Below are 55,425 nucleotides of genomic sequence, written 5' to 3' on the forward strand. Positions count from 1 at the left end.
AAACGCAGCAAGCGAAAGGCTTTTTGCTCCGCTACGCTTACAACTACCGGCAGACTGCCTCCAAATTTCGTGCTAAGCGATAGCAAAGCCGAAATTCGGTAGGTAACTGTTTTGAGCGTTTGGGTTTTAAAAATTTGGGCTCAGGGTTCTATTTTAGGCAGTAGATTTAAATTTTGTCAAAACTCCAAAAAAGCTAAATTTGAAGCAATTTTAAAAATTTCAACAAATTTAACCGACCTTTATCCTAGCAAAATTTCCTTCCTCGCCCCAAATTCCTCTTTGCTTATCGCGCCGCTCTCGTACAGCTCGTAGAGGCGTCTAAGCCGCTCCTCGAGGTCTTGCGCACGCAACTTGTCTTTTAGCGCTTCTTTTTTCTGATTTTTCTCGACCGTCGCGCCGGTTAAGCGCAGGTCAAAGAGCCACCATACGCCCCAAAGCGCCCAAAATACGTAGCCCACGATCGCCCAAGCTAGGCTATATCCGATGAAAAACAGCGCCATCATCGCAAAGCCGCTCACGAATTTGCCCAGATAAAATCTATGCCCGCCAAACCAGCCCGTAAGCAGCCAAAGCGCGTAGGCTATATAAACGTTATCGCCCATTTTTAGCCCCTTTTCGCCCTGCGGCGAAGCTCTGCCAGAGTATGAGCACGACTCCGACGTCGATCATAACGTCTGCGAGGTTAAAGATCGCAAACTCAAACCACTTGTGCCAGTAGACGTAGTCCACGACGCCGCCGTGAACGAAGCGGTCGAGCAAATTTGAGCTGCCAGCGCCCAGGATTATACCCGCTCCTAGTGCGTGCTCCTCTAAGATTTCCTTTTTTTTGCCGTTTGCGCTCAAATTTAGCTCCGTTTTCGTCGCGGCCCGCGCATCAAATTTGCGCTTTAGCCGCCAAAGCAGATAGCCGCAAACGACCGCAATCAACGCCAGCTGGATAAATTTGAGCCATTCTCCCAGAAACGCGAACATCGAAAATGCCACGCCTCGGTTGTATGCAAGCACTAGCGAAAAGTACTCGCCCTGCCACGAAAAACCGCCCAAAAATATCTGCTTGACCGCCTGATCGAGTGCGAAAACGACAAAAAACGCCGCGAAAAAAACGCCTAAAATTTTAGCCATTTAGAGCTTTTAGGAAAAATTTTTCGACCTCGTCCATGCGGGTTTTTAGCGCGTCGGCACACTTGCCTTCGATCAAAAGCCTGATGAGGTTTTCGGTGCCCGAGTAGCGAAATAGCGAGCGGATGCCCTCTTTTGCGAGGCTTGCTTCAAGCTCTTTTAGTCCGGCGATGCTTTCAAGCGGCTTTTTCTCGGTTATCTTTAAATTTAGCAAAATTTGCGGATACGGTTTTATCTCGCTTAAAATTTCGCTCGCTTTTTTGCCTTTTTTTAGCACTAGCGCCGCAAACTGCAGCGCCGCCACGAGTCCGTCGCCCGTCTTTGCGTAGTCGCTAAAGATGATGTGACCGCTTTGTTCGCCGCCGAAATTCGTGCCGTTTTCTTTCATCTTTTCAAGCACGTATTTGTCGCCGACATTTGCGCGTAGAAGCTTGATTTTGTGGGATTTTAGATAGTCTTCAAGCGCTGCATTGCTCATCACGGTAGCCACGACCGCGCCGCCTTTTAGGGCTTTGTTTTCTTGCAAAAATGCCGCCATGACGCCTAGCAAACTATCGCCGTTTGCCACCTCGCCGCACTCGTCGACGACTACGAGTCTATCGGCGTCGCCGTCAAACGCAAAGCCTAAATCCGCTCTTAATCGCACGACCTCGGAGGCTAAATTTTGCGGATAGAGCGCGCCGCAGTTTAGGTTTATGTTGCTGCCGTTTGGCTCGTCGTTGATGACGATGGTTTCGGCGCCAAGCTCGCTAAAGATAGTCGGAGCTACCTTATACGCCGCGCCGTTTGCGACGTCTAAAACCACGCGCAGTCCGTGTAGGCTTAGGTTTTTAGGAAATGAGTTTTTGATCTGCACGATATAGCGGCCGATGACGTCGTCAATGCGCTTTGCGGCGCCGATTTCTAGCATCTGTTTTTGCGATCTTTCTATGAGCGCGTCGTCAAAATAAATCTTTTCCATCTGCGCTTCGGCCTCTTCGCCCAGTTTATTGCCTTCGCTATCAAAAAATTTGATGCCGTTATCGTAGTACGGGTTGTGCGAGGCGCTGATCATGATGCCCGCGTCGCAGCGCATATCTTCAGTGAGAAACGCGATCGCAGGAGTAGGCATCGGGCCGATCTGACGGACGTTGTAGCCTACGGCCGTGAGCCCCGCGACGATGGCGGTCTCGATCATGTAGCCGCTTTTGCGCGTGTCTTTGCCTAGTAAAATAGTATTTGTATGCGACGCAAACTGTCTAAAATATATCCCTGCAGCCATAGCAAGGCGCATGGATGTTGCGGCGGATAGTTTTTCGCCGGCTTTGCCGCGGACGCCGTCGGTACCGAATAGTTTCATTATCTTTCCTTTTTTAAAATTTCTACGGCCTTATCTCTTGAGTATATTTAAAAGGGCTAGCAAAAATAAATGCTCACGGACGACCAGTCCGCTCCGCTTTATTTTTGCGTCGCAACTTTTAAATCTATCTCAAGATATAAAGCCTTATCAACTTTTTGGGCGCCAAACACTGCGCCTTTAAATTTATGGTAAGATAAAATTTGCCCGCCAAATTCCATAAATTCATTAAATTTTCGACCTATTTTATCAAAAAATATCCAAATTTAAGTTGTAAATTTCCTCGCTTTAAATTTTACTTAAATTAAGCGAATTTTAAAACTGGTTTTTATATAATCACGGACTAAAATTATGAAAAAAGGGACATTATGGCAAACCATAAATCTTCTGAAAAAAGAGCTAGACAGACTATCAAAAGGACTGAAAGAAACAGATTTTACCGCACTAGGCTTAAAAATATCACTAAAGCCGTGCGCGTAGCCGTTGAGGCAGGCGATAAAGAAGCCGCGCTAAACGCGTTTAAAGTGGCAAACAAAGATTTCCACAGCTTCGTTAGCAAGGGCTTTTTGAAAAAACAAACAGCTTCTCGCCGCGTAGGACGTCTCGCAAAACTCGTAAACAAACTATCTGCTTAATCTAAATTTTAATGTTAGCCGACAAACTGCAGCCTTTTTTGGATCGCTACGACGAGCTCTCTCGTCTGCTTAGCGATCCGTCTATCACAAACGATATCGCAAATATGACCAAGCTCTCAAAAGAGCAATCAAATTTAGAAGATATCGCCTCGGCTGCAAAGTCATATCTGCAAACTCTCTCAAACATCGAGGAGAACAAGGCTCTGCTCGATGACGCCGAGCTTGGCGAACTAGCCAAAGACGAACTCAAAAATCTCGAATCCCAAAAAGAAAATCTCGAAGAAGAGATTAAAATTTTACTCCTTCCAAAAGATCCAAATGACGATAAAAACGTATTTTTAGAGATCCGCGCGGGTACCGGCGGAGACGAAGCGGCGCTTTTTGCGGGCGATTTGTTTAACGCCTACGCGAGATACGCCGAACTTCGCGGGTATAAATTTGAGATCGTGAGCCAAAGCGAGGGCAACACGGGCGGCTTTAAAGAGATTATCTTGCTGATAAAGGGCAAGGGGGCATACTCGAGGCTCAAATTTGAGGGCGGCACCCACCGTGTCCAGCGCGTGCCCGAGACCGAAAGCCAAGGCCGCGTGCATACCTCGGCCGTCACCGTCGCTATCATGCCCGAGGTCGAAGATAGCGAGATCGAGATAAATCCAAACGACCTTCGCATCGACGTTATGCGCAGCTCGGGCCACGGCGGACAGTCGGTAAATACGACCGACTCTGCGGTGCGAATCACTCACATCCCCACAGGCATCGTCGTCACGAACCAGGACGGCAAAAGCCAGCACAAAAACAAAGAAGCCGCGATGAAGGTACTAAAAGCGCGCCTTTACGAGATACAAGAAGAAGAGCGCCTGGCTAAAGAGACCAGCGAGCGCAAAAGCCAAGTCGGCACTGGCGACCGCTCGGGACGTATCCGTACCTACAACTTCCCGCAAAACCGCATCAGCGACCATCGCATAAATTTGACGCTTTATCGCCTCGACGCGATAATGGCGGCAGGGCTTTTCGACGAAATCATCGAGCCGCTGATTGCGCATTATCAAGCCGAAGCGATCTCGGACGCCGAAATTTAAGCTGCTATAAATTTTACGTAATTTTAAATTTTACTCTGCGAGCGGTTGTGTTCTAGAACGTTTTCATTAAATTCGTGTTTTGATTTTTACTTTGCGCTACTGCCGTTAAATTTTATAAAACCGTAAACCGTTTTGACAAATAAATCGCGATCTTTTAGGCGGCCGTGGCGTTTGTTTTGCGGATTAATTTAGTATAAAGAGTTCGCGCCAGTTTTCGTTTGCTAAATTCAGAAATATTTTCTTGCTCTTTTAGACAAATTTAAACCCAGTGCAAATTTACATTATTACATTAAGATTTTTCGGCTTGGCAGCTCAAATCAAGATATATAAAAAGTACCGAGATAAAAGCAAATTTATAAAATTATTTAGCTACGAAGCCATCCTTTTGTCGTAACTTCGTTTAAGACTCTGCGCTCACGCATAAGAGCCGCAGACTTTGCAAGCTTATAGCTTACGTCGGTACCGCATTAAATTTAACATCGCCCACCGAATTTATCGCTTGCGATTAGTTAGATTAGCTTCCGCTTTAGGCGTAGTTTCTTGCGCTAGGACCGTCTCGTCCTACTTTAGCGCCTAGGCGTTAAATTTGCCGATTTTATCTATCTTTGCGCGATTTTTTATTAGCTTTATAGGCGCTTGATGGCTTTTGCCTTTGCCGACTCGCACGGGGCGCGGATGTTTGAAAACTTTCATCTCTACGCTTACGCGAAATAACGTCTTACATGCTTGCCTTGCTTTATTGGCGGCGCTCAAGGGACAAATTTGGCGCTTACGCGGGTCTATTTTTGCAAAGGTTTAGGCTGAGGCGTTTTATCTTTTAAGTCTTTTTTTGTTATAAATTTAATGCGATTTTGCTTCTTTGGCTTACATTAATTAAGCTTTGCGAACAAACGAGTGCTTTGTATTTGCCTGTTTAAGCGGCATTTGCTGAACTGCTTACAAAATCTCCTAAGGCCTTACAGGCTTTGGCGCATAAAACGCGCATTTGCAGCTCAGTTGCAATTTCCGAGACCGCTTACGCTAGCTCAAAGCTTTGCGGCGCAGCACCAGCTTGCGGGTAAAGTGCCGACCTTTGTAGTCCTACTAAATTGGTAACGCAGTCACCTTTGCTACGGCAAAACGCGGGCTAAATTTTACCGGTTAAAATTCGTACGATAGTTTCGGGCAAAATTTCATGCTCTATCTCGTGGATTTTAGCCTCGTAAGCTTCAAAGCTCATTCCCGCGCTCTTTTCAAACGCGTGCTGAGCGATGATCTTGCCGCCGTCTAGCTCCTCGCTGACCCAGTGCACGCTCACTCCGCCCACCTTCATATCGCTATCAAAGCTCTCCTTTATCGCGTGCGCGCCCTTAAAAAGCGGCAGCAGCGACGGGTGCAAATTTATCGCACGAATCTGCCTCGTAAAAACGGGCGTAAGGATGCGCATAAAGCCTGCAAGCACCGTTAGATCGACGTTAGCGCGCTTTATTTGCGCTACGACTGCGGCGTCGAATTCCTCTCTAGAGGTAAAATTAACATGCTCGATTACGACGCTTTGCAGGCCGTATTTTGCGGCTTTTGCTATGCCGCCTGCGTTAGCTTTATTCGTTAGCGTTAGCGCGACTTCGATCCTGGTTTCGCCAAAAACTTTGCCGTGCAGCCTCTGCAAAATCGCCTCCAAATTCGAGCCGCCGCCGCTAAATAAAACGGCTATTTTTTTTGTAAGCATTTGAGTCCTTTGATGACGTCCGCGGCCGTGAGCGCGTAGTCGTTGATTTTGGTTTTGCGAGCGGCTAACGCGTGAGCTAACGTGCCCGAGATCGCGGCGTTTAGCGGATCGTAGCCCTGTGCGAGCAGTCCCGCGACGATACCGCTTAGCGCGTCTCCGCTGCCGCCTTTTGCTAGCGCGGCGCTGCCGTGCGTCATGACGTAGACCTCGCCGCCTTGCGCGATTAGCGTATTTGCGCCCTTTAACACAAGCACGCATTTAAAATTTCGGCTAAAAACTTGAGCGAGTTTGAAGCGATTTCTTTGCACTGCGCCGGCGTCAAATTTGCCTAGATTCGCAAGCTCTAGTAAGCTCGCAAACTCCTTTGGATGCGGCGTTATCACGACATTTATGCTATTTAAAAGCTCAAGCGTACGCGGCTCGTAGCAAAGATCGGCGTCGACAACGAGCGCGTCTTTTGTTTTTAGCTCGCTAAAAAGCTCGTCTTTTTGCGTCTCATCAAGCTCGCCAAGCCCCATACCGACGGCTCCGACTCGCATTTTGGGCGTTATGCGCGCGCTTTGCATTAAAACGGGTTCAATGTTTAAATTTTCGCCCACGACGCTAACAAGTCCCGCGCCGATAGTTAGCGCGGCAAGTCCCGCTATGCGCGCCGCTCCGCCCTTTTGGCCGCTCACGACAAACACGTGTCCAAAGTCGCCTTTGTTAGCGTTTTGCTTTGCGCGAAACGGCAAATTTAAATCGCCTTTTCCAAGCTTATAAAAGCTCGTCCCCGCCTCATAAAGCTCGCGCGAAAGACCCAAATTTGCGACCTTTACGTGCCCTACGAAATCCTTTGCGAAGTCGCTATAAAGCGCTAGCTTTAACGCACCCATCGTCACGGTCGTATCGGCCTTAAAGACCGCGCCTTGCGAAACTCCGTTTTTATCGAGTCCGCTCGGGATGTCGCAGGCGAGCTTATAGGCGGGTTTTGCGTTTAGCAGATTTATCAAATTTATCATCCGCTCGTCTAGCTCGCGGCTAAGTCCGGTTCCGAAAATCCCGTCGATGATGCAGTCAAATTCGTCGCTTTGCGTCAAATTTGAGATCAAATTTACGCCGCATTTTAGCGCTCTAGTTAGCTCGGTTTTTGAGATTTCGTTTTGTTTGTCGCCGGCTAAAAATGCGAAACAATCAAATTTATCGCCCAAAAGCCGAAGCGCTGCGAGCACGTCTGCTCCGTTGTTTCCGCTGCCGATAACGCCTAAAATTTTACGGCGTTTGGTCGATGATTTTTTAAACTTACTTCGCACGGCGCGAGCTAACGCGCTAGCGGCATTTTGCATCAGCACTTCAGTACTCAGCCCAAACTCGCTCACGGCTCTAGCGTCAAGCTCCGCCGTATCCCAAAATAGCTTTTTCATGCGCCCTCCTGCTTCACTCGGTAGCTCAAAGCCTCTAAAATGTGCGGCTTTTTGATGATACGCGAGCCCTCGATGTCGGCGATAGTGCGGGCGACTTTTAGGGTTTTGTTTATGGCGCGGCGACTGAGTAAAAATCTCTGCGTCGCATGATCTAGCACGCCGCTCGCCTCGTCGTCGCAAACGCAAAATTTAGCAATCTCTTCGTCGCTAAGCTTGCCGTTTAACTCGCTTTGAGCGCGCGAGATTTGCGTCTCAAACACGCGCAGCACTGTATCTTGCATCGATTCACTCGTGACGTCGCTTCTATCATTGGCGCTCACTTCATCCATCTGTACATGAAGGTCGATGCGGTCAAGAACGGGTGCAGAGATACGCGATTTATAGCGCTTGATCTCGAGCTCCGAGCATTTACACTCTAGATTTTTGGAAAGTAAATTGCCGCAAGGGCAAGGGTTCATCGCGGCTACAAACATAAATTTAGTCTCATACGTGATTTTTGAATTTACGCGCGAGATGTTGATTTTGTAGTCCTCCAGCGGCTCGCGCAGACTCTCTAAAATTTGCGGCGCAAAGTGCGGAAGCTCGTCGAAAAATAAAATCCCGCCGTTAGCTAGCCCGACCTCGCCGATCCTAGCCGAGCTCGATCCGCCGCCGAAAATAGAGCTGCGCGTGCTCGTGTGATGAGGCGAACGAAAGGCGCGCAGGGCAGAAAATTCGCTCTCCTGCTGATTTAACGAATTATAAGCGCAGCTAAGCAAGATCTCATCCAAGCTTTGCGGCGGCAAAATGTAGCGCAGGCGCTTGGCGCTCATGCTCTTGCCGCATCCGGGGCTGCCCTCAAAGATAACGTTGTGCATACCGCAAGCAGCCACCAGACAGGCTCTTTTTGCTCTGCTTTGGCCTTTTACGTCGCTAAAATTTAGCTCGAAATTTTGATTTTTTACGAAGCTCTTTTCGCCGATTTTGATCAAATTTGAAAAAAGCGGATGAACGCTGCCTACCCTGCGCGAGGCGGCAAACTCTGGCTCGAGGAAAAATTTGATCGCCTCGGCTAAATTTGAAACGGCGTAAATTTCTAAATTCGGTATCGCGCCCGCTTTTTGCGCTATCTCTTGCGGTATCAGTACGCGAGAACCGGGTGCTTTGGCGCTCAAAAAAAGCAAGATAGAAAAAAGGCTCGCCGTGCTTTTGACGCCGCCGTCAAGCCCCAACTCGCCGAATACAAAAACAGGCTCGAAGTCGCGCTCTTTTTGCAAGGCGATTAAAAGCGCGATGGGTAGATCGAAGTGGCTGCCTGATTTTGGCATATCGGACGGAGATAAATTTATGATGATTTTTTGCGCGGGGAAAGAAAAATTTAACGATAAAAGCGCTGATTTTACGCGTTCGGCGCTCTCTTTGATCGAAGCACCAGCAAGCCCTACGATATTTAGCGCGGGCAAACCGCGGTTAAAACTGGACTCGACTTCCACAAGCTGCAATTCGTCGTTATAAGTGGCGCATTTTAGGGCTTTCATGCGTTTTTTTGCTTTTTATACTCTTTGTCGAATTTTTTGCGTTTGTTGTAGCCGATGCGCTCGATAAAAAGGTGTCCGTCTAGATGATCCATCTCGTGCTGGATCGCGACCGACAAAAGCCCTTCAGTCTCGAGCTCTCGGCGCTGTCCGAAGCGGTCTTGATACTCTAGCGTTATAAACTCGGCTCTTTTTACGTCCTCGTAGTATCCAGGCACGCTAAGGCAGCCTTCTTGGTAGATTATCTCGCCTTCTTTGCGTAAAATTTTGGGATTTATGATTTCTAGCAGATCCTCTTTGCGCTGTTCTTTACTCTCTTCGTCTACTAAATTTACGATCAAAACCCGCTTAGCCTCGCCCGTCTGGATGGCGGCTAGTCCGATGCCGTTTTTAGCGATCATGGTCTCATACATGTCGTCTAAAAATTTATGCAACTCGTCGTCAAAAACTTTAACTTCAAGCGATTTGACGAAGAGTTTTTTGTTCGGATAGGTTAGGATTTCTAGTATCATTTGCCGCCCTCGCCGGGTAGGATAAGGTAGCGTTTACCGTCTTTACCGGTGTCTTTTAGCGCATCAAGCGCGCTAGAAAGCAGCTCCTCGACGGTCTTTTGCCCCCCTAGAGCGCAGGCTACCACCTCCATATCAAAATCGATCTTTTCGTCGTTTAGCATAAAAGAAGTGCCGTAAAACATCTCCGTTATACGTTCGCACGCCTTTTGCGCGCCGACGATATCGGTATGGCGCATCAGCATCGCAAAGCACCCGTCGCCGTAATGCGCCAAAATATCGCTGCGCCTTGAGGTGCGAAGTAGCATACGCGAGATGTTTTTTAGCACTGCATGTTTGCCTTTTGAGCCGATGTCTTGCAGTGAAGTTTCTTTTGGCTTGATTAGCATTAGCGAGGATTTATAGCCGTATTTTTGGATATTACCGACCTCCATATCCAGCGTCTTTAGGAAAAATTTTCGGTTATAGATATCAAATTTAGGATCATAGACGGACTGTTCTTCTACTATCTTAAAAACTTTGCCGACCTCATCGTAGCTGGTTTTTATGACCTCGATATGCTTATCCATCAGCGTATTTAGCTTGGCTAGATCATCGCTAAATGCGTTAAAGACGCTTTGATTAGCCAGTAAATTTCCGTTTGGATCGAGGCTGTCTAGGCGTTTTTTAACGACGGCTTTTAGTACGGATAGATTTTTATAAATGAGTGCGACGGCTTGCAACATGCTTTTTATCTGTATAAAGCTATTTTTTACCTCGCGTTCGATGCTGATTTGTCTATCGTCTTCTAGCCTGCCGATTTCATCTTCTATTTTGATGATTTCTCCGACTTTTTTTTTGAAGTCGTCCGGTTGCTTTTCGAGTATTTTTTCAAAAAATATTGAATAATTTTTGGGTATCGAGGGGATATTTTCCTCAGCTAGCTCTTTTATGATAGCCTCGGAAAATCCGTAAATACCCATATCGCCGCCGTTATCCTCGTCCTTTCCCGCGCCGACGCGTCCAGGATTTTGTGCGCTTTGCGGGAGCTGTTTTTCGCTTTTTTTGTCGTCTATCTTTAGCAAAATTTACTCTTTATTTAAAGCTTTTTTCTAAAACCTTATCTATCAGTCCGTATTCTTTAGCCTCCGCAGAACTCATGAAAAAGTCTCTGTCGGTGTCTTTTTGGATTTTAGCTAGTTTTTGACCCGTATTTTTAGCTAGGATCGCGTTTAAAATTTCTTTCATACGCAAGATTTCCTTCGCCTGGATCTCTATATCCGTCGCCTGTCCGCGCGCGCCGCCTAAAGGCTGGTGGATCATGATGCGCGAATTTGGCAACGCATAACGCTTACCCTGCGCGCCGCAACTAAGCAAAAACGCGCCCATAGACGCCGCCTGACCTATGCAGATCGTGCAGACGTCGGGCTTGATGTAGTTCATCGTATCGTAAATGCTAAATCCGCTCGTTATCACGCCGCCGGGGCTATTTATATATAGATATATGTCTTTGTCTGGATCTTCGGCCTCTAAAAACAGCATCTGAGCCACGATCGCAGACGCCATGCCGTCCTCGATCTCGCCACTAAGCATTATTATGCGGTCTTTTAGCAGGCGCGAGTAGATGTCGTAGCTTCTCTCGCCCTTGCTCGTGCGCTCGATGACGTAGGGGATGTAGTAGCTCATTACTCCGCCTTTTTCTCTTTTTTATCGTTTTTCTCGCTCTTTAGCGCGAACATCTCGTTAAATAGCTTCTCCTCGATCATCGACATTTTGATCGCAGGTAAGATTCCTTGATTTTTGTAGTTTTCAAGGTGCTGTTTCGGATCTACACCCGAGCGGTACGCCTCAAAATACACCGCTTGGATCAGCTCTTGATCGCTTACTTTGATATCTCTGCGGCGTGCTAGCTCGTCTATTATAAACGTTAGCTTCACGCTTTTTACGGCGTCGTCGCGGTATGTCTCGCGCTGTTTAGTTAGAGCGTCTTTATCCTCTCTAAATTTAGCCATCTGCTCAGGCGTAAAGCTACTCCAAGCGCCGCGGAACTGCATATCCATCTCTCGCTCTACGATGTTTTTTGGCACGTCGAAGTTAAATTTAGCCACGATCGCGTCGGCAAATTTAGGCTTTAGCTCCTCGTTTACGTTTTTAGCGTGCTTGTCGGCCTTGATCTGCTCTTTTAGTCTCTCTTCAAACAGCTCGACGCTTACTTTTTCCTCGCCCGGCATGATGCGTTTTAGCATCTCTTCGTCGATCTCTTCAGGCACTTTTTTACCTTGGATTTCGTGTAGCTTTACTTTAAACGTCGCGTCTTTGCCCGCAAGGTGCGCAGCGCCGTACTCGGCCGGAAATTTAACCTTCACGTCGCGCTCTTCACCGACTTTTAGCCCGATCATGCCGTCCTCAAAGCCCGGTATAAACTGTCCCGAGCCGATTTCTAGCAGGTAGTTTTCGGCTTTGCCGCCCTCAAACGCAGCGCCGTCTACAAAGCCCTCAAAGTCAAATTTGGCAAAATCGCCCTTTTCAAGCGCGGCTTTTTCCACTTTTTCTAGCGGAGCCATCATTTTTAAAATTTCGTTTTTTCTCTCGTCGATCTCTTTTTTCGTTACGCGCGGCGCGCTGACGCTCTCTATCAGCTCCTCGTAGCCGTCGATGTTTATGACGGGTTTAAACGAGATTTCGATCTCTGCGTCGATCTCGTTCTCGCCCCTGTCGAATTTCGTGACGATCGGCTCGCCGATAACCTCTTCAAATTTTCTATTTAGCTCTTTTAGACCTGCGTCGATCGCGTCTTTTAGCGCGTCTTGCTCGGCATCGGCGGTTAGCTCTTTTTCGTAACGTTTTAGTACTACGTTCACAGGCACTTTGCCCGCTCTAAATCCGTCTATTTTCATATTTTTCGCAGCTTTTTTAGCGGCGTTTTCGAGTTTGGCTTTTACGTCCGCACTCGGTATTTTCGCACTTAGCGAAGCATTTACGGCGTCGATCGCCTTGGTTTTGATTTGCATTAAATTCCTTTAAAAAATAAAAATTTCCTAGAGTGTAGCAAAATTTTCCTTATTCATAGTATAAATTTAAGCGCGCGAAAGGCGAATTTAAGTAAAATCGTTTATCAAATTTACACAGGCGAAATGAATCAGGAACGCAAATGCAAAAAAATTTAGAAAATGAGGATTTAAAAAAAGAAAAGTTTGAAAGCTGCGTCGAGCAGATGCTAAATCTAGTCGGCGAAGACCCGCACAGAGAGGGGCTAGCTAAAACTCCCGAGCGCGTTTTTAAAGCTTACGAGTTTTTAACGAGCGGCTACTGGCAAGACCCCAAAGTCGTGCTAAACGACGCGCTGTTTGATAGCTCAAATAACGAAATGGTGCTCGTGCGCGATATCGAATTTTATAGCCTTTGCGAGCATCATTTGCTGCCGTTTTTCGGGCGCGTGCACGTAGCCTATATCCCAAACCATAAGGTCGTGGGCCTTAGCAAAATCCCGCGCATGGTAAATATCTTCGCCCGCCGTCTGCAGATCCAAGAGCAGCTTACAGAGCAGATCGCGCAGGCCGTGCAAGAGGTCATCAAGCCAAAAGGCGTGGGCGTCGTCATCGAGGCGCGCCACATGTGCGTGGAGATGCGAGGCGTGGGTAAGATCAACTCGACCACGACAACATCGGCGCTGCGAGGATGTTTTTTAAATAGTAGCGAGACTAGGCGCGAGTTTTTCTCCCTTATAAATTCGCACAAAGAAGTGAGATTTTAGTGGGTTTAGATAGCTTAAAATCAAAACTGGGCGCAAATTTATCTCTCTCTAGCGTCTTTGGCGTGATCGAGCGAATTTCTGCTACGACGATAGAGATCTCGGGCCTTCGCCCTAGCATCGGCGACATCGTGCAAATTTGCGCTAAAGATAGAAGCAAAAGCGGACTAGCGATGGTGACCGAGGTGCGGCAAAATACCGCGCTCATCTCGCCTTTTGGCTTTGTAGAAGGCTACAAAATCGGCGACTTCGTCTATCAAAGCGACCAAGGCATGAAAATCCCCGTCGGCGACGCTCTTTTAGGGCGCGTGGTGGATCCGTTTATGAATCCAAAAGACGGCAAAGGCGCGATCGCCGCCACCGAGTACGCTCCGATAATGCGCGCTCCGATCGATGCGATGAAACGCGGGCTGATAGATGAAATTTTTAGCGTCGGGGTTAAAAGCATAGACGGACTGCTAACCTGCGGCAAAGGCCAAAAACTTGGCATTTTCGCGGGCTCTGGCGTAGGTAAAAGTACACTCATGGGCATGATAGTAAAAAACTCGCAAGCACCGATCAAAGTAGTCGCGCTCATCGGCGAGCGCGGCCGCGAGGTGCCGGAATTTATAGAGAAAAATTTACGCGGCGATCTAAGCGGAACCGTCGTCATCGTAGCCACTAGCGACGATAGCCCGCTGATGCGAAAATACGGCGCGTTTTGCGCGATGAGCGTGGCTGAATACTTTAAAAACCAAGGCAAAGACGTACTTTTCATCATGGATAGCGTGACGAGGTTTGCGATGGCGCAGCGAGAGATCGGGCTGGCGTTAGGCGAACCGCCGACGTCCAAGGGCTATCCGCCCTCCGTGCTCACCCTACTGCCTCAGCTGATGGAGCGCGCGGGCAAAGAGGAGGGCAAGGGCAGCATAACGGCCTTTTTCACGGTGCTTGTAGACGGCGACGACATGAGCGATCCGATAGCCGACCAGAGCCGCTCGATCCTAGACGGCCACATCGTGCTTAGCCGCGAGATGACGGACTTTGGCATCTACCCGCCCATAAACATATTAAACTCCGCCTCGCGCGTGATGAGCGACATCGCGAGCAAAGAGCACAGAGCAAACGCCGCCAAGCTAAAGCGCCTCTACTCGCTCCTCAAAGAAAACGAAGTCCTGCTACGTATCGGCGCGTATCAAAAAGGCAGCGACAAAGAGCTAGATCTTGCCATCTCGAAAAAAGAATTTATAGATAACTTCCTAAAACAAGACGCCGAAGAGGGCTTTAGCTTCGAGCAGACGCAAGAGCTGCTGGGCGGGATAAATTAGCCCCAAATTTGCAAAAAAGGCAAAAATGAAAAAAATTTTAGCTGTGCTGCTTCTAGGCTTGCTCGGCCTTGAAGCTAAGATAATCGGGCAGGGCGAGCTAGCGGACTACGGGCTGGTTTTTGCGGACGGCAATGCCGTGGATAAAGACGGCAACATAAAAGCCGTAGGTAAAAATTTTATGGTCACGGGAAGCTTTTCCGACGGTCTTTGTGTGGTTTTTATAGGCGAACAGACCTTTTTTATGGACGAAAACGGCAGATTCGCCGTGCGTTTGGCTTTACAACCAGCTTTACCGAGGGGCTGGCAGCCATCGTCAAAAACGGTAAATTCGGCTTCATAGACAAAACGTGCAGGATCATAGTAGAACCCAAATTTGACTATACGGGTATAGCTTTTGGAGACGGCGCGATGATTGTAGGCGAGATGAAATACGGCAGGATGAAATACGGCTACGTGGATAAAAACGGCAAAACTATCATTCCTCCGCGCTACGACGAGGCAACGTATTTTTCCGAGGGGCTAGCCTCGGTGCGTATTGCCGACAAATGGAGCGTGATAGACAAAAGCGGCGCTACCGTTTCAAAGCTAAATTTGGGCCGCCCGGTAACTTTTACGGAAGGCTTGGCGCCCGTAAAATTTAACGGACTCTACGGCTTTGTGAACAAGGGCGCAAACATCGTTATAGAGCCTAAATTTGAATCAGCGTCGCTCTTTAGCGAAGGGCTGGCGGCCGTAAAATCAGGCGGCAAATGGGGTTTCATAGACAAAAGCGGAAATTTCGCGATAGAGCCGCGTTTTAACGAAGTAAATCACTTTAAAGAAGACCGCGCCGTAGTGAGGGTCGGCGAGCTGTGGGGCGTTATAGATAAAAGCGGTAAATTTATCCTTGAGCCGCAAAAATTCGACTATATATTTGACGAGTTTTACGGCGGAATGTTAAATTTCAGCATAAATAGAAAAAGCGGTTGCCTAGACGTAGACGGCAAGGTCGCCATAGAACCGAAATTTGACGACATATACGTTTTTGAGGGCGACGCGACGGCCGCTAGCGTAGACTACAAACACGTGTTTATCGACAAAAAGGGCCGAATTTTGCCCATTTCTTACTACTTTGAGATAGAAGATTGAGCCAAATAGCGCAAAGGATGAAATTGCCGCGCGGCGAGATTTTGCGGGGCGGTAAATTTAAATCCGCGCAGCGACTAAATGCCTAAACGATAGGCGAAACGGCTATTTTAAGTAAATTTAGGGCGGATTTGCACGAGAGTTCACGAATTTAACAAAAAACAAATAAAACGGAAAGAGAATGCGAAATTTAATGAAAGCCGCGCTTGCAAGCGCGCTAATACTTAGCGGCTGCGCGAGCGGTAAAAACTACGCAAATCCGCATCTAGCGCAACTAAAAGGGCAACATATCCTAACCCTCGTAGACCGCGCGGATTTTGCCGACGTTTGCATGCGAGAGGACGGATCTAAGGTTTATTATTTGCAAAATAGCGCAAAAAGCGGCGAGCCGGGGAGGACTTGCGATGAGGTGGCGCCTAGCAAACTAAACGCGGCGTTTTTCGTCACCGACGAGGACGGCGTCATAACCGGCTACGACGAGATAGGGGGCGCGCCCGTAGCTAACTACGAGCCGATGTTTGCGGATCTGTTTAGCCCGCTAAAGGACGAGAGGTGAGGCTTGCGCTTTGGCTAACGATACTTGCGGTAAATCTCGCCTCGGGCGAGCTTTTTGACGCCGTTAAAAGCGAGTATCTAAGGCTTTTTAACGAACAAAACTACGGCGCCGCGCTAGAAATTGCTCTGCAAGCCGCAGAAGGCGCGGACGCGCAGGCGCAGCTAGAGGCGGGCTACGTTTACGAGACGATTTACGGGGACTACGTTCGAGCGGTGCGCTATTACAAGCTCTCCGCAAGCGGCGGCGAACCCCAAGCAGCGCTAAATTTGGGCTATTTGTTTTTGCGGATGAGCGATTATTCGCGCGCGCTAGGCTATATCGGCGAGGCTTTGGAGCGGCAGGAGGCGCTTGGCAGCGAGCGTGCGGCGGATGGGTATTATCGCCGCGGCATGGTTAGGCTAGATCCGCGCAGAGGCAAGCTTTATGACCCAAAGGCTGCTGCTGCGGACTTTGCTAACGCCGCGCGTCTAGGCGGAGCGGACGGGACGTTTATGCTGGGCGTTTGCTACGGCCTTGGCGTAGGCGTGAGCGCGGACGAGCAAAAAAGCGACGAACTCGTAGAACGAGCCGCCGGTCTAGGCAGCGAGGATGCGCGCAAGGTTTTAAGCGGTTTTGCCGGCATTGCGGACTTTGTTTTTAAATAGCCCTTTGTGGCGTTTTGCTGCGGTGAGGGCGGCTTTGATTTGAGGTTAAATTTAGCGGCAAAGCCTTGCTAAAACTAGGCAAGCGCCCGCAAAAAAATCGGCGCAAGAGTTTAGCTTGTTTTGCAAAAAGCGGACGAAATCGCAACCATTTTAAGATGCGCGCTCTGGTTTTAAAGGCTAAATTTAGGGCGTGAGGCTTGCCGGTAAATTAGCTATTTTTGCGCAAGCAAGCGGGGTGGTGGAGAAAATTTGAGCAGAAATTATGACGAAAATCCGCTGGTTTTACAGGATGATTTTTACCGCATCGCGCTTGGCTGCGCCTTCTTGCTCGGTATTAACCTTTCTATGATATTTCTGATATTTTTTAGCGGCATAGTGGACTGGCAAAGCGGCTCATTTTGGGAGGTTTTTAGGGCAGAGGCGATGAGAGACCCTAAGTTTGCTTCGATGTTTATAGCCGGTATTTTTATGAATATTTTAGCCGCCGCCGACCTAATCAAAAAACTCAAAAATCCCTCGCTCGTTTACCTTTACGAGGATAAAATTTTCCAAACCAAAAGAGGAGTAACGATAAATTTGGCAGATATCGCCCAAATGCGAAAATCGCCCTATCAAATTTTAGGAGCGATACCGAAAAATCCGCTTTCCGCGGTAGCGATTCCATTTATGTTCGTCTTGGTCGCATTTGCTTTTTATACGCTGATTTTTATCACTAGATGCGTGCTCAGGGCCTTTGACAAAGACGTAAATTTAAGCTACTTTTGCAACCTTGCCCTGTTTAGCGAGACTGGCGTTATAAATATTTATTTCATCTCAAAATCAGACTACGCCGCGATGCGTGAGTATTTTATAGGGCGAAACTAGGCACCGATATCGCGAATGCACCTTGGACGGTTAAATTTTACGACGCCAGAAACCTTCAACCGGTTTAAATTTGGCGGCGGCTTTCGTGTTTGTCTTGCATTAAATTTACCGAGCAAGGATACGATTTATCCCGGATCGCCGCTAAATTTACATCTTAAAGGCGCGGGTTTTGTGCGCCGAGATTTCACTGCCTTTGTCTCAAGTCTGCGGCGCGAGTTTTGATTTACTGCGTGCGGTTGTCAAGTTTCTGGGTTTCATTTCTGCAAATTTCATTGACCTGCTCACCCTCGCTATTTCGTAAGATAACCTCGTAGTCCGTAATTTCGCGACCTTTGTTATACCCCTCGATATATCTGAATCTAGATAAAACTATTTTAAAAGATTTTACGTCGTCTAAAGCGTATTTATCGCCAAGCTTGACGTAGTTAAAATTCCTACTAGTAAGCGTCGAAAAATCGCTAAATTTTTGCTTTAAATTTAGCGTATAAATTGCCGTATGAGGCGTATCGTTATCGCAGCGGTTAAATTCGCTCTCATCAAAGGCAAGCGCGAGGCAAATTTCATCTCCGCAGATTACCTTTATATCTTTGGCGCGACTGTTTATACGGATGGTCTGTCGCCAGCCTTCGCCCTCTATCTCAAAGACATTGCGAGCGAGCTTTTTAGCTATTTCATCTCCGACATAGCCTTTGGCTTCTGGTTTATCAGCCCAACCAAGCGCAGAGTAGTTCGGTTTTTGCGGAAAATCTGCAAGCGGAGTTTGAAGCTCGCTTATGGCATTTAAATTTTCCTTTGTACCTTGCGGAACTGCAAAAGAGGTGCCTCTCATAGAGTGTAGATTAAAGAAACCGATAAATTTTCTGACAACTTTATATGCAGTTTGAGAAAATATCTTGGCTTCGTTTTCAAAAAGCGAAATATCGTAGATGCCATATTCATAATATTTAAGTTCTCTTCTTACCCACATCTCATCCGGCGAGCGATCAATCTCGTCGTATCCGTAGTAGAGCCCAGGCATGTCTTTCTGCAGCAAAAAGTCGTCGCGATCGTCATCTTTGTATCTAAGCCAAACTCCGAATTCGTCCTTGATATATAGGTAATCAAACTCCGCGCCCTTCGCAAAATCGCCTTTGCCTAGCCAAAACACGGGCTTTTTGTCTAAGGGCGACAAAGCGGCGACGGGAGGTAAGCCTTGCAGCTCTTTTTCAAATTTTTCATTGATATAATCGCATGCGCTAGTGGGCATACTAGGATCGCAACCCTCGGGCGTATCGACCGAAAAAAGCGAGGTTAGGATTAAATATACAAGTAGCACAAAAACCACGCAAGCGCCGCCTATAACCCAAGCAATAATTTTTAAAATTCTTTTAAAAGCTTTCATATCTAAATTTTATACCATTTCGCCTGAAAAACCACAAATTTTAACTTCAAATTTGCCTTTGCGCCGCGTCAAATTTGGATTTATTTTGCCGATTTTCATCCAAAATGCAAAAATTTTAATTTTTAAATTTTCTAAAACCTTAAGAAATCAAACTAAGTTTAGGATATATTTTATCTTTTTATATCAAATTTGACTGAAAGACCGACGTTTTGCTCATTTGATAAGGAATTTCAATATATAAACTCTATCAAAAACCGGCTAAATTTGAAAAAACTAAGCTAAAATTTTAATCAAAAATTTATAAAATTTGTTATATTATCCTCGCGAAAATAAAAGGGATAAAATATATCCTAATTGATAAAGGTCAAGCGTGAGAGTATATCTAGACAACAATGCCACGACAATGGTCGATCCCGAAGCTTTCGAGCTTATGAGGCCGTTTTTCTGCGAAAAATACGGCAACCCAAACTCGCTTCATAGATTTGGCTCCGAGACGCACCCCGCGCTTCGCCGCGCGATGGATCAGCTATACGCAGGCATAAACGCAAGCGATAACGACGATATCGTGGTAACAAGCTGCGCCACCGAGAGCAACAACTGGGTGGCTAAGGGCGTTTTTTTCGATCATATATTAAATAAAGAAAAGGATCACGTCGTAATCAGCGCCGTCGAGCATCCGGCGATCGCGGCGACGTTTGAGTCGCTCAAGAAATACGGCGTGCGCGTGAGTTACGTACCCGTAAACGAAAACGGTCTGCTCGATCCAAACGATCTAAGAAAGCTCATCGACGATAAAACCGCGCTAGTTAGCATCATGTGGGCAAATAACGAAACTGGCACGATTTTCCCGATCAAAGAGTGCGCACAGATCGCTCACGAGCACGGCGCGCTATTTCACACCGACGCGACGCAAACCGTCGGCAAGATCAAGATAAACGTGCGCGAGATGGGCATGGACTTTATGAGCTTTTCTGCGCATAAATTTCACGGACCAAAAGGCGTAGGCGGTCTGTATATCAAGGACTCGCAAAAGCTAACGAGCTTGCTTCACGGCGGCGAACACATGGGCGGTAGACGCAGCGGGACGCTTGACGTCGCTGGTATCGTGGGCATGGCGCAAGCTCTGGAAAACAGCAACAAGCTAATCGAGTTTGAAAATTTGCACGTAAGGCGCCTGCGCGATAAGCTCGAAGATGCGCTGCTGCAAATCCCTGATATATCGGTCGTGGGAGACCGCGCTCACAGGCTGCCAAACACCATACTAGCCGCCGTAAAAGGCGTCGAAGGCGAGGCGATGCTGTGGGATCTAAATCAGGCCGGTATCGCCGCGTCTACGGGCTCGGCGTGTGCATCTGAGACGCTAGAGAGCAACCCGATAATGGAAGCCATCGGTGCTAGCAGCGATCTGGCACATACGGCACTAAGGCTGTCGCTATCGAGGTTTAATACCGAAGAAGAGATCGACTATGCGATAGAGCATATCAAAAAGGCAGTGGTGAGGTTGCGAGCTATTTCAAGCACGTACGCCTATAACCCTAACGGCAAGTAACGGCTTGTCTTTTGAGTGCTTTTTGCGGAGCTTGCTAAAATTTAGCTCGGCGGACTACTTGTCCAGCCTACGCTAAATTTTACCTGCGCAACCCCAAAAATCATCTCAAAATACTTTGCCTTAACAATTTAAATTTCATAAATTTGGTTCAAATTTGGGTTTTTAAAAGCCCAAATTTGAGTTAAATTTAAAAGGAAGCGGGCGGCAGTATCGCGAAATGGATTTGAATGTTGTGAAGCAAAAATGAGCAAGGCTAACCAAATAGGTTGCCGCAGCGATATTTTTGCAAGCTCATTCAAAGACGCTCGCGAGACAACGCCTCTAAAAAGGAAATAAAATGGCAAAAAATAATCTAATAGGCGGTTCGATTTGGGACGAATACTCCCAAAACGTCCAAGACCGCATGAACAATCCTAAATTTATGGGCGAGATAACGCAAGACGAGGCCAAAGCAAGAGGCGGTAAGCTCATCGTAGCGGACTTTGGCGCCGAAAGCTGCGGCGACGCGGTGAGGCTGTATTGGCTCGTAGATGAGAAAACCGACCGCATCATGGACGCTAAATTTAAAAGCTTTGGCTGCGGCACGGCGGTGGCTAGCTCAGATACGATGGCCGAGCTTTGCGTCGGCAAGACCGTGGACGAAGCGGTCAAAATCACCAACATCGACGTGGAAAAAGCCATGCGCGACACCCCAGACGTCCCGGCCGTCCCGCCGCAAAAGATGCACTGTTCGGTCATGGCCTACGACGTTATCAAGGCCGCCGCGGCGCAGTATAAGGGCGTGGATCCGGAGCATTTTGAGGACGAGATCATCGTGTGCGAGTGCGCGCGCGTTAGCCTAGGCACGATCAAAGAGGTCATCCGCCTAAACGACCTACACACGGTCGAGGAGATCACGCAATACACCAAAGCAGGCGCCTTTTGCAAATCCTGCGTGCGCCCGGGCGGACACGAAAAGCGCGAGTATTATCTCGTGGACATCCTCGCAGACACCAGAGCCGAGATGGAGCAGGAGAAAAAGCAAGCCCTCATCGACGCGCAGGCTGCGGGCAAATTTGACGACGTGAGCTTTGAAAATATGACCGTCGTGGGCCAGCTAAAAGCCATCGAGAGCGTCATAGATAGGGATATCCGCCCGATGCTGATGATGGACGGCGGCAATATGGAAATCCTCGATCTGCAAAAAGACGCCGAGGGTAAATTTGACGTCTATATCAGGTATATGGGCGCTTGCAGCGGCTGCGCAAGCGGCGCGACGGGCACGCTATACGCGATCGAAAACGTATTGCAAGAAAACCTCAGCCCAAATATCCGCGTCCTGCCTATCTGATCTGTTTTGGACGGCAAATTTGACGCAGCTTAGGGCTCAAATTTGATTAAATTCAGGGCGGTTAATTTAGCCGTCCGAGAAGCTAGTCGCAAATTAAGCTAGCTATTATAAAAGATGGATTGTTTTTTGGGGCGAGAATCTAGCCGCGAGTATTAATTTCGGGAATTATCCCGAAATTAAGCTCTTTTATTTTCTAGGCGGTTTAAAACGGGCTTTAAAAACTCGTCAAATTCGTCCTGTGTTAGCACTCTTTTGCCTAGTTTTTCTTTGCACTCTTTGCCAAGCTCGCACAAAACCTCTCGGTTTGCTATACTTTGAGCCTTGCCGTGTCTTGCTAGTACGGTGTTTAGCTCGTGTTCTTCGGAAAAGTTAACCAACTCTCGATCTGTTGCCATTTTAGCTCCTTTGTTAAGAATTTTCGCAGATTATACAATTTTTAGCTTTAAAATTTAGCTAAATTTAGCGCCGAATTTGGATACTGAATTTGCCTTGCGGTAGCGATTTTGCCGCAGATTTTAGTCTAAATTTACTTGCAAATGCTCAAATTTCTTGCTAAGCAAACAACGGCCGTTACGGGTAGCGTTGGTTTAGCGGCAGATGCGAGTAAAAAGCTATCGTAGCAATAAGCTCGCGTAAAAGCCGTTGTTCCAAAACTACCAAATGTAAATCCAATCAAGCGATGAAGTCGGCGTTTTTTAAATTTTTAGAAATTTGCGCTTCTAGCATTTTGGTCCTTTGCCGCTTTTACTTAGCGCAGCTTGGCTTATGCTCTAAAATTTACGTTAAATTCGGACGGTTAGTTTAGCCGCTCTACTCTATTTTTGTAAATTTGATACGACTTATAATATGGTTTTTGGCGCTACAGAATCGTAAAATCCGCCTTATGAAACAAACAAATTTAGCTGCCCTAACTTTGCGTAAATTTGAGTGCAAAATTTGACTACTAAATTTTATTCTTTTAGCTCCTCGTAAACGCTCTGATTGCGATAAATGCAGGCCGCAATCACTATAACTAGCATCGGAGCTAGTAACAAAAATGCGCCAAAAGCGCCTAATGCTCCATCGCTATGCTGGCTTTTACCGGATAAAGTGATAGGAAGATAAAAAATCAATGCAAAAGTAGCAAAATGCTCTACCGCAAAAATCGTGTCACTTTTTTCGGGATTTTTAATAAAAAGATTGCTGTATTTGCGTTTTAAAATTAAAAATAATAGCGTACAAACAATGGCAGATAGCGCGACTAGATACAAATTATCCATACCTAGATAGTTCAGGGTTAAGCAATAAGCCAATGCCGTAAGAGTCGGAAAATTAAATCTAACCAAGCGATGTATCTGATATCTGCGCTTTAAATTTTTAGGGATTTGTGCTAAGGCTTTGCCGTATTCCAGCGCTTCGGCGATCTTATCTTTTTGCGTTTGCATTTTTGCCTCCTTTTTTGTTATTTTAGCCTAAATTTTAACTCTATCATCACCAAAACCCATCTACCCCAAATTCCAATTTACGAAATTAAATTTTTCTACTTCATTTATCAAAATACCTAAAATTCCGATAATCGTTAATGTATGCGTTTTTAGTGACAAAGTTAAATTTTTGCATATTCGGTTTTTAAGTTTTATAAAAGTTTAAGTTGTTAATATTCGCTCAGATTTTAATACGAAATCAAATTTATTCACAAAGGACAAATCATGTTTAGCGCAAGAAATCAACTAGCTGCACAAATAACAGAGGTAAGAGAGGGAGCGGTAAACTCTCTAATCGTAGCAAAATTGCAAGGCGGAGAGACCGTAAAAGCAACCGTAACCGTAGATAGCCAAAAGGCTCTAGATCTAGTGGCTGGTAAAAAGGTAGTTTATCTATTTAAAGCTTCTTCTATCATAGTAGCTAAAGGCGATAACGGTCTAAAGCTAAGCGCTACTAACCAACTAAAAGGTAAGGTAGTAAAAGTAGTAGAGGGTGCGGTAAATGCCGAAGTAGATATCGAGATAGCGGGCGGAGATAAGCTAAGCGCTATCATCACTAACGAATCTGCTAAAAACCTATCTCTAAAAGCAGGCGATGAGGTAACGGCTATCATTAAAGCTAGCCATATCATCATAGGCGCTTAATTCTTTCAGTAGCGAGCGTTTTAATTAATGCTCGCTAAATTAAACCCAATAACTCAAATCAAATTTACTAACTTAAATAGCAAGGCGGAGCGGCTTTGCTGATTTAAATTTGATCCAAATTTATCTTGCTTTGACTAAAAACCAAATTTAATCGTTTTTATCTACCTGCACGAACGCCCAGTGCATAAATTCTTGCCTTGGTTTGTATTTGCCGCTGTTAAAATACTCCGCCAGCCGCGCCTCCTCAGTTTCGCTTAGCTTGCCGCCAAGCCCCCAGCGCGTCTTTTGGATGAGCTCCTGCGCACTTGCTTCCGGACCCGCATGACACTTAGCCTTTATGTAGCTTAGGCTTGGCAAATAGCCCATTTGAAACAAGATGTTTAGAAGATAGACGGAGTCGGGCTTTTGCTCCACCTTGCGCCCTATCGCATCCAAAATCTCATCGTCCACGAAGCTACCGCCGACCTTAAACGTGATGTAAAGCGATTTTTTGCTCTTTGAAAGAAGCTTATTAAGCGCGGTTTTTAGATCGTCCACCTCAAGGCAGCGCGAGGCCAAAACCACGTCGCACTCAGGCACGTCCGACCAGTCGTCCTCAAAGGCTTTTTGCGCAAATTTTGCGTTTTTTGCGCCGTAAGTTTGAGCATTCTCGCGGGCGAATTCCAGCATTTTTGGCGAAAAGTCATAGCCGTAAATTTGATCCACCTTTTCCGCTGCCAGCACGCTTAACGCGCCCGCTCCGCACGCAAAATCAAGCAGCGTAGAAACGCCTGTAAAATCGACCTTATCTATAAAATCTCGCGCGTAGACACTTTTCATCACGCCCTCGTTGAAGCTAGGCGCCTTTTTGTCCCAGTCCGCGGCAAATTTTTGCCGAATGAACTTCTTACCTTTTGCGCCTTATAAAGCGCGTCAAAGTCGATCTCATCGTAGTTTGAAGGTAAAATCATAATCTATCCTCGTATCTTTCGTAGTTTATGCCGTAAATTTTATCGATATTTTGGGCATTTATGAGCTGCTCGCTGCGCCCGAAGGCTAAAATTTCGCCGTCTTTTATAAATAGCGTCAAATTTGAAACGAACTTCGCGTGGCGCGGGTAATGCGTCGTTTGCACGAAGGTATAGCCCTCGTCGCCTAGCGCCTTTATCATCTCGAGCAGCTTGATCTGATTGCCAAAGTCCAGCCCGTTTGTCGGCTCATCCATAAAGATCACTTTCGCGCCCTGAACCAGCGTGCGCGCGATGTACGCCAGCTGCCGCTCGCCGCCGCTAACCCTCGTATAGGGCGCGTTTTTTAGATGCGCGATGCCCATCTTTTCCAGCGCCTGCTCGGCTAGCTTTTTATCCGCCGCGCTAAAGCTAGAAAACAGCGGCGTCCTGCACAGCGCGCCCATCAGAGCGACGTCAAAGACGCTGTAGTCATAGGACGGCGCGTGCGTCTGCGGCACGTAGGCGACGAGAGAGGCGAGCCCCTTTTTGCCGTAGTCGCGCACGCTTTTGCTTGCGATTAGCACCTCGCCTTCAAATTTTAAAAATCCGAGCATTATGCGAAGCAGAGTGCTTTTGCCGCTACCGTTAGCGCCTAGGATGCTTAGCGTATCGCCCGTCGCGACGTCAAAGCTGATGCCCTTTAGCACGGGCTTATCGCGGTAAGCAAAGCGCAAATTTCGCACTTCTATCAAATTTTCTCGCATCAAAAGCTCCTCTTGGCGCGGCGAAGCACGATGATAAACATCGGTATGCCAAACAGCGAGGTCACGATACCGATGGGGATCTCAAAGGTAAAGATGAGCCGCGAGAAGCTGTCGCAAAAGAGCAGAAATATCGCGCCGATCATCGCCGAGCTCGCCAGAACCGCGCGGTTGTCGGCGCCGAAGATAAAGCGCGCGATGTGTGGCACGATAAGCCCGATCCAGCCGATGATGCCCGCGATCGTCACGCTAAGCGCGCTAACGAAGGTCGCAATGAGGATGATGAAAATTTTAACCCGCACCGTGTTTACGCCCAGGCTCTTTGCCTCCTCTTCGCCAAGGCTTAGCGCGTTTAGGTATTTGCCGCTAAGCGCCAGCAGCAAAATGCCCGCACACATCGGCAGGATCGAAATTTGAATAAAGCTCTTAGACGCAAAGCCTAGGCTTCCCATTAAAAAATAGGTGATCGCGGGAAGCGCGTCGTTCGGGTCTGCAGCGTATTTTAGCACCGAGAGCAGCGAAGTAAAGAGCGAGCCGCTGATGACGCCGCCGAGCACCAGCACGATGACGCTACCGCTGCGCGAATACAGCGCCGAGACACCCAGCGCCACCGCCACGGCAAGAAAACCGAAGCCAAATGTGCTAAGCTGGATAAGATATTCGTTAAATTTGAAAAACATCCCCACCGCTGCGCCAAATCCCGCGCCGCTGATCGCGAGGCTCGCGCCGATGAGCACGCAGGCAAGTATGCGCGGTAGGCGGATCTCGAGCAAGAGCGTGTGCATGACCTCGAAATCTTTTAAGATTTCGCCCCGTAGCAGCGCCGTGACGTAGCGCGCGTAGTCCTCTGCGCCAAAGCCGTATTTGCCCAGCAGTAGCGAACCCGCGACGCAAAGCGCCAGCAGCAGGGCCAAAAACGCAAACGCCCTTTTGCTCATCTTTCTTTACTCACTCGGCGCCCCGTCCTAAAATTTTATAAATTTGCTCGTCTGTGAGCTCAAGATCCAAAAATAGCTTGTAAAACTCGCGAGTCTCGCGGACCATGTCAAATTTAAACGCCTCGGGGTAGGTTAAGCTTATGAGCCATTTTAGCCCTAAAAACCTCATAAACGAAGGCGGGCGGTCAAACCACGAAAAGGGCTCGCGCGGGATATAATAAGCTTTTTTGTTTTTCACCGCGCCCAGCAGCTGCCACTTCGGATCGCCGTAAATTTTATCAAAGAGCTCCTTTTCGTAGATGAGGATGACGTCGGGATCGTATTTTACGAGCTGCTCGAAGCTGATCTTTACGCGCCCGAAGGATTTGGCGTTTGGATCTTCGCTGCACTTATGCACATTCTGCGCACCTGCTCGCTCGATGAGAGTAGCGTGCCACGAGCCCTCGCACTCGGTGGCTAGCCCGTCGCTGCCCTGCGCGTAGTAAATTTTTACCTTTTGCAGGTTGTTTTTCTTAATGTACTCTTCGATCTGCGCGGTCAAATTTAGCGACTCTTTCGAGTAGTTTATGAGATGTGCGGCGCGCTCCTGCTTGCCCGTCACTTCGCCTAAAATTTCAAACCCGTCCAAGTATTCCTCGAGCTTCGTCGCGCTTAGATAGAGTATCGGTTTTTTAAAGGGGCCGAAAACCTCGCTCATCTTTTTGGTGTTGCGCGAGCTTGCGTTTACGAGGATGAGATCGGGATTTAGACGTAGTAGCATCTCGACATTTGGGATCTTGCCCTGACCGAAAAAGCCGCCCACGACGGGCTGCTCTTGCACCTCTTTTTTGACGTACGGTCGCTCGAAGGCGTTCCACTCGAAATTTACGCCGCTGATTTTAGCGGGGTCAAGCGCGTAAAGCATATATAAAAACGGCGGCGAGCTGGCGTAAATTTTAGCGGGCGTGCCTTGCAGCTGCTCGATATTTTCGCTGTTTTGAGCGATGTAGTCCTTGATCTGCGCCTCGCTCATCGCAAAGCAGAAATTTACGGCCGTAAGTAGAAAGATTAGGATTTTTTTAAACATTTTTTGCCTTTAAATTTAAAAAAGCTTGCTAACGAATTCTATCAAAATTCATTAGCAAACCAGCTGTAAAAAGCTGGTTTGAGGATTTAGAATTTATATCTTACGTTCGTAAAGAAAATTCTTCCTTCCTCAGGAAAGCCCTCTCTGTACTCGTAATTTTTGTCAAATAAATTCGACACACCCGCTTCAAAGCTTAAAGCCTCGGTCGGTTTGTAGGTAAATTTAAGATTAGTTACGCCAAAGCCCGCGGTTTTATGATCTACATGGCCGGTTCTGGTAGGCAGTCTAGACCATAAGCTTGAGCTTAGCTCTTGAGAAGCGTAGACGCTAAATTTCGGTAAAATTTTATAATCTACGTATAAAAATCCTTTATGCTTCGGCAGATCGTAAACTAAGGCGTCTTTGCCGTTTTCTTTATATTTTGCGCTCATATAAGTATAGTTGCCGCCTAGCTCTAAATCGCGCGTCGCAAAGTAACTCGCTCCAATCTCAAATACCTTGTAATAAGCCCTATCGACGTTTACGGCCATATCTCTGGTTTGCCCGAATTTAGTAACGCTAGTAGAGCCGATAGCGTCTTTAACCCTTGAGTAAAATACCGCCGTTTCTAATCTCAAAGCCTCGCCGAAATTTCTTTGATAGCCGACCTCGTAGTGGTTTGCTATTTCCGGTTTCAGATACGGATTTGCGAAAAATCTACCGAATCTTTCGCTATATCTATCTTTCATGCTGGCAAAATAGGTCTTTTTTGCAAAGCTTAGGCTTAGTTCGTCCTCGCCGTCAAAGCTATGCTTGATAGTGGCTTGGTAGTTAAAGGCGTGCTTTTTGCCTACGTCAAACGAAGTAAGCTTATAGTTGGCCGGGTTGTTGCGACCGCCTCCTCCGCCTCCGCGGAATTGGATATAGTCCTCGGCTTTTACGGCGTCTCTAACATCGTAGCTAGCGCCCAAAATCAATCTAGTAAAATCGCTAAATTTGTAAGTGTTTTCAAGAGCAAAGCTATAAGTCTTATCTACAAAGGTAACGGTCGGTTCGGTACCAAACCTCCCCGTATAATGAACCCTATATCCCGAGTGTTTGTCGCGTTTGTAGTTTGCGGCAAATTTAAGCGTATCTTTATCGCCTATATTTCCGCCCGTCTCCAAGCTAAATCCATACGCCGTATCTTTATATTTGCTATATTCCAGGGCGCTGATATCATACATCTCGTTTTTAAATTCGTCCGCAAAGGCTTTGGTGTTTATATAAAGGCTATTTGCGAATTCCGTATGCGATAAGAAGTAAATACTCCGTCTATCCCACTGCGGCCACTCCCACAAGCGGTCTCTTTGAGAGAAGGCTGCGTATCTGCCGGTATACATAGGCTGCTCTTTCTCGCCTTTTTGATTCACGTACGCTACGGCGTATTCGTCGGTTCCGTTTGGTGTAAAGCCGAATTTTATATTAAATTTCTTATCGCGTTGCACGGAGTTGTCGCGTCTGCCGCCGTCCTCGTTGCCGGTTACTTTTTGGTTAAATTTACGAGACGTCTGCTGTCCTGCGTCCTCCATGTAGCTGCCGCTTGCTTGCGCGTAAAATAGCTCTTGCTTTGTGCCGATGCTAAAATCTACGTTATTGCTGTAGGTTTTGGCGTTTTTGCCCGTCTCAAAGCCGTAACCTAGGCTTCCCTCAAGCTCTTTGCTAGGCTTTTTGGTGATTAAATTTATCGCGCCGCCCATGGTGTTTGGGCCGTAAAGCACCGAGCTTGAGCCCTTTGAGATGTCTATGCGGCTTAGATCAAAGGTCGTAAATCGCCCGAAATCAGCATTGCCGTCATAAGGCACGTAAACCGGGATACCGTCGATAAAAAGCGGAGTTCTGCGTGCGTCAAAGCCGCGAACGTAGAAATTTTGCTCGGCGCGCGGGCCTTTTTTATCCACATAGACGCCGGGCGTGCTGTAAGCGACCTCTGAGAGGCGCTTTATATCGTCTTTTTGTAGCTTTTGCTCGTCTAAAACGACTACGTTTGCGTCGCTTTTTTGCAAGCCGCCTACGTTTTGCGTGACTTCGACCTTACCCAGCGTAAAAACCTCGCCGTGCAGCGCCGCCGCGGCGCAACATGCGATCAGACCGATTTTTCTCACGATAACTCCTTAAAAATCAAGTTTTTATTTTATATTTTATAAAATACGTTCTTATAGCGTCAAATATTACTAAAATATAAAGATATAATTTTATTTTACGAATAGTTAAATTCGACTTAAATATTAAGGAAGCTAAAATGAAATTTAAATTTCTGCTTTGCATCGACGACACGGACGAACTTGGCGGCGAGATTTCTACGGGGCTGCTCGCCGAAGACATAGTCGCGTTTATCGGCTCTTTCGCACCCGTTTCTTTCGTCACGCGCCACCAGCTTTTGCTAGATCCGCGCATCAACTACACCTCGCACAACAGCTGCATGTGCCTAGAAGCCCTGCTTACCGAGGAGCAAAAGCAGAGCGCGCTAAATTTTGCCATTGAACTGTTGGAGCGTAAATGCGCGCCTAGTGCCGAGCCCGGCATTGCGGCGGTATTTGAAAAAGATATCTTAAACGCGCAAGAGCTGATAAGCTTTGGCAGAAGCGCAAAGGAGATATTTTTAAAGCCGCAGCAGGCGTTTGAGGAGGCCGCCTTGCAAAACGTATTTTTAAAAGAGCTAAAAAGCGGCGCTCGCGGCGTTATCGGCGTGCTTGCGGGCATAGGGCTTAGGCTTAGCGGAAGCGACGGAAAAATCAGAGGCAAATTTGAGTTAGAAAAGTCAAATTTGAGCGTACGCGAGCTTTTGGATTTAAATTTTATCGAGGCGGTCGCGGATGAGAATTTTAAACCGCTTTTGCCGGGTAAGCGCATAAATCTAATCGGCGCGCTAAAGCCCGTGTTTTTGGATTTTAAAGCGACCCTGCTCGTCAAAAAAGAAGCAGACGGCGGATTTAGAAATTTGAGCGTAAAAGAGCTTCGGGATTTTTAATGAGCTTAAATTTTAACGAAAAAGGCGAGTTTAGATTTGGTAAATTTAACTATGAAAAAGCGCGAGAAACCGCCCAAAACTGCGTAAATTTTAAGCTAGATAACGACGAAGAGGAGATGAGCTGCGGCGGCGAGAGGAGCTGCTACGACTGCGCGTTTAGGCGTTGGAGCGCGCAGAGCTTTATCTGCGGCTTTGGGCAAATATCGGCCCGCACTAGCGGCGCTCGGTAGTTTGATTTTATGCCGTTTTTCTAAATTTTCCGCCGCCTTTAAATTTAAGCTCGCCGCAAAATCTCTTGCCGAATTTCGCCTCGACGATAAGAACCAGCACGAAAAATATCTTTTCGTCGTTTAAAGAAGCGATTTGGCGCAGGGTTTGATCTGTGTGGCTAAATTTGACGCCATTTTTACGTAAAGTTTCGCAAAACTCGGCCTCGTCAAAGCTCAACATCTGCGAAATCTCAGTTATGCTGTACGGCTCGAGCGAGGCGATGATGCGGTCCATGTTGCACATGCTAGGATTTTTGCGGCGAGTTACGACGTCCGTAAATTCGTTTGCGAGCTTAACGAGCTTTTTCTTGCGATTTATCACGTGCAAAAGCGCGGCTAAAACGACCAAAAAGCCAGCAAATTTATGCGCGCTCATCCAAAACTCGCCGTACTCTCCAAGCGCGAAATTTAGTCCCGAAAACGCGAGCAAACTAAGCCCCAAAATAAGCGCGCAAACCAGGCAAAATTTATAAATAATCTCGACTTTAAGCATAAAATCTCCCAAAATATATTTTCGTAATTATACATTTTTAAAATAAGCAATATTTTAAGGACAGATTTTATCCTTTTATTGACGCAAATCATTCGATTAAATTCTCATTTTGGATAAACTATTGCCCGAATTTTCATATCACAAAGGAGAAAAGTATGCGTGAATACAAGAAGTATTGGTGGGCGCTGGTAGCAGTCGTTACTATCGCCTTCGGGATACTCGGCTATTACGGCGTAGAGGTTTACCGCGAAGCGCCGCCGGTGGTGAGTTTTGCCGATAAAAACGGCAAAATAATAGTCGAGCAAGAGCAAATTTATAAAGGCCAAGAGGCCTGGCAAAGCATCGGCGGTATGCAAGTGGGCTCTGTGTGGGGACACGGAGCGTATCAGGCGCCTGATTGGACGGCTGATTGGCTGCATAAAGAGCTAGTAGCGTTTATGGATATAAAGGCAAATCAGCTTTACGGAGTTAAATTTAATGCTCTTAACGCCGAGCAACAAGCCAACATCAAGGCTCTAACAAAGAGCGAATACCGCACGAATACGCTAAAAAACGGCGTTATAACGATCAGCGACGAGAGGATCGCGGCGGCAAAGGTAGTGCGCGACGAGTATAACGGACTTTTCGGCAACGATCCGAAATACCAGAAGCTACGCGAAAACTACGCGATGAAAAACAACACGCTGGCTAAAGAAGAAAACCGCGAGCAGTTAAACGATTTCTTCTTCTGGGCGACCTGGGCTACGGCGACGAATCGCCCAAATAGCGAGGCTACGTACACCAACAACTGGCCGCACGAGCCGCTAATCGACAACGTTCCGACGAAAGAAAACGTATTTTGGACGATTATCAGCGTTACGATTTTGGTCGCGGGTGTGGGCTTACTAGTTTGGTTTTCGAATTTCTACGGCGAAAAAGATCACGAGAAACTCGCTCCTATCGACGCCGATCCGCTCTCAAGGCTAAATTTAACCCCGTCTCAAAAGGCGCTTGGCAAATACCTTTTCGTAGCGCTCGCGCTATTTGTTTTCCAGATCATGATAGGCGGCTTCGTGGCGCACTATACGGTCGAGGGACAGGAGTTTTACGGTATAAATTTATCCGAACACATACCGTACTCTTTGGCGCGCACTTGGCATATCCAGGCGAGCATTTTCTGGATCGCGACGGGCTTTTTGGCGGCCGGACTTTTCCTAGCGCCTATCATCAACGGCGGCAAGGATCCTAAATTTCAAAAACTAGGCGTTGATTTGCTTTTCTACGCGCTGCTTTTCCTAGTCGTGGGTAGTTTTATCGGCGAGTACATGGCGATAGCGGGCAAGATGGAAACGTCTACTAGCTTTTGGCTCGGTCACCAAGGATACGAGTATATCGAGCTTGGCAGAGTTTGGCAGCTTATTTTGTTTGTGGGTCTTGTTATCTGGATGGCACTCGTACTTCGCGGATTCGTCGGCGGATTTAAGGCTGACGGCGATAAAAACCTGCTAGCTATCTTTACGGCTTCTGCTATCGCGGTGGGACTTTTCTACGGCGCGGGACTATTTTATGGACAAAGAAGCCCGCTACCGGTGATGGAATACTGGCGCTGGTGGGTCGTTCACCTTTGGGTCGAGGGCTTTTTCGAGGTGTTTGCGACCGCGTCGCTTGCGTTCGTGTTTGCCTCTTTGGGTCTAGTCGGTAAAAAATTTGCGACTTACTCAACCCTAGCAAGCGCTAGCTTATTCTTAATGGGCGGCATTCCTGGTACCTTCCACCACCTTTATTTTGCTGGAACCACTACTCCGATCATGGCGGTGGGCGCTAGCTTTTCCGCGCTTGAGGTCGTGCCTTTGGTGCTTCTTGGGGCAGAGGCCTTCCATCAGTATTCGCTTCAGTTCGCGCAAAGCTGGGCAAAAAATCTCAAGTGGCCGCTTTACTGCTTTATCGCGGTGGCGTTTTGGAATATGCTGGGTGCTGGCGTGTTTGGTTTCCTTATCAACCCGCCGCTATTTTTGTTCTACATCCAGGGTCTAAACACCACTTCGGTGCACGGACACGCGGCGCTATTTGGCGTTTACGGATTTTTGGCGCTAGGTTTTGTTTGGCTCGTGGCGCTTTACCTTTTCAAAGGGCAAGAATTTAACGACAAGCTGATGAAAGTAGGCTTTTGGTCGCTAAATGCGGGTCTAATGCTAATGATTTTAGCGTCGCTACTTCCGATCGGTCTTTATCAGGCCGTCGCCGCGATAGACGTGGGCATGTGGTACGCTAGAAGCGCGGAGTTTTTACAGATGGATCATTTGCAAAATTTACGCTGGCTAAGGATGATCGGCGATACGATCTTTATCATCGGCGGCATTTGCTTCTTTATCCAGATTCTTAAATTTATTGCGGGAAGCTGCGGCTGCAAGGCTAAAGCCTAACCCCTCTAAGCCCCTATTTTAGGGGCTTAGCTTCTTCTAAACTTCTATCTTGTAAAATTCGTCCCAAAGGACGAAAATGCAAAAATTTAAAAAATATCTCCGAAATTTTATCTTTGGCTTCTTGTTTGCCCTACACGCTTTGGTATTTGCGGCGATAAACTACGCCTTCCCGCACTATGACGAGGCGATCATCACGGGCGGCGAGGTCAAGCGCATGGATAAAGACGGCTTTATCGATGCGCAAAATCCCGCCGACGGCCCGACGCGCGACGTGTATTTTATCTACACGCGGGAGCTAAACGGCACGAAGGTGATGCCGTATCGAAACGAGGACACGAGCTGGGGCTTGCCGCTTTATTTTAAATTTAACTCCGCCGACGTCCAAGCCGCCGCCCAGAGTCTAGTTGGCGAAGGTAGGGCGCAGATCAAATACTACGGCTGGCGCATCGCGGTGCTAGATATGTTTAGAAACGCCGTTTCCGTTAAAAAGCTAAAAGATGGCGAAACGCGCGCAAATCCTATTTTTAGCTATATATTTTACGCTTTGACGGCGGTTTCGTTTGCGGTTTGCGCCGTTTTTGTTAAAAGGAAATTTAAAGACGAGCTAAGCTCAAATTTATAATCCAAGCTAAATTTGAGCGGTTTTTCGTCGCCTCGCTCAAATTTGACTAGGACGAGCTAAATTAACTAGCGGACGCAAACTGCGTTAAATTTAGCATTAAAAAGCAAATTTAAAAAATCCCTAAAAAATATCATTTGCAAAGTAGCCTATAATCCAAAAACATATCGCGATAGTCGCAAACCAGCCCATCCCTGCGCTTTTGGCATAAAACAAAAAGGCTAGTACGCAAACTAAGGCTAAATCCGTTCTAGTCAAACTTATTCTCCCATACGCGCGCCGCCGTCAAATTTAGCGCAGTATAGCCGCCGCACGCAAATTTACTCTTTTATATTATCTGGCAGCATCGGTTTGCCTAGCAAAAACCCCTGCGCGTATTTGATGCCGAATTTTTTTATCTCGGCGAGGATCTCTTCTGAGCTAACAAACTCCGCCACGACGTTGTAGCCCTGTCTTGCGGCAAAGTCGATGATGGTTTGCAGCAAGTAGCGGGCGTTTTGATCAAACGGTAATTTTTTGATAATCGAGCCGTCGATCTTAATCGTGTCGATATCAAGCTCCAAGATACGGTAGTAGTTGGAGTAGCCGCTACCGAAATCATCGATCGAAATTTTGCAGTTGTAGGCGCGGACTTTGTTGATGAAATCATTTACGATATTATAATCGTCCACGCCTTCGCTCTCTAATATCTCAAAATACACGCGCTCCGGGCTAGAGCATACGCGCAGTTTTTTCTCGATGAGCTCTCTTATGCTCTCGTTTGTGATATCGCTACTTGAAAGATTCATCGAAAAACCCACGTTTTCAAATCTTTCGACCAGCCTAAAGACGTGTTCGATGACCTTTTTGGTGATGTCGTTATAAAGCGAAATTTTCTTTGCGATATCAAGGAATTCGCCAGGATAGCGTATCTTGCCGTTTTCGTCGATGAGGCGCACGAGTACTTCGTAGTATTTTATCCGCGCGCCTTGGCCGGATACGTCGTAGATAGGCTGGCACTCGACGATAACGGTGTCGTTATATAGGGCGCTTTCGATAGTGCGCGACATGATTTGGTTGTGGTAATACTGCTGCTCGATGTAGCTGTTTTCGGTATAAAACTGCGCTGCCTCGCCCCTTTGTACGGCTTCGTGGTGGGCTAGCATGGCTTGAGTTAGGCGATTTGTCTGTACCGTGTCTTGAGGCATGCTGACGCCTAAGGTTATTTTTATGTTAGGTATGGATTCGCGCTCGTCGTCTACGGTTACGTAGAGATTTTGCGTTTTGAAATAATCTACGAATCGCTTAGCGTCCCTGTTTGCGTCCTCGCCGTTATACCAGATGCAAAATTCATCAAACTGCACTCTGTAGATATCTGCGTCCATCGCGTAAGTATCTATACAAAGCTTTAGCGTAGAGGCAAACGAGGCGATGATAAGGTCTACGGTTTTGGTCTTGTAAAAAAATCTAAAATCCATAAAATTGTTTATGTTTATGTAAATTATCATCCCGCTAGGATGGCGCTCCATGCGCTGAGTGAGCGCGAAATAGCTGCCAAATCCCGTTAGCTTGTCTATGAGAGCTTCGTTTTGTAGCTGCTTGTTTTTATCTTCGAGCTCTTTTGTTATCGCTATCTCTTTGGTTCTATCAAATTTGATCGCCATGTAGCCGTCTTTGTAGCCTTTTTCGTTAAAAAGCGGCGAGAAAACGACTTGCTCGCGTATTAATTTACCGCTTTTGGTTTTGCTGATTAGCTCGTCGGCGCGCCAGATATTATCGTTTTCTATCGTGTCTAGCATCCTTTGATAAAACTCTTGCGGATGTAAGCCCGATTTTAGTAAATTTATATTTTTGCCGCTTATCTCTTCAAATTTATAACCCGAGTTTTGCTCGAAAATTTTATTTACGTACCTGACTTGCTTATTTAGATCGGTAAAAGCGATGGAGTTAAAGCTGTTATCCACGGCTTGTTCGAAGCGATTTAGCAGTCTTATGTTGTTTCTAGCCCTAATGTACGATAGATAAATAAACGCCGCCGTAATCCCGAAAAGTACGAACACGAAAATCGTCGTGCCGCGCAAATTCGACGTTACGCGCTCTACGTAGGCATCGTTTTTGCTTCTTAGCTCGTATAGCTTTTTGCTTAGATTTAGGTCTTGTATACTAGCTAGCGTCCGGTCTGCTTCCTCGTAGCGACGCAGCAGCTTTTGCGCGCTTTGTAAAAAATCTTTCTCACGCTCGTTTAAATTTAGGCTTTCATAGCTTTTTAGCAGCTCTTTAGCGCCGTTTATGTCGGCGTTTATACCGTATCTAATCAGCAAAATTTTAGGCAGCAGCTCGCTAAAACGCGAGTCGTTTAAAGAGCTAAATTTCAGCATCGTTTCTTCAAAACTAAGCTTTGCCAGAGCGCTAAGGGAGTTAAATTTATCGATTAGCTCGCTTTTTTGATCAAACGTTTCTCGTATCTCGTTGACCGCTCCCTCGCCGATAGCTAGCCGCTCAAACGATGCCAGCTTGCCCGAGCTTAAATTTAACAAATCGTTTTTAAGACTGGCCGCATACCTCATCGTCGTATCGTAATCAGCCTGCAAAAACGTCCTTTTTAGCGCAAAGTCTATCTCGTCGTCGGAGTCTATCATATCTTCTATCGCGCCTTTGTATTCGTAGGCTTTGATTACGTCTTTGGTGGCTTTTTGCGTCATCACCGTACCGAAAAACGCGATGCAAGCGATGATAAAAAGTAAAATTTTGTGAAAGATTATCTTGTGTTTCATTTTAAAATTTCCGGTCGTTCGCCGCTTAAAGCAAGCAAAAATTTATAAAGCAGCCGCGTCTGCTCGTCACTTAACTCGTATCCGATACGCTCTTTGGCGATAAATTTTATCGCGTCTTTTAGATCCGTTATCTCGCCGCTATAAAGATAGGGTGCGGTTTTTTCGATATTTCTTAGGCTGGGCACTTTGTAGCGAACCTGTTTGCCTTTATCGCCGGGGTTTAGCTCGTAGTAGATATTAGCGCCTAGATTGACCCCGCCGTGGCAGTTTATACAGCCGATTTTTTTAAATAGCTCAAACCCGCGCTTTTCGTCGCCGTTTAGAGCGTTCTCGTCGCCGCTGATAAATTTGTCGAATTTGGCGTTTGGCGTGACGAGAGCTTTTTCGAAATTTACCAGCGCGTCGGCGATGTTTTCAAAGCTTACGCCGTCCGGGTAAAGCCGCTCGAACTCTTTTTTATAAACCGCGTTTAGACCGACCTTTTCTTCTAGCTTTTTAGGCTCTTCGCTCAACTGCTCTTTGCCGGTTAGACTCTGTTTCACCTGCTCTTTTATATCTTTTACGCGGCCGTCTTTAAAAAATATAAAATTTAGCGCCGAATTTAGCGCCGTAGGCGGGCTGGCTTCTTTATCGGCGGAGATTTTTAGGTTTTTTTTGCTAGTGCCGCTTAGCTCCCAGTAAAGGTTGTGGCACTTCTCGCAAGATACCGTGCCGCCGGGGCTTAGCGACGCGTCAAAAAAGAGCTTTTTGCCTAGCCGCGCCTTTTCGTCGTCGTATTCAAGCGGCGCCACTGGACTTAGCGAGGATGCGAAAACCTCGGCGCAAAAAAAGGGCAAAATGCAAAAAAATATCGGCAAAAACGCTCGCGGCAACAAAAATCCTTTTTAAATTTTAAATAAATAAAGCGATTATATCTTAAAAAACCAAAAGCTTCATTGAAGAGACGATTTTTTCCGTCACGAGGCCGTCCTGCGCGATGCTTTCTAGCCGTGATCTGACCGCGTTTTCCTCGTGCGCGAAATTTGCTATCTCCAAATGCCAAAGTGCGTTTTGCGTCATCTCTTCAAGCGTGCGTTTTTGCTCGCGAGACTCCTCAATCACGCAGGAGTTAAAGGCGATATTTTCGCGGCGCAAGTACTCTTCGAAAAAATTTGCCTTTTCTTTAAAGCATCGCTTCTCGGATCCTTCGTAAAAAAGCTCCAAAACGCTTGAATTTCGCGGTTTATTCCACCAAAGATAGACCCTTTTTTCGCCCAAATTTATAAATTTACTAAAATCCTCCTCGTCCGCGATCGCGGGGCTCATCGTGCTAAAAGCCACGTCGTAAACGCGGTTTGGATTAAAGTTTTTAAAATCGCTTTGAACGGCGGTTAAATTTGAAATATTAAATTTCGCCGCGTCTTCGAGCATGACTTTTAGCATCTCGCCTGAAATATCCATGCCGGTTATCTCGCGGCAAATTTGCGCTAAAAGTAGCGTATGCACGCCTGTGCCGCAGCCGATATCCACGACGCTTTTACCGTCAAATTTAACTCCGAATTCCGCAATCTTATCGTATAACCGTCTTTGAAAAACGCTAGGCTCGCCCGTAAATCTCGTATAGCTTGACGCCTTTTTATCCCACATCTCTTTCATTTTGTTTGCCTTTAAATTTTTGCTACAATTTTAGCGTTTTTAGGAGCGAAAATGAAAATTTTTTATTACGAATTGATCGTGGGCGAGGACGCCATCGACGTGAATCATCACGCAAACAACGCTCACTACGTCATCTGGATGCAAGAAGCCGCTGGCGCCCACTCAAACGCCGTGGGCGACCTTATAGAGACAAATCTCGCGCAAAACCGCACGTGGATGGTACGCAGGCACGAGATAGACTATCTGGGGCAGCTATTTTTGGGCGATAAGGTGCGCGTGAAAACCTGGACGCAGCCCGAAAAAAGAAGCTGCTCGAAGCGTTTTTATGAGTTTAGCAAGGACGGAGAGATAGTTGCTAGCGCGGTGACGACTTACGTATTTTTCGACCTCGCGCGCGGTCGTCCGATCGCGATACCGCCGGAGATCGCAAAGCTTTACGAGGATTAGTTTTAAATCGCCCGCGTCAAATTTGAGTTTTAAATTTGACGCGGCAACCGCTTTAAATTTAGTAGACCGCGTTTTTATAAAATTGCGGTGAAATTTGCTCGCTAAGCCGTTTTTTAAATTTAATGTCGGTAAGCAAATTTGAGTTCGGAATTTATCGTCAAATTTAAGCGCAAATTTTAAAAACAGTCGTCGCAAACGCCCTTAACTACGACGCTTTTTACGTGATTTTGTTTTAGGCGCGGCATGTCGATATTGGTCATCTTGTGGCAGACGTCGCAGACGAAATACGCCTTTGCTCCGCTTTCAAGTTCGTAGAAATTTTTGCGGTTATTTTCGCTTTTTAGCACGATGCCCTTAGCCTCAAAAAGGTCCATACAGCGGTAAAACGTTGTTTTGTTTGCGCCTATTTGGGCTAAAATTTCGTCATAACTAAGCGGTGCGGCGGCGGCGCGTAAAATGTGTAAAATCTCGAGTCTAAGCGGAGTGATTTTGATATCATTTTTCGTTAAAAGCTCCTCAAAACCGGCTTTTTCTTCCAAATTTTTGCCCATATTTTTCCTCCGCGTTAAGAATTTTAGGGTATTATACCTTGAGAAAAATTAATTTGCAACTAAGTTGCTTTTGATATAATTTCGCCCAAATTTTAACACGGAAAGGATAAAAATGAGAAAAATTTTCGCGTTTTTATGTTTGGGCTTAGTCGCGCTCTACGCCAAAGGGCAAGTTAGCGTCAGTATTTTGCCGCAGGAGTATTTCGTCAAGCAAATCGCGGGCGAGGCCGTCGAGGTAAACGTGATGGTGGGCAAAGGAGCCGATCCGCACACGTACGAACCAAAACCAAAGCAAATGACCGCGCTTGAAAAAAGCGACCTTTATTTTGCTATCGGGATCGAGTTTGAGGAGGCTTGGCTGCCTAAATTTCAAAAATCCTATCCAAATCTCAAAATCGTAAAAACCGACGCGGGCGTGGAAAAGATCAAATTTGAAGGCCACCACGAACACGGCGAACACGATCATCACCACGACGCCAAACACGAACACGCAGCCCACGAGCATAAGCACGAACACGCCGGTCACGATCATCACGATCACGAGCATCACCACGGCGAATTTGACCCGCACATCTGGCTAGATCCCGTTTTGGTAAAAGTCCAAGCTAAAAACATCGCCGACGCGCTAATCGAAAAATACCCTGAGAACAAGGCGCTTTTTGAGGCGAATTTGGCTAAATTTGAAGCTAAGCTCGACGAGCTTGACGGCTTTATCAAAAGCACTCTAGTAAATGTCAAAAACCGCGAATTTATCGTATATCACCCGTCTTGGGGCTACTTTGCTAAGCGCTACGATCTAGAGCAAATCGCGATCGAAGTAGAGGGCAAGGAACCAAAACCCGCCGAGCTAAAAGAGCTCATCGAGGAGGCTAAAGAGCACGGCGTCAAGGTGATTTTCGTCGCTCCGCAGTTTTCTAAAAAAGCCGCGCAAACCGTCGCCAAAGAAAGCGGCGCTAGCGTCGTAGAGATCGATCAACTGCCGCTTGATTGGGACACCGAGCTACGCAAAACGGCGCAAATTTTCGCAAAGAGCCTGTAAATGAAATTTGGACGCATATTTGCCGTTTTCGCGCTTTTTGCGTCCTTTTTTAGCTTCGCGCACGCCTGTGCGCTTTGCGCGCTTTACACTCCGACCGCACACGCCGACATTAAATTTAACCTGCAAGGCGAGACGATAAAAACGGCCGCCGTAACCTGGACATTTTCTGAAAATTTCACCGCTCTCACGCTACAAAGCTACGACGAAAACGCCGACAAAGCGCTCAGCAAAAACGAAGCGTGGAAGGTGCAAAAATCCCTGCTCGACTACATCGTGCCGCGCGGATATCTAACTAGTGTGGGCTACTACGACGGCGCGGGTGAGACGGTGAATCTGCATACCAAAACGCTATCGCAGCGGGTTTATCTGGATGAGGGCAGGCTAAATTTCGAGTATATTTTAGAGCTAAATTTAGCAGTCAAAGACGGCCGCGTCGTCACGGTCGAGGTTTTTGACCACGAGGGATTTTTTAACTTTAAAATAAGCTCGCCAGACCCCTACGCGCTCACCGATAAAATTTATCTCGTGCCAAACGTAAATTTGAGCACGGCGTTTTTTGAAATGACCTCAAAAGCGCCCAAAATAGAGCCTGCAAAGCCAGAGCTTAGCTCGCTGGTTAAGGCGCAAAATAAGCAAAATTTAGAGCAAATCGACGCGGCGGATAAGGCTAAATTTGACTCCGTTTCTGGCATGAGCCTTCAGTTTTTAGAGCGCTTAAAAGAGCTCATCAAGATAAATAGCGCCGAGCTAAACGCGCTAAATTTCGCCCTGCTCGCTGCGGTTAGCTTTTTTTATGGATTTTTGCACGCAGCAGGCCCGGGTCACGCCAAGATGCTAACGGCTAGCTACTTCGTCGCAAACGGCGGCAGCTACTCGCGTGCTCTAGTTTTTGCGATGAAAGTCGGATTCGCGCACGTGGCGGGTGCGTTTTTGCTCGTGCTTTTTAGCTACGTTCTTTTAAACGCGTTTTTGACGGACAAGGTCAGCGACATAGCGGGTGCGATGACGAAAATCTCGGCCGTAGCGATCGTTTGCGTGAGCCTTTATATGATCTACGCCAAGCTTAAAAAAACGGCGCTAAAGCTTAAATTTAGCTTTGCCACCGCGTCCGTTTCTAGCGAAAAAGGCGCAAATGGGGCGAGTAAAGTTTTTGGCTCAGATTTAAACCCAGCGTCAAATTTGAGCGCAAAATCGGTCAAATTTAGCCCTATCGCCCACGAGAGCGAATGCGGCTGCGTAGCCTGTAAGGCCTCTAACGAAGCTCCAAAAACTGCTAGCGAGTGGCTGGTGGTGCTAGCTGGCTCGCTAGTGCCGTGTCCGGGTACGCTGCTAGTTTTCGTGCTAGCCTTTAGCCTAAACAGCTACGCGGCCGGGCTTGCTAGCGGCGTATTTATGGGGCTTGGCATGGGTGCGGTGATATTTTTAGCAGCTGTTTGCGGCTTTAAGCTAAAGGGCGCGATGAGATTTCGCGCGCTGCGGACTTGCTGCGAGTTTGCCGCGCTTTTTGTGATGCTGGGACTTGGCGTTTTTATGTTTTATATTTCGGGTAAGGTGAGCGTTTTATGAGCGACATTTCGGTACGAAATTTGAGCTTTGGTTACGATGAAAACCTCGTGTTTAACGGTATAAATTTAGAATACGACTGCAAGGATTTCCTAGCCATCATCGGCCCAAACGGCGGGGGCAAAAGTACGCTTTTAAAGCTGATGCTAGGGCTAAACAAGCCAAGCGGCGGTACGATCGAGGTGTTTGGCCAGGAGCCCGCTAGCGTGAGCAAGGCCGTGGGCTACGTCCCGCAAAATATCCCGATAAATCAAAGCTTCCCGATGCGCGTGCTCGAGGTGGTTTTGATGGGGCGGATAGATAAAAAGCTGTTTGGATTTTACGGTAAGGACGACAAGATAGAAGCCGAGTCGGCGCTAGAGCGCGTCGGCATGGGCGAATTTACGCGGCGAAAGATCGGCGATCTAAGCGGCGGGCAGCGCCAACGCGTCTATATCGCGCGCGCGCTTTGCGCAAAGGCAAAAATTTTGATGCTAGACGAACCCACCGCCAGCATCGATACGAAAGGCCAGGCAGACGTCTATAAGCTGCTAAAGCAGATAAATGCTGACGGCACGGGCGTCGTACTCATCAGCCACGACGTAAATTTGACGCTAAATTTCGCCACCAAGGTCGCCTATGTCAATCACGATCTTTTCATACACGAGATCTCGCACGGCTCCAAGCAGGATTTTATCGAGCATTTGGCGAGAGATCATAGGCATTTTTGCGATGTGGAGGTGGCGCTCAAGGAGTGCGGCTGCGGACATCGTTAGGCGATTTGCGGCTTGTCTTTTTCCTTTATACGTCGTTGGAAATTTCACCGAAGCTCGGTTACATACTATATGTATGCGCCCTCGCTCGGCTCATTTCCGCCTCGTCTCCTCGTAGCGAAGTCTCGTTACGAGCGCTTGCGCGAAGTAAAAAGAAAAAATACGGCGCCTTATTGTTTTACGCTCAAATTTACAAATTTGAGTCGCCGAGACCCGCACCGCGAAAATGTAAATCTAAATTTGCGGCGCGACAGCGCCATATAAACCTGCACGCAGTGCAGCAACCTCTCACGTCGTAGGGGATGGGGGATTGTTAAGGGGGAAGGGAGCGACTTCGTAATTCAAGCCCCTTCCCCCTTAACAAGAAAAATTAAATTTATGCGCGACGCTAAATTTAACCAAACCAAATTTAGCATTTTTGCGGTGCGGGTCTCGGCGAGAAACACCAAAAACGCCGAAAAAAGTAAAAAAAGGAAACAAATGCTAGAAGCTCTTAGCTTAAATTTCATGCAAAACGCCCTGCTGGCAGGCATCCTTGTTAGCATCGCTTGCGGCGTGATCGGCACGCTCACGGTCATAAACCGCATGGTTTTCATTGCGGGCGGCATCGCTCACGGCGCATACGGCGGGCTTGGCATCGCGTTTTATTTTTCGCTCGAGCCGCTGCTTGGAGCGAGTCTGTTTTCGCTGTTTTTGGCGCTGCTCATCGCCACGATCACGCTCAAAGACAAGAGCAAGATGGACTCCGTTATCGGCGCGCTGTGGGCGTTTGGCATGGCGTTTGGTATCATCCTAACCGACCTAGCGCCGGGCTACAACGTCGATCTCATGAGCTATCTTTTCGGCTCGATTTTAGCCGTGCCGCAGGGCGATCTTGTTTTCATGGCGGTCGCAAACTGCGTTATACTCGCGTCCGTCGCGCTATTTTACCGCCAGTTTGAGGCGCTTAGCTTTGACGCGGAGTTTGCGCGGCTGCGCGGCGTGCGCACGACGCTGCTGTACTACGCGCTAACGTGCATGATGGCGCTAAGCGTCGTGATGACGATACGCGCGGTCGGGCTAATACTCGTTATCGCGCTACTCACGATCCCGCCCTATATCGCGGGCGCGATATCAAGCCGTCTGGGCACGATGATGCTAAACGCCGCGCTCATCTCGGCCGCGTTTTGCGTGAGCGGGCTGTGGCTGAGCTTTGAGGCAAATTTAACCAGCGGTGCCAGCATCATCCTCATCGCTTCGGTTTGCTTTTTTATATTTACGGCTGTAAAAAGGCGGTAAATTCGGCGTTTTGGGTTAAATTTGATCAAATTTGGCTTGTGACCCCACAGGCGACAGACTGCGCGGCGCTCTCAAATTTGGCTAAATTTACGGATTGATTAGCTTTTGCTTTACGTAGTAGCCTAGGTGCTTTTGCAAGAGGCGGTCGTTTTTTGAAATCTCGTATAGCGAATTTATCAAATTTTTATACTCGTCGCTCTCCTCGTCCACTACGCAGTAAAAGAGAAATTTTTTGTTTTCATAAAAACAAAGCTCGACTTTAAACGATACCCACGAATAGCCAGAGTCAAAATACCTAAAATACACGTCGCCGATACCGACCGTATTGCCGCTTGGTTGTAAAGCGCTTGTTTGTGACGCAGAGCTTTTTGGCCTTGGCGGTCTTTACGCTTTGGCGCGCAAAAAGGCAAAATAAAAATGCGCAGCCGGCCGTCATGGCGACCCAAAAGACGCCTACGTCAAAGCTCTTGTCGCGCGCGTATAAAAGCAGCATCAAAAGACAAAGCGCGGAGTCGACTTCTTTGTGGACGGTATGCGCGAGCTCAAATTCGCACAAAATTTTCTCTTCGGCATCAAGTTTCATCCGCTTTGGCGCCGCTAAATTTTCATCCTCGTTCATTTTTTCCCTTCCTTTGCGCGATCAAATTTACGCCGAAATTTTTAAATTTAAACGTAAGTTTGGGCCGCGCACGTCAAATTTCGTTTTCGATGCGCCCGAATTTGAGCAAAATTCGGCACCTAAACTCGCCGTTAAAACCCTAAATTTAACCGCAAAATTCGGCTGCTCCGTATTTAAGCATGCAAAAGAGGCTAGCTCAAATTTCCCCGCGATCTTTTGTTTTTATAGTAGCTGCCGACTTCGCTAACGACGATGCCAAAGAGTATGAGCCCGGCTCCTGCTATCTGCACGCCGCTTAGTATCTCGCCGCCGACGAAATACCCCACTATCCCCGCGCTTACGGGCTCAAAGGTAAATATGAGCGAGGTTTTAACGGGCGTCGTGTAGCGCTGCGCCGCGGTTTGCACGAAAAACGCCAAAACCGTCGCAAACACCGACGTCACCGCGACCGCAACGAAAAATGCTTCGTCCAAAACGGGCACGACGCCGCGAGGCTCGAAAATCTGCGCCGCAACGAAACAAAACGCCGCCACGGCCGCAAACTGCGCGCTCACCATCCAGTACAGCTCGCACTTGCGTACCAAAACGCCCGTGAAAATGATATGCAGCGCAAAACCTAGCGCGCAAACGACGCTAAGCCCCTCGCCGACGCCAAAACCCAGCTCGCTACCCGTTAGCAAATAAAGCCCTGCCGCCGACAAAAACGCGCCGACAAAGGCATAAACTACGACCTTTTGTCCGAAAAACGCAAGCGCGATAAAGGGCGTAAAAACCGCGTTAAGTCCTGTGATAAAGGCGACGGTGGAGCTTGGGGCGTATTTTAGAGCAAAGGTCTGAAGCGTAAAGGCCGCGAACAAAAGCACGCCTAAAAATGCGCCGAATTTGAGAGAATTAGGATCGATCTTGCGCGTAAATTTGAGGCTTATGAGCGCCATCAAGACGGCCGAGATCAAAAACCGCCAAAATAAAAGCGTAAAAACGCCGTTGGTCTTTAGCGTCTGCGCCATCGGCAAAAACGTCACGCCCCAGACCACTGCGATAGCAAGCAGCGCAAAGTCGGCCTTGAATTCGGTTGATTTTTTCATCTGATTTCTTTAGCTAAATTTAAGGGGCAAATTTAACGCAATTTGACTAAATTCGGGCTTTATCGCATCAAATTAAAAGTCGCCGCCGTCTTGCCAGCGGGCAAAACGGCGATAAATTTAAAGCTAAATTTAAGAGGCGATTTTAAAAGATTTCCGTAAAAATCGCCGCGAGAGTAGATTTAGAGGCGAATTTATAAATTTGATTTTACGGCGAGGTTTTGCCTTGAGCGAAACGGCAAGCAAAACCCGCCGAAATTTAAGCTAAATTTTCCTTTTTAGCGCGCAGGTAGCTGCCTATCTCGCTAATCAAAACTCCGACCAAGATAAGCGCCGCGCCGCAAAGCCTGTACGCGCTGATGTCCTCCGCGCCGATGAAATACCCCATCGCTCCGGCGGTTACGGGCTCTAGGGTGAAAAATATCGCCGTTTTAACCGGCGTGGTAAATTTTTGCATAAGCGCCTGTGCGAAAAACGCAAACGCCGTGCCCAACACGCCCACGACTAGCATCGCTATGATAAACGCCTTGTCCGTGACGGGAGCGATTTTAGCGCCCTCAAAAACCAAAATAGCTACAAAACAAAGCGCGACTAGGGTTAAAATTTCAAAATAAACCATATTTACGAGGTTGCATTTTTGCACCAAGCGGTTGGTGAGCACGATGTGAAAAGAGTAGGCGCACGCGCAAACCAGAGCCAAAATTTCGCCCAGGCCAAAGCCCACTTTCGTATCGCCTATCATATAAAGCCCCGCCACCGCAAACGCCACGCCCACATACGCGTAGGAGTAAATTTTATACCTAAAAAGCCCCGCCGCGATAAAAGGCACCAAAGCCACGTTTAGCCCGATGATAAAGGCTACGGACGAGGTGTCGGCATACTTAAACGCGAAAGTCTGACTCACGAATCCCGCGAACAAAAACAGACCCAAAATCACGCCGGGTTTTATATCAGACGCGCTTACGTTTTTTAGCTTTTTATAAAATATCGCGCCGGCTATGATCGCCGCTAGCAAAAATCTCCAAAACAAAACGCCAAAAACTCCGTTAGTCGCAAGCGCGAGCGAGGTAGGCAGATAGCCTAGACCAAAGACTATCGCAACAAATATCATGCCTACGTCGGCGCGAAATTCCAAACTATTTTTCACTATTCTCCCTTATGATTTTACTTAAAAATTCCCTGCAGGATCTTCGTGCCCTGCTCGACCGCGCCGCCTCGTAGCGAGCTTTCTTTCTCGCTCATCACGTTAAAGAGCCCGTCTAGCGTCTTGCGCGTGATGTAGTCGTTTAGATCCTCGTTTTCTTGCGGGATGTATTCGCCAGCACCCATGCTAGTAGCGATGCCTTTTAGCTGTTTTGCGGCGTCGGATTTTGCTAGCGCGCTACCCGCGACGAACGAATTTAGCCCGTTATAGGCGGTTGCGAAGGTATTATCGCTCATCATCTTGGTAATGATCGGTTTAAATACGGCTTGCAGCTTCTGGCTAGAGCTTTGTTGCAAAAACTTTGTAAAGCTATCCTTGCCGCCTTGTAGTACCTTTTTCACGTCCGCGTCGCTCATGTTTTTTATCACGCCCGAAAATACGTCCGCAGCTCCCGGCACGGCTGCGCTCGCGGCGTTATTTATCGAGGCCACGAGCTCGTTTGCCCACTTTTCGCCACCTACTTTTTTAGCCAAATTTGCAGCCGTTTCCAGGCTCTTTGGCAGCGGGATTTTAGCCGCGGCGTTATTTAGAAATCCCCCGTTTGACAGCTCCTTAACGGCAGCGTTTAGAGCCGAGCTAACCGCGCTTTTGTAGTCGCCCGAGTTTGCCGCGCCAAGTATCTGCGCGCCTTGATTTAGCGTTTCTTTATTTAGTGCATCCTGCCAGCCTGCCGCCTGCGCCGAAACGGCGAGTAAAACCGCGCATAAGATCAAACTTTTTTTCATCGTTTTTTCCTTAAAGTAAAATTCGGCGGTTATGATATTAAAACTCGGCTTTTAAACGGGTAAATTTTGTCCTTTTTAGGGCTAATTTACCTGCATCTTTACGGCACGGCGGCTTAAATTTGCAAAATTTAAATCGCAAATTTGAGCCTGGATTTAAGAGCTAAATTTAAGTGCAAATTTATACGGCGCGCTCGTCTGTTTGGCTTCAAATTTCAGACGTCAAATTTAGACGCAAATTTGAGCTAGATTAACCGAGAAAAGCAAAATTTGAGTTAAAATTAGCCTTTTTGAAAGGGCAAAATGGAGCTTTTACTTCTCTCTATCGCGCTTGCTATGGACGCGGCGGCGCTTAGCATCGCAAACGGTGCAAAATACCGCAATCTCGCGCTATCAAAGATTTTATTTATCGCATTTGTTTTTGGATTTTTTCAGGCGGCGATGCCTCTTGCGGGCTATTTTTTGGGTGCTGCGTTTGCGAGATTTATCGCGCAGATCGATCACTTTATCGCGTTTGCGATTTTGGGCTTTTTGGGCGTAAAGATGATCCGCGAAGCCTGTAGAAACGAGCCCGCGCAGGCTATGAGCCTTGATACAAAGATGCTGCTTTCGGGCGGATTTGCCACCAGCATCGACGCGCTAGCCGTGGGCGTGACGCTGAACTTTACGGCCGCTGAGATCTACTTTAGCGCCGCTGTTATCGGGATAGTTTGCTTCGCGCTTAGCGTCACGGCGTTTTACGTCGGCAAATTTGCGGGAGAGTTTTTGGAGCAAAAGGCGCTGATCTTAGGCGGAGCGATCCTCATCGCTCTTGGATTTAAAATTTTAATCACGCACCTTTTAGATCACGGATTTTTGAGCTAAAGGCTAAATTTAGGATTTAGCGGGCTAGTTTAGCTTTGCCGCAAGCGAAAATTCGCTAAAATCGTTAAGCCCTCATAAATTTAAACGCGGCCGGCGAATACAGAAACATTTTAAGGAATTTTATGAGCGAAAAATTTAAAATCATAGACGCTTGCGTGCAAGGCGATGTGCGCTATCCTTACGTCCCAAAGCCGTCGCAGGGCAGAGATGCTACGGTAGTGATCTACCCGCCTAACAGACTAGCCGAGGGCATAGCCTTTGCCAAAGAACACGACGTGCGCGTTGTTAGGATAGCAGGCAACCCTAGCGTTGTTTCCTCGCTTGATTTTAGCGCATTCGAAATCTTTCCCGAGATAGAGTCTGTAGAGATTTGGAAGGATTTTAAAATCGGCGAAGTAAAGGGCGCGGAGGCGCTTTACGACACTGAGATGCGAGCTTTGCGATTTTTCGAAAATGCCGAATTCGGGCTCGATTTCTCGCGTTTCAAAAATTTAGAAGCGCTTGAGGCGACGCAAAACAAAAAGATGAAATTTAACCGCCTGCCGCCTACTTTGCGCTACGCTAAACTTTCAAAACTCTCGCACGAAAATTTAGCCGTTTTCCGCGATACGCCAAGACTTGAGCAGCTAGAGCTGGCTTTTACGAGGATTGTGAACCTGGACGGCATAAAGCGTTGCAGCGAACTAAATTTTTTGTTTATATTTTCCGCGCCTAGGCTTACTAACGTAAGCGAGATAAATGCTCTAAAAAAGCTAAAGTGGCTTTATATCGAGCGCTGCAGGCTGCTTAATAGCGCGGCGATAGAAGGCATTCGGCTAGAGTCGCTGGAGCGTTTTGATGCGCGCTTTAACGCGGAAAATTTGAAATTTTTAGCCAATTTTCCGAATTTGCGAGAATTCTTTTTTAAATACGTAGCAGACGGAGATCTAACGCCCATACTAGAGAGCAAAATCAGCGGCTGCGGCTTTGAAAGCAGGGGGCATTATTCGCATACTTGGAGCAAGCTCCACGACCTGCTAAAGGCAAAATACGACAAAAAATGAAGCAAGATAAAGCATGCAGACTAAAACCGGCGCAAACGAAATGAAAATTTTAGGCGACGTCATCGCTCCAAATGTCGGTGTCGGGGATATACATTTGGGCGAAAACATTAATGATATCCTTAGCAAGTTAGACAAACTAGGCTACGAAATAAGCGATATACGCGACGACTGCATAAAAATAAAAGAATCGTTTTTGGATATTTATTTCGACCCTATAAATTTTGAAATTTCCCTTATCTCGTGCGGCGTAAATTTTAACGGATATTGTAAAACGTCAAAAGGGCGCATTTGGGCTGGGATGAGCGTAGCAGATATCTTGCAAAATACGACCGAGCAGGTCGCTTGGGGCGGATTCGTCGCGGTCGATAGGATTTTGGGTATCGGTTTTCCTTTGCCGGAAGAATTCGACGATTTTTCCGAATTAACCGATTTTTTAGATTATGATTTCGTTTTTAAAGAATTATGGGTATATAAAGACGCAAACGCGAATAATTTAAAGGCCAATAAGCGGCGTAAGCGATAGAAATAAAAATTCGGCAAAATCGCAAGAAATAATTGGCAAGCAAGAGGGTTTGATTGAAAAATGAAAAATATCCTTGTTTGGGGCTATCCTGTTAAAGATAACGAAAAAAGAGAAAAACTAAAAATACCGTTTTGCGATCAGATAGGCATTTTGGAGAAATTTAATATTAAAAAGACGCATCCGCCTTTTAGCTACAAATGGGTCGATACCGGTATAAACGATAATATCCATCCTATGCCAAAAGACGTAACTATATGTATAAAATCGATAAAAAATATTAGCTTTGATTTCTTGCCTTACGGCTTGGGTTTTTATATCGTTTCAGAAAAACTACTGTCTTTTTTAGAAAAGAACGGGTTTGATTATAATTTTGACAAGAGCATCTCGTATCTGGTAAATACGAAAGGAAATTTGCTTACCGATGAGGCGTTTTATCTAGTAAGAATAATAGGATGGAAAATAAAAGAAGAGGTCGTTTATCCGGATTTAGCCGATCCGAAACAAGGTTTATCGGCGGCGGCTTATACGGACTCGCATAGAGATATCCTTTTAACTAGAAATTATTGCTATTTAAATACGTTAATAGTCAATAAAGATTTAAAAGATGAAATCTTAACTCTTTTTCGTAATCCTTTTTTGTACTCGCTAGGCGAATGGAAAAAACTATCGTAATTAGCGCGGCTTGGTCGACGACTAATTCAAAAAATCGTATATAGGCTTATCGATTATATTTTTGATGCTATTTAAGTAACTAAAATACTCGTCGAAACAAACTACGTTAAGCTCGTTTTGATAAATAAATAATCGCATACGAATCCCCTTTATTACTTGGTTATTCCTCTTAAATTTACCCTCTGCCGCCGTAAAGCACCACGCAAGCGCCAAGCAGGCAAATCGCACCGCCGATTAAGTCCCATTTGGTAAAAGCTTGCTTTTCTACAAAATGCAGCCAAAGCAGCGACGAGACGATATAAATGCCGCCGTAAACGGCGTAAGCACGCCCGGCGAAGTCTAAATTTACACGCGTTAAAATAAAAGCAAATGCCGCGAGCGACGCACCGCCGAGCCCCAAAAACAGCGCGCTTTTGCCCAGCCTAAAATACGCCCAAAAGCTAAAGCAGCCAAAAATCTCAAAAAACGCCGCCGCGAAATAAAGCAAGATTTCTTTTAGCAAAGCCCGTCCAGATCGATCTCGATGCCCACGGGGCAGTGATCGGAGCCCGTGACTTCGTTTAGGATAAAGGCGTCTTTTAGGCGGTCTTTGAGGCTTGATGAAATGAAAAAATAATCGATCCTCCAGCCGACGTTTTTGGCGCGGGCGTTAAAGCGGTAGCTCCACCACGAATACGCGTCCGCCTCGTCGCCGCGCACATGCCGAAAGGTGTCGATAAAGCCGCGCGAGACGACCTCGTCCAGCCACGCGCGCTCGATGGGTAAAAAGCCCGAGGTTTTGGCGTTTGCTTTGGGGTTTTTGAGGTCGATTTCGCGGTGCGCGGTGTTTACGTCGCCGCAAAATATCACGTCTTTACCCTGCTTTACGAGCTCCTCTATATACGCCAAAAACTTAACGTAAAAGTCCATCTTGTAAGCTAGGCGAGTCTCGTCTTTTTGGCCGTTTGGAAAGTAGATGTTAAAAAGCGCGACGTTGCCGAATCTATGTTCCAAAACCCGCCCCTCGTCGTCATCGAAAAACGCCGCTTTTTGCGTGGCGGAGCTAAATTTAGCCAGACTCATCACGCCGGAATACCCGGCTCTGGCCGCCGAATTTACGCTGATTTCGTTAAATCCGAGCTTATAAATCTCGGCGGGCACGTCGCTCTCGCGCACCTTGATCTCCTGAAGGCCCAAAAAATCGGGCTTTTGCTGCTCTAGCCAAGCAAAGCCGTCTTTAGCAGCGACGGCGCGCAGTCCGTTTACGTTCCAGCTGATTAGTTTCAAATTTTATCCTTTGTTAAATTTGGCGTATTGTATCGCAAGAGCCGTAAAATAAGCTAAAATTTAGTAAAATTAGGATCGTTTTAAGGAGTAAAAAATGAAAAAAATCATCGTTTTATCGCTCATGCTCGCAGCATTTTTAAACGCAAAAGAGATAAAAAGCGCGAACATTTTCATCTCGGACGTAAAGTCGGTTACGGAGCTGGGGGTGTTTTTAAAGGCAAACAAGGACGAGATCGTGAAGCTAAATTTGAACTACTGCGCGAACGAGAATAGCCTAGAAATTTTAAAAGATAAGGAAAATGAGCGCATACCGGGCGTAAATTTTAGCCTAATTTTGGAGGAGTACAAGCCCTCAAAAGAGCTTGCCGTCGAGCATTACGCCAGGCATTTTGACCTTGGCGAGGGGTATGACGGCGAAATCAACGCGGGCGTGGAGGACGGCGAGCTAATCATCAAACACAGTCTTCGTGAGGGCACTTTTGAAAGCGTCGCTTTGCAAGTAGGCGGCTCGGATCGCGGCAAAAAATATATGTGGCGTTATCTTTGGGACGAAACCGCTAAATGCAAAGGCGGCGAGGTGCGGCTGGATGGGATTTTTTACGTGGATAAGGGCGAATACCCCGCGGGGAGCGACCTCGGCGATGATTACGATATTTTCTGGCTCGACTCGATAGCGAAAAAATACTTTAAACTACTAGAATACAAAAAATAAATTTAGCGCGATGACGGAGCTAACAAGGGAAATTTTCGCTCAAATTTTGGGCGAGAAAAAGATGGAAATAATTTTATTTTTAGCGCAAAATGCCGACGAAAACGGCTTTATCTGCATTAAAATTTCGCAAATCTGCGAGCAAACGAGCGCTAGCAAACCAACCGTCATAGAGACGATAAAACTGCTAGAAAGCCGTAAAATTTTTGAGCGCGTAAAAAACGGGATTTACCGTTTTAAAAATCTAAAAGGGCTGCAAAAATGAGTAAATTTAGTCTCTTTGCGCGGCCGTATTTACTTCGGGCAAATTTGGCGCGCGCTAGCAAATTGCCTAATTTAAATTAATTGCGCAAAATTTATTCAACCTGATTCGCCGAAATTTGGGTCAAATTTAGTCATGCAGATTTTACTGCCGAGCCGCGAATTTAACCGACCTTGGCCGGGCGATGCGTTCGTAGTCCTTTGTGTTTAAAATGATAGAGCGATCTAGCAAGCCTGCGTTAAAGGCAAGCTCGAAGTAGCGCGTAAATAAGCTAGGATCGGCGATCAGCTCTAACTCCTCGCAAAAGCTAAAGGGCGGAACGCTGCCGGGTACGCAGTCCGTTAGCCTCGCGACCTCGTCGGGGCTTGCTAGGCTCGCTCTTGATCCGCCGAGTGCGCTCGCGATGAGCTGTAAATCAGCCTTGTAATCCGCCGGCAGCACGGCCAAAACATATCGTTTGGCGCCGCCGCCTTTGATGGCGCAAACGAGCGCCTTAGCCCCCTGTCCTAGCTGCGTGCCGCGCGCTACGGCAACCTCGGCCGAGGTTTTGACGCTCTCGTGAGATACCGCGCGAAAGTTTGCGTTTTGCGCGCTTAGCAGCTCTTTTATCTTCTCGAAAATTTGCTCGGACATCGCTATTCCTTTGGTTTAAATTTTAGTTTGGATTATACAGCAAATTTTAAAATATCTGCCTTGCAGCTCCCGATTATTTTAAAGATTTAGCAAACCAAATGCGTCTAAATTTAAATATTTTTGGCTATTATTTTGTAAATTTGCCTTAAAATGAATGCAAAAAGAGCAAATTTACAAAGGAAAAATATGCAAATAGACAAAATCCAAATCGAAGCGGGCTGGAAAGAGGCGCTAAAGGATGAGTTTTTAAGCGAAAATTTCGCCCGAGTGAAGGAAAATTTTCTACGCGCAAAGGCTGCGGGCGAGGTCTATCCGCCAAACGCGCTGATATTTAACGCCTTTAATCTAACGCCCTTTAACGCCGTCAAAGTCGTAATCCTGGGCCAAGACCCGTATCACGGCGCGGGGCAGGCGATGGGGCTAAGCTTCTCCGTGCCGCGCGGCGTCAAAATCCCGCCCAGCTTGCAAAATATCTACAAAGAAATTTACGACGATTTGGGCGTTACGCAGCCAAATTCGGGCGATCTGAGCTACTGGGCGAAGCAGGGCGTGCTGCTGCTAAACGCGACGCTAAGCGTTAGCGCTGGGCAGGCAAATTCGCACTCAAATTTTGGCTGGCAGGAGTTTACGGACGCTGCGATCAAAAAGCTTAGCGAACGCGCCCAAAACGTCGTTTTCATGCTCTGGGGTAATCCCGCTAAGGCCAAAATCCCTCTCATCGACGCTAACAAACACCTTGTGCTAACGGCGGCGCATCCAAGTCCGCTAGCGCGCGGGGCGTTTTTTGGTTGCAGACACTTTTCAAAGGCGAATTTGTATCTAGCGCAGCACGGCAAAGCGCCGATAGACTGGGATTTAAACAATGCCGTTTAGAGCCGAGCTAGCCGAGCAAATTTTACTTTAAATCTACGCAAATAGACGAATTTAACAAAGGAGTAAAAGTGGCGATTTCGATCAAACTCAAAAAACGTTGGGATGTTTATCCTACTTTGCAAGACGTGGTTGCGGCTACTAAAAACCTTAGCGTATCGCCTTTTGGGCTTACAGAAGAGGGCTTGCAGGATTTTCGCGGGATTAAGCTCATAGGCGAAAGAGCGCAAGTTCCTTTGCGAGAAGGATATATGTGGGAAAACGTATCCAAACCACTCCATACTTCTTTGTCTTATGCCGACTTTTCAGGCTCGGTGTGGCAGTATTTTGCCATCGAAGAAACGCAGGATTTTACCCCTGTGATTAACCACGTTATTTTTGATGAAAGCGTATTTGAACTGAGCGCCTATGCTATTTGCGGAAATGGCGCTACCTTTTTGTCGTGCAGTTTTGCCGGTTGCAAATACAAATGGGGAGATTTTATAGGGGCTACGCTAAAAGACTGTCGTTTTACCCAAATCAAAAAGAATGTTCGCTTAAAATTTAATCGCTGTAAATCGTTAGAAAACTGCCTG

The 55,425-nt window shown here is 47.0% G+C and carries 60 protein-coding genes and 1 pseudogene (1 of these 61 only partly in view); 29 read left to right on the top strand and 32 right to left on the bottom strand.

Annotation, left to right across the window (positions count from 1 at the left end; translation table 11 throughout):
• Positions 1 to 239: 239 nt before the first annotated feature.
• The 3 genes from Q0218_RS10035 to glmM are packed head-to-tail and all read right to left on the bottom strand — an operon-like array spanning position 240 to position 2,458.
• Complete coding sequence (locus Q0218_RS10035) at positions 240 to 602, bottom strand: NINE protein (protein ID WP_297969201.1); 363 nt, start codon at positions 600 to 602, stop codon at positions 240 to 242.
• A complete protein-coding gene (locus Q0218_RS10040; RefSeq protein WP_297969203.1) occupies positions 592 to 1,122 on the bottom strand; it encodes a signal peptidase II in 531 nt (176 codons plus the stop codon). Before Q0218_RS10040 ends, Q0218_RS10035 begins: the two co-directional genes overlap by 11 nt.
• Positions 1,115 to 2,458, bottom strand: a complete 1,344-nt coding sequence (glmM, locus tag Q0218_RS10045) for a phosphoglucosamine mutase (RefSeq protein WP_297969205.1) — start codon at positions 2,456 to 2,458, stop codon at positions 1,115 to 1,117. Before glmM ends, Q0218_RS10040 begins: the two co-directional genes overlap by 8 nt.
• A 365-nt stretch (positions 2,459 to 2,823) precedes the next feature.
• Here glmM and rpsT point away from each other — a divergent pair, with 365 nt between their 5' ends.
• Positions 2,824 to 3,090: a 30S ribosomal protein S20 gene (rpsT, locus tag Q0218_RS10050; protein WP_002949506.1), complete on the top strand. Its 267-nt coding sequence runs from the start codon at positions 2,824 to 2,826 to the stop codon at positions 3,088 to 3,090.
• Positions 3,091 to 3,101: 11 nt separating this feature from the next.
• Positions 3,102 to 4,169 (top strand): peptide chain release factor 1, encoded by a 1,068-nt coding sequence (prfA, locus tag Q0218_RS10055; RefSeq protein ID WP_297969206.1) that lies wholly within the window; start codon positions 3,102 to 3,104, stop codon positions 4,167 to 4,169.
• 1,126 nt (positions 4,170 to 5,295) lie between these two features.
• On the opposite strand, the gene purN is transcribed toward prfA, so the two are convergent.
• The 7 genes from purN to tig are packed head-to-tail and all read right to left on the bottom strand — an operon-like array spanning position 5,296 to position 12,293.
• A complete protein-coding gene (purN, locus tag Q0218_RS10060) occupies positions 5,296 to 5,877 on the bottom strand; it encodes a phosphoribosylglycinamide formyltransferase (protein ID WP_297969207.1) in 582 nt (193 codons plus the stop codon).
• Positions 5,859 to 7,280, bottom strand: coding sequence for an NAD(P)H-hydrate dehydratase (locus Q0218_RS10065; RefSeq protein WP_297969209.1), 1,422 nt, complete (start codon positions 7,278 to 7,280; stop codon positions 5,859 to 5,861). Before Q0218_RS10065 ends, purN begins: the two co-directional genes overlap by 19 nt.
• A complete protein-coding gene (locus Q0218_RS10070) occupies positions 7,277 to 8,797 on the bottom strand; it encodes a YifB family Mg chelatase-like AAA ATPase (RefSeq protein ID WP_297969211.1) in 1,521 nt (506 codons plus the stop codon). The genes Q0218_RS10065 and Q0218_RS10070 overlap by 4 nt, the downstream gene beginning before the upstream one ends.
• Positions 8,794 to 9,306 (bottom strand): peptide deformylase, encoded by a 513-nt coding sequence (def, locus tag Q0218_RS10075; protein ID WP_297969213.1) that lies wholly within the window; start codon positions 9,304 to 9,306, stop codon positions 8,794 to 8,796. Before def ends, Q0218_RS10070 begins: the two co-directional genes overlap by 4 nt.
• Entirely contained in the window at positions 9,303 to 10,367 is a 1,065-nt protein-coding gene (locus tag Q0218_RS10080; RefSeq protein ID WP_297969215.1) for a diguanylate cyclase, read from the bottom strand. The genes def and Q0218_RS10080 overlap by 4 nt, the downstream gene beginning before the upstream one ends.
• Positions 10,368 to 10,377: 10 nt before the next feature.
• Positions 10,378 to 10,968 carry an ATP-dependent Clp endopeptidase proteolytic subunit ClpP gene (gene clpP, locus Q0218_RS10085; RefSeq protein WP_002949394.1) on the bottom strand — a complete coding sequence of 197 codons (591 nt, stop codon included), beginning with the start codon at positions 10,966 to 10,968 and terminating at the stop codon, positions 10,378 to 10,380.
• Positions 10,968 to 12,293 (bottom strand): trigger factor, encoded by a 1,326-nt coding sequence (gene tig, locus Q0218_RS10090; RefSeq protein ID WP_297969217.1) that lies wholly within the window; start codon positions 12,291 to 12,293, stop codon positions 10,968 to 10,970. Before tig ends, clpP begins: the two co-directional genes overlap by 1 nt.
• Before the next feature lie 140 nt (positions 12,294 to 12,433).
• Here tig and folE point away from each other — a divergent pair, with 140 nt between their 5' ends.
• From folE to Q0218_RS10125, 7 genes are all read left to right on the top strand, one after another.
• The gene (gene folE, locus Q0218_RS10095; protein WP_297969219.1) at positions 12,434 to 13,036 is read left to right on the top strand and encodes a GTP cyclohydrolase I FolE; all 603 of its coding nucleotides are present in this window, start codon (positions 12,434 to 12,436) and stop codon (positions 13,034 to 13,036) included.
• Positions 13,036 to 14,340, top strand: a complete 1,305-nt coding sequence (gene fliI / locus Q0218_RS10100) for a flagellar protein export ATPase FliI (protein WP_297969221.1) — start codon at positions 13,036 to 13,038, stop codon at positions 14,338 to 14,340. Before folE ends, fliI begins: the two co-directional genes overlap by 1 nt.
• A 25-nt stretch (positions 14,341 to 14,365) precedes the next feature.
• Positions 14,366 to 14,680 carry a hypothetical protein gene (locus Q0218_RS10105; protein ID WP_297969223.1) on the top strand — a complete coding sequence of 105 codons (315 nt, stop codon included), beginning with the start codon at positions 14,366 to 14,368 and terminating at the stop codon, positions 14,678 to 14,680.
• A 68-nt stretch (positions 14,681 to 14,748) separates the two neighbouring features.
• The gene (locus tag Q0218_RS10110) at positions 14,749 to 15,468 is read left to right on the top strand and encodes a WG repeat-containing protein (RefSeq protein ID WP_297969225.1); all 720 of its coding nucleotides are present in this window, start codon (positions 14,749 to 14,751) and stop codon (positions 15,466 to 15,468) included.
• A gap of 178 nt (positions 15,469 to 15,646) precedes the next feature.
• Positions 15,647 to 16,021, top strand: coding sequence for a hypothetical protein (locus tag Q0218_RS10115; RefSeq protein ID WP_297969227.1), 375 nt, complete (start codon positions 15,647 to 15,649; stop codon positions 16,019 to 16,021).
• Positions 16,018 to 16,665, top strand: coding sequence for a hypothetical protein (locus Q0218_RS10120; RefSeq protein WP_297969229.1), 648 nt, complete (start codon positions 16,018 to 16,020; stop codon positions 16,663 to 16,665). The genes Q0218_RS10115 and Q0218_RS10120 overlap by 4 nt, the downstream gene beginning before the upstream one ends.
• 249 nt (positions 16,666 to 16,914) lie before the next feature.
• On the top strand, positions 16,915 to 17,529 hold the full coding sequence (locus Q0218_RS10125; RefSeq protein WP_297969231.1) for a hypothetical protein: 615 nt from the start codon (positions 16,915 to 16,917) through the stop codon (positions 17,527 to 17,529).
• Positions 17,530 to 17,752: 223 nt separating this feature from the next.
• Here the strand turns inward: Q0218_RS10125 and Q0218_RS10130 are convergent, their stop codons facing one another.
• Entirely contained in the window at positions 17,753 to 18,853 is a 1,101-nt protein-coding gene (locus Q0218_RS10130; protein WP_297969233.1) for a hypothetical protein, read from the bottom strand.
• 427 nt (positions 18,854 to 19,280) lie between these two features.
• Between Q0218_RS10130 and Q0218_RS10135 the strand changes: the two genes are divergently transcribed.
• Positions 19,281 to 20,459 carry a NifS family cysteine desulfurase gene (locus Q0218_RS10135; protein WP_297969235.1) on the top strand — a complete coding sequence of 393 codons (1,179 nt, stop codon included), beginning with the start codon at positions 19,281 to 19,283 and terminating at the stop codon, positions 20,457 to 20,459.
• A gap of 337 nt (positions 20,460 to 20,796) precedes the next feature.
• Entirely contained in the window at positions 20,797 to 21,789 is a 993-nt protein-coding gene (locus Q0218_RS10140) for an iron-sulfur cluster assembly scaffold protein (RefSeq protein ID WP_297969237.1), read from the top strand.
• Between the two features lie 176 nt (positions 21,790 to 21,965).
• Here Q0218_RS10140 and Q0218_RS10145 read toward each other — a convergent pair whose 3' ends face one another.
• Entirely contained in the window at positions 21,966 to 22,184 is a 219-nt protein-coding gene (locus Q0218_RS10145; protein WP_002950945.1) for a hypothetical protein, read from the bottom strand.
• A 555-nt stretch (positions 22,185 to 22,739) separates the two neighbouring features.
• Positions 22,740 to 23,213 carry a hypothetical protein gene (locus tag Q0218_RS10150; protein WP_297969239.1) on the bottom strand — a complete coding sequence of 158 codons (474 nt, stop codon included), beginning with the start codon at positions 23,211 to 23,213 and terminating at the stop codon, positions 22,740 to 22,742.
• A gap of 264 nt (positions 23,214 to 23,477) precedes the next feature.
• On the opposite strand from Q0218_RS10150, the gene Q0218_RS10155 reads away from it, so the two are divergent.
• Positions 23,478 to 23,897 (top strand): TOBE domain-containing protein, encoded by a 420-nt coding sequence (locus tag Q0218_RS10155; protein WP_297969240.1) that lies wholly within the window; start codon positions 23,478 to 23,480, stop codon positions 23,895 to 23,897.
• A 147-nt stretch (positions 23,898 to 24,044) separates the two neighbouring features.
• On the opposite strand, the gene Q0218_RS10160 is transcribed toward Q0218_RS10155, so the two are convergent.
• From Q0218_RS10160 to Q0218_RS10185, 6 genes are all read right to left on the bottom strand, one after another.
• Positions 24,045 to 24,716 (bottom strand): class I SAM-dependent methyltransferase, encoded by a 672-nt coding sequence (locus Q0218_RS10160; RefSeq protein ID WP_297969242.1) that lies wholly within the window; start codon positions 24,714 to 24,716, stop codon positions 24,045 to 24,047.
• Entirely contained in the window at positions 24,716 to 24,847 is a 132-nt protein-coding gene (locus Q0218_RS10165; protein WP_297969244.1) for a hypothetical protein, read from the bottom strand. Before Q0218_RS10165 ends, Q0218_RS10160 begins: the two co-directional genes overlap by 1 nt.
• Positions 24,844 to 25,590, bottom strand: coding sequence for an ABC transporter ATP-binding protein (locus Q0218_RS10170; RefSeq protein WP_297969245.1), 747 nt, complete (start codon positions 25,588 to 25,590; stop codon positions 24,844 to 24,846). The genes Q0218_RS10165 and Q0218_RS10170 overlap by 4 nt, the downstream gene beginning before the upstream one ends.
• Positions 25,590 to 26,525 carry an iron ABC transporter permease gene (locus Q0218_RS10175; protein ID WP_297969247.1) on the bottom strand — a complete coding sequence of 312 codons (936 nt, stop codon included), beginning with the start codon at positions 26,523 to 26,525 and terminating at the stop codon, positions 25,590 to 25,592. The genes Q0218_RS10170 and Q0218_RS10175 overlap by 1 nt, the downstream gene beginning before the upstream one ends.
• A gap of 10 nt (positions 26,526 to 26,535) precedes the next feature.
• Positions 26,536 to 27,591, bottom strand: coding sequence for an ABC transporter substrate-binding protein (locus tag Q0218_RS10180; RefSeq protein ID WP_297969249.1), 1,056 nt, complete (start codon positions 27,589 to 27,591; stop codon positions 26,536 to 26,538).
• Positions 27,592 to 27,677: 86 nt separating this feature from the next.
• Positions 27,678 to 29,714 carry a TonB-dependent receptor gene (locus Q0218_RS10185; RefSeq protein WP_297969250.1) on the bottom strand — a complete coding sequence of 679 codons (2,037 nt, stop codon included), beginning with the start codon at positions 29,712 to 29,714 and terminating at the stop codon, positions 27,678 to 27,680.
• A gap of 137 nt (positions 29,715 to 29,851) precedes the next feature.
• On the opposite strand from Q0218_RS10185, the gene Q0218_RS10190 reads away from it, so the two are divergent.
• Both Q0218_RS10190 and Q0218_RS10195 read left to right on the top strand, forming a co-directional pair.
• Complete coding sequence (locus Q0218_RS10190) at positions 29,852 to 30,580, top strand: hypothetical protein (protein WP_297969252.1); 729 nt, start codon at positions 29,852 to 29,854, stop codon at positions 30,578 to 30,580.
• Positions 30,580 to 30,810 (top strand): molybdopterin biosynthesis protein MoeB, encoded by a 231-nt coding sequence (locus tag Q0218_RS10195; protein WP_297969254.1) that lies wholly within the window; start codon positions 30,580 to 30,582, stop codon positions 30,808 to 30,810. The genes Q0218_RS10190 and Q0218_RS10195 overlap by 1 nt, the downstream gene beginning before the upstream one ends.
• Before the next feature lie 7 nt (positions 30,811 to 30,817).
• On the opposite strand, the gene Q0218_RS10200 is transcribed toward Q0218_RS10195, so the two are convergent.
• Complete coding sequence (locus Q0218_RS10200; protein WP_297969256.1) at positions 30,818 to 31,342, bottom strand: chemotaxis protein; 525 nt, start codon at positions 31,340 to 31,342, stop codon at positions 30,818 to 30,820.
• A gap of 155 nt (positions 31,343 to 31,497) precedes the next feature.
• Here Q0218_RS10200 and Q0218_RS10205 point away from each other — a divergent pair, with 155 nt between their 5' ends.
• Both Q0218_RS10205 and Q0218_RS10210 read left to right on the top strand, forming a co-directional pair.
• Positions 31,498 to 33,744, top strand: coding sequence for a nitric-oxide reductase large subunit (locus Q0218_RS10205; protein WP_297969258.1), 2,247 nt, complete (start codon positions 31,498 to 31,500; stop codon positions 33,742 to 33,744).
• 76 nt (positions 33,745 to 33,820) lie between these two features.
• On the top strand, positions 33,821 to 34,366 hold the full coding sequence (locus Q0218_RS10210; RefSeq protein ID WP_297969260.1) for a DUF1523 family protein: 546 nt from the start codon (positions 33,821 to 33,823) through the stop codon (positions 34,364 to 34,366).
• A 317-nt stretch (positions 34,367 to 34,683) separates the two neighbouring features.
• Here Q0218_RS10210 and Q0218_RS10215 read toward each other — a convergent pair whose 3' ends face one another.
• The 3 genes and pseudogenes from Q0218_RS10215 to Q0218_RS10225 all read right to left on the bottom strand — a co-directional run.
• A complete protein-coding gene (locus tag Q0218_RS10215; RefSeq protein WP_297969261.1) occupies positions 34,684 to 37,116 on the bottom strand; it encodes an EAL domain-containing protein in 2,433 nt (810 codons plus the stop codon).
• Complete coding sequence (locus tag Q0218_RS10220) at positions 37,113 to 37,988, bottom strand: cytochrome c peroxidase (protein WP_297969263.1); 876 nt, start codon at positions 37,986 to 37,988, stop codon at positions 37,113 to 37,115. The genes Q0218_RS10215 and Q0218_RS10220 overlap by 4 nt, the downstream gene beginning before the upstream one ends.
• Before the next feature lie 43 nt (positions 37,989 to 38,031).
• Positions 38,032 to 38,757, bottom strand: a pseudogene (locus tag Q0218_RS10225) (class I SAM-dependent methyltransferase); the annotation flags it as partial.
• Between the two features lie 45 nt (positions 38,758 to 38,802).
• Here Q0218_RS10225 and Q0218_RS10230 point away from each other — a divergent pair.
• Positions 38,803 to 39,198 (top strand): thioesterase family protein, encoded by a 396-nt coding sequence (locus tag Q0218_RS10230; RefSeq protein ID WP_297969265.1) that lies wholly within the window; start codon positions 38,803 to 38,805, stop codon positions 39,196 to 39,198.
• 176 nt (positions 39,199 to 39,374) lie between these two features.
• Here the strand turns inward: Q0218_RS10230 and Q0218_RS10235 are convergent, their stop codons facing one another.
• On the bottom strand, positions 39,375 to 39,749 hold the full coding sequence (locus Q0218_RS10235; protein ID WP_297969267.1) for a transcriptional repressor: 375 nt from the start codon (positions 39,747 to 39,749) through the stop codon (positions 39,375 to 39,377).
• Positions 39,750 to 39,861: 112 nt separating this feature from the next.
• On the opposite strand from Q0218_RS10235, the gene Q0218_RS10240 reads away from it, so the two are divergent.
• From Q0218_RS10240 to Q0218_RS10255, 4 genes are all read left to right on the top strand, one after another.
• The gene (locus Q0218_RS10240) at positions 39,862 to 40,788 is read left to right on the top strand and encodes a zinc ABC transporter substrate-binding protein (RefSeq protein WP_297969269.1); all 927 of its coding nucleotides are present in this window, start codon (positions 39,862 to 39,864) and stop codon (positions 40,786 to 40,788) included.
• Positions 40,789 to 42,354: a DUF1007 family protein gene (locus Q0218_RS10245; RefSeq protein ID WP_297969270.1), complete on the top strand. Its 1,566-nt coding sequence runs from the start codon at positions 40,789 to 40,791 to the stop codon at positions 42,352 to 42,354.
• Positions 42,351 to 43,106, top strand: a complete 756-nt coding sequence (locus tag Q0218_RS10250; protein WP_297969272.1) for an ABC transporter ATP-binding protein — start codon at positions 42,351 to 42,353, stop codon at positions 43,104 to 43,106. The genes Q0218_RS10245 and Q0218_RS10250 overlap by 4 nt, the downstream gene beginning before the upstream one ends.
• 375 nt (positions 43,107 to 43,481) lie before the next feature.
• The gene (locus Q0218_RS10255; protein ID WP_297969274.1) at positions 43,482 to 44,381 is read left to right on the top strand and encodes a metal ABC transporter permease; all 900 of its coding nucleotides are present in this window, start codon (positions 43,482 to 43,484) and stop codon (positions 44,379 to 44,381) included.
• 87 nt (positions 44,382 to 44,468) lie between these two features.
• On the opposite strand, the gene Q0218_RS10260 is transcribed toward Q0218_RS10255, so the two are convergent.
• The 5 genes from Q0218_RS10260 to Q0218_RS10280 form a co-directional block, all read right to left on the bottom strand.
• On the bottom strand, positions 44,469 to 44,687 hold the full coding sequence (locus tag Q0218_RS10260; protein WP_297969276.1) for a hypothetical protein: 219 nt from the start codon (positions 44,685 to 44,687) through the stop codon (positions 44,469 to 44,471).
• Complete coding sequence (locus Q0218_RS10265; protein WP_297969278.1) at positions 44,677 to 45,000, bottom strand: hypothetical protein; 324 nt, start codon at positions 44,998 to 45,000, stop codon at positions 44,677 to 44,679. The genes Q0218_RS10260 and Q0218_RS10265 overlap by 11 nt, the downstream gene beginning before the upstream one ends.
• A 191-nt stretch (positions 45,001 to 45,191) precedes the next feature.
• Entirely contained in the window at positions 45,192 to 46,085 is an 894-nt protein-coding gene (locus Q0218_RS10270) for a DMT family transporter (protein ID WP_297969304.1), read from the bottom strand.
• Between the two features lie 256 nt (positions 46,086 to 46,341).
• Entirely contained in the window at positions 46,342 to 47,229 is an 888-nt protein-coding gene (locus tag Q0218_RS10275) for a DMT family transporter (RefSeq protein ID WP_297969306.1), read from the bottom strand.
• Between the two features lie 17 nt (positions 47,230 to 47,246).
• The gene (locus tag Q0218_RS10280; RefSeq protein ID WP_297969308.1) at positions 47,247 to 48,011 is read right to left on the bottom strand and encodes a DUF4197 domain-containing protein; all 765 of its coding nucleotides are present in this window, start codon (positions 48,009 to 48,011) and stop codon (positions 47,247 to 47,249) included.
• 300 nt (positions 48,012 to 48,311) lie between these two features.
• Here Q0218_RS10280 and Q0218_RS10285 point away from each other — a divergent pair, with 300 nt between their 5' ends.
• The 4 genes from Q0218_RS10285 (at position 48,312) to Q0218_RS10300 (ending at position 51,110) form a co-directional block, all read left to right on the top strand.
• Positions 48,312 to 48,872, top strand: coding sequence for a manganese efflux pump MntP family protein (locus tag Q0218_RS10285; RefSeq protein ID WP_297969310.1), 561 nt, complete (start codon positions 48,312 to 48,314; stop codon positions 48,870 to 48,872).
• A 122-nt stretch (positions 48,873 to 48,994) separates the two neighbouring features.
• Entirely contained in the window at positions 48,995 to 49,915 is a 921-nt protein-coding gene (locus tag Q0218_RS10290) for a hypothetical protein (RefSeq protein ID WP_297969312.1), read from the top strand.
• A gap of 13 nt (positions 49,916 to 49,928) precedes the next feature.
• Complete coding sequence (locus tag Q0218_RS10295; RefSeq protein WP_297969314.1) at positions 49,929 to 50,438, top strand: hypothetical protein; 510 nt, start codon at positions 49,929 to 49,931, stop codon at positions 50,436 to 50,438.
• Between the two features lie 60 nt (positions 50,439 to 50,498).
• Positions 50,499 to 51,110 carry a hypothetical protein gene (locus Q0218_RS10300; protein ID WP_297969316.1) on the top strand — a complete coding sequence of 204 codons (612 nt, stop codon included), beginning with the start codon at positions 50,499 to 50,501 and terminating at the stop codon, positions 51,108 to 51,110.
• Between the two features lie 175 nt (positions 51,111 to 51,285).
• Here the strand turns inward: Q0218_RS10300 and Q0218_RS10305 are convergent, their stop codons facing one another.
• Positions 51,286 to 51,612, bottom strand: a complete 327-nt coding sequence (locus tag Q0218_RS10305; RefSeq protein WP_297969317.1) for a YnfA family protein — start codon at positions 51,610 to 51,612, stop codon at positions 51,286 to 51,288.
• On the bottom strand, positions 51,606 to 52,376 hold the full coding sequence (locus Q0218_RS10310; RefSeq protein ID WP_297969318.1) for an exodeoxyribonuclease III: 771 nt from the start codon (positions 52,374 to 52,376) through the stop codon (positions 51,606 to 51,608). The genes Q0218_RS10305 and Q0218_RS10310 overlap by 7 nt, the downstream gene beginning before the upstream one ends.
• 94 nt (positions 52,377 to 52,470) lie before the next feature.
• Between Q0218_RS10310 and Q0218_RS10315 the strand changes: the two genes are divergently transcribed.
• Both Q0218_RS10315 and Q0218_RS10320 read left to right on the top strand, forming a co-directional pair.
• Positions 52,471 to 53,088 (top strand): hypothetical protein, encoded by a 618-nt coding sequence (locus tag Q0218_RS10315; protein ID WP_297969319.1) that lies wholly within the window; start codon positions 52,471 to 52,473, stop codon positions 53,086 to 53,088.
• Between the two features lie 10 nt (positions 53,089 to 53,098).
• Positions 53,099 to 53,350: a replication/maintenance protein RepL gene (locus Q0218_RS10320; protein WP_297969320.1), complete on the top strand. Its 252-nt coding sequence runs from the start codon at positions 53,099 to 53,101 to the stop codon at positions 53,348 to 53,350.
• Positions 53,351 to 53,491: 141 nt separating this feature from the next.
• Here the strand turns inward: Q0218_RS10320 and Q0218_RS10325 are convergent, their stop codons facing one another.
• Complete coding sequence (locus Q0218_RS10325) at positions 53,492 to 53,980, bottom strand: YbaK/EbsC family protein (RefSeq protein WP_297969322.1); 489 nt, start codon at positions 53,978 to 53,980, stop codon at positions 53,492 to 53,494.
• 186 nt (positions 53,981 to 54,166) lie between these two features.
• On the opposite strand from Q0218_RS10325, the gene ung reads away from it, so the two are divergent.
• The gene (gene ung / locus Q0218_RS10330; RefSeq protein ID WP_297969323.1) at positions 54,167 to 54,853 is read left to right on the top strand and encodes a uracil-DNA glycosylase; all 687 of its coding nucleotides are present in this window, start codon (positions 54,167 to 54,169) and stop codon (positions 54,851 to 54,853) included.
• Between the two features lie 68 nt (positions 54,854 to 54,921).
• Positions 54,922 to 55,425 carry the 5' portion of a pentapeptide repeat-containing protein gene (locus Q0218_RS10335; RefSeq protein WP_297969325.1) on the top strand. It continues 492 nt past the right edge of the window, so the window shows 504 of its 996 coding nt (coding positions 1-504); the start codon lies at positions 54,922 to 54,924; the stop codon falls past the right edge of the window.

The sequence above is a fragment of the uncultured Campylobacter sp. genome, assembly GCF_938039245.1.
Taxonomy (GTDB): domain Bacteria; phylum Campylobacterota; class Campylobacteria; order Campylobacterales; family Campylobacteraceae; genus Campylobacter_A.

Bases quoted from the DNA above. Each gene is read 5' to 3' on its own strand.
- Q0218_RS10115 (WP_297969227.1), top strand. From the start codon at position 15,647: ATGCGAAATTTAATGAAAGCCGCGCTTGCAAGCGCGCTAATACTTAGC.
- Q0218_RS10315 (WP_297969319.1), top strand. From the start codon at position 52,471: ATGAAAAAAATCATCGTTTTATCGCTCATGCTCGCAGCATTTTTAAAC.
- Q0218_RS10170 (WP_297969245.1), bottom strand. From the start codon at position 25,590: ATGCGAGAAAATTTGATAGAAGTGCGAAATTTGCGCTTTGCTTACCGC.
- Q0218_RS10250 (WP_297969272.1), top strand. From the start codon at position 42,351: ATGAGCGACATTTCGGTACGAAATTTGAGCTTTGGTTACGATGAAAAC.
- Q0218_RS10295 (WP_297969314.1), top strand. From the start codon at position 49,929: ATGCAGACTAAAACCGGCGCAAACGAAATGAAAATTTTAGGCGACGTC.
- Q0218_RS10290 (WP_297969312.1), top strand. From the start codon at position 48,995: ATGAGCGAAAAATTTAAAATCATAGACGCTTGCGTGCAAGGCGATGTG.
- Q0218_RS10145 (WP_002950945.1), bottom strand. From the start codon at position 22,184: ATGGCAACAGATCGAGAGTTGGTTAACTTTTCCGAAGAACACGAGCTA.
- Q0218_RS10230 (WP_297969265.1), top strand. From the start codon at position 38,803: ATGAAAATTTTTTATTACGAATTGATCGTGGGCGAGGACGCCATCGAC.
- Q0218_RS10040 (WP_297969203.1), bottom strand. From the start codon at position 1,122: ATGGCTAAAATTTTAGGCGTTTTTTTCGCGGCGTTTTTTGTCGTTTTC.
- Q0218_RS10165 (WP_297969244.1), bottom strand. From the start codon at position 24,847: ATGATTTTACCTTCAAACTACGATGAGATCGACTTTGACGCGCTTTAT.
- Q0218_RS10285 (WP_297969310.1), top strand. From the start codon at position 48,312: ATGGAGCTTTTACTTCTCTCTATCGCGCTTGCTATGGACGCGGCGGCG.
- Q0218_RS10210 (WP_297969260.1), top strand. From the start codon at position 33,821: ATGCAAAAATTTAAAAAATATCTCCGAAATTTTATCTTTGGCTTCTTG.
- Q0218_RS10265 (WP_297969278.1), bottom strand. From the start codon at position 45,000: ATGAACGAGGATGAAAATTTAGCGGCGCCAAAGCGGATGAAACTTGAT.
- Q0218_RS10255 (WP_297969274.1), top strand. From the start codon at position 43,482: ATGCGCGACGCTAAATTTAACCAAACCAAATTTAGCATTTTTGCGGTG.
- Q0218_RS10325 (WP_297969322.1), bottom strand. From the start codon at position 53,980: ATGTCCGAGCAAATTTTCGAGAAGATAAAAGAGCTGCTAAGCGCGCAA.
- Q0218_RS10320 (WP_297969320.1), top strand. From the start codon at position 53,099: ATGACGGAGCTAACAAGGGAAATTTTCGCTCAAATTTTGGGCGAGAAA.
- Q0218_RS10300 (WP_297969316.1), top strand. From the start codon at position 50,499: ATGAAAAATATCCTTGTTTGGGGCTATCCTGTTAAAGATAACGAAAAA.
- def (WP_297969213.1), bottom strand. From the start codon at position 9,306: ATGATACTAGAAATCCTAACCTATCCGAACAAAAAACTCTTCGTCAAA.
- Q0218_RS10160 (WP_297969242.1), bottom strand. From the start codon at position 24,716: ATGAAAAGTGTCTACGCGCGAGATTTTATAGATAAGGTCGATTTTACA.
- Q0218_RS10205 (WP_297969258.1), top strand. From the start codon at position 31,498: ATGCGTGAATACAAGAAGTATTGGTGGGCGCTGGTAGCAGTCGTTACT.
- Q0218_RS10175 (WP_297969247.1), bottom strand. From the start codon at position 26,525: ATGAGCAAAAGGGCGTTTGCGTTTTTGGCCCTGCTGCTGGCGCTTTGC.
- rpsT (WP_002949506.1), top strand. From the start codon at position 2,824: ATGGCAAACCATAAATCTTCTGAAAAAAGAGCTAGACAGACTATCAAA.
- Q0218_RS10155 (WP_297969240.1), top strand. From the start codon at position 23,478: ATGTTTAGCGCAAGAAATCAACTAGCTGCACAAATAACAGAGGTAAGA.
- Q0218_RS10245 (WP_297969270.1), top strand. From the start codon at position 40,789: ATGAAATTTGGACGCATATTTGCCGTTTTCGCGCTTTTTGCGTCCTTT.
- prfA (WP_297969206.1), top strand. From the start codon at position 3,102: ATGTTAGCCGACAAACTGCAGCCTTTTTTGGATCGCTACGACGAGCTC.
- purN (WP_297969207.1), bottom strand. From the start codon at position 5,877: ATGCTTACAAAAAAAATAGCCGTTTTATTTAGCGGCGGCGGCTCGAAT.
- Q0218_RS10105 (WP_297969223.1), top strand. From the start codon at position 14,366: ATGAAAAAAATTTTAGCTGTGCTGCTTCTAGGCTTGCTCGGCCTTGAA.
- Q0218_RS10140 (WP_297969237.1), top strand. From the start codon at position 20,797: ATGGCAAAAAATAATCTAATAGGCGGTTCGATTTGGGACGAATACTCC.
- Q0218_RS10270 (WP_297969304.1), bottom strand. From the start codon at position 46,085: ATGAAAAAATCAACCGAATTCAAGGCCGACTTTGCGCTGCTTGCTATC.
- tig (WP_297969217.1), bottom strand. From the start codon at position 12,293: ATGCAAATCAAAACCAAGGCGATCGACGCCGTAAATGCTTCGCTAAGT.
- Q0218_RS10180 (WP_297969249.1), bottom strand. From the start codon at position 27,591: ATGTTTAAAAAAATCCTAATCTTTCTACTTACGGCCGTAAATTTCTGC.
- Q0218_RS10065 (WP_297969209.1), bottom strand. From the start codon at position 7,280: ATGAAAAAGCTATTTTGGGATACGGCGGAGCTTGACGCTAGAGCCGTG.
- Q0218_RS10215 (WP_297969261.1), bottom strand. From the start codon at position 37,116: ATGAAACACAAGATAATCTTTCACAAAATTTTACTTTTTATCATCGCT.
- ung (WP_297969323.1), top strand. From the start codon at position 54,167: ATGCAAATAGACAAAATCCAAATCGAAGCGGGCTGGAAAGAGGCGCTA.
- Q0218_RS10240 (WP_297969269.1), top strand. From the start codon at position 39,862: ATGAGAAAAATTTTCGCGTTTTTATGTTTGGGCTTAGTCGCGCTCTAC.
- Q0218_RS10110 (WP_297969225.1), top strand. From the start codon at position 14,749: ATGATTGTAGGCGAGATGAAATACGGCAGGATGAAATACGGCTACGTG.
- Q0218_RS10070 (WP_297969211.1), bottom strand. From the start codon at position 8,797: ATGAAAGCCCTAAAATGCGCCACTTATAACGACGAATTGCAGCTTGTG.
- folE (WP_297969219.1), top strand. From the start codon at position 12,434: ATGCAAAAAAATTTAGAAAATGAGGATTTAAAAAAAGAAAAGTTTGAA.
- Q0218_RS10195 (WP_297969254.1), top strand. From the start codon at position 30,580: ATGAGCTTAAATTTTAACGAAAAAGGCGAGTTTAGATTTGGTAAATTT.
- Q0218_RS10235 (WP_297969267.1), bottom strand. From the start codon at position 39,749: ATGGGCAAAAATTTGGAAGAAAAAGCCGGTTTTGAGGAGCTTTTAACG.
- clpP (WP_002949394.1), bottom strand. From the start codon at position 10,968: ATGAGCTACTACATCCCCTACGTCATCGAGCGCACGAGCAAGGGCGAG.
- Q0218_RS10190 (WP_297969252.1), top strand. From the start codon at position 29,852: ATGAAATTTAAATTTCTGCTTTGCATCGACGACACGGACGAACTTGGC.
- Q0218_RS10280 (WP_297969308.1), bottom strand. From the start codon at position 48,011: ATGAAAAAAAGTTTGATCTTATGCGCGGTTTTACTCGCCGTTTCGGCG.
- Q0218_RS10150 (WP_297969239.1), bottom strand. From the start codon at position 23,213: ATGCAAACGCAAAAAGATAAGATCGCCGAAGCGCTGGAATACGGCAAA.
- Q0218_RS10200 (WP_297969256.1), bottom strand. From the start codon at position 31,342: ATGCTTAAAGTCGAGATTATTTATAAATTTTGCCTGGTTTGCGCGCTT.
- glmM (WP_297969205.1), bottom strand. From the start codon at position 2,458: ATGAAACTATTCGGTACCGACGGCGTCCGCGGCAAAGCCGGCGAAAAA.
- Q0218_RS10035 (WP_297969201.1), bottom strand. From the start codon at position 602: ATGGGCGATAACGTTTATATAGCCTACGCGCTTTGGCTGCTTACGGGC.